At 42.3% G+C, this 57,443-nt stretch carries 61 protein-coding genes, 3 pseudogenes and 1 riboswitch (1 of these 65 running past the window's edge); of the genes and pseudogenes, 21 read left to right on the top strand and 43 right to left on the bottom strand.

Annotation, left to right across the window (positions count from 1 at the left end):
* The first annotated feature begins 984 nt into the window (after nt 1–984).
* The gene (locus J2Z37_RS21000; RefSeq protein ID WP_209812284.1) at nt 985–1,260 is read left to right on the top strand and encodes a hypothetical protein; all 276 of its coding nucleotides are present in this window, start codon (nt 985–987) and stop codon (nt 1,258–1,260) included.
* A gap of 48 nt (nt 1,261–1,308) precedes the next feature.
* On the opposite strand, the pseudogene J2Z37_RS21005 reads toward J2Z37_RS21000, so the two are convergent.
* The 3 genes and pseudogenes from J2Z37_RS21005 to J2Z37_RS21015 form a co-directional block, all read right to left on the bottom strand.
* Nucleotides 1,309–1,431, bottom strand: a pseudogene (locus tag J2Z37_RS21005) (MBL fold metallo-hydrolase); the annotation flags it as partial.
* A 119-nt stretch (nt 1,432–1,550) separates the two neighbouring features.
* The gene (locus J2Z37_RS21010) at nt 1,551–1,847 is read right to left on the bottom strand and encodes a protein kinase family protein (protein ID WP_209812286.1); all 297 of its coding nucleotides are present in this window, start codon (nt 1,845–1,847) and stop codon (nt 1,551–1,553) included.
* 129 nt (nt 1,848–1,976) lie between these two features.
* Nucleotides 1,977–2,477, bottom strand: coding sequence for a hypothetical protein (locus J2Z37_RS21015; protein WP_209812287.1), 501 nt, complete (start codon nt 2,475–2,477; stop codon nt 1,977–1,979).
* A gap of 15 nt (nt 2,478–2,492) precedes the next feature.
* Between J2Z37_RS21015 and J2Z37_RS21020 the strand changes: the two genes are divergently transcribed.
* On the top strand, nt 2,493–2,684 hold the full coding sequence (locus J2Z37_RS21020) for a hypothetical protein (RefSeq protein WP_209812288.1): 192 nt from the start codon (nt 2,493–2,495) through the stop codon (nt 2,682–2,684).
* 141 nt (nt 2,685–2,825) lie between these two features.
* On the top strand, nt 2,826–3,692 hold the full coding sequence (locus tag J2Z37_RS21025) for a DUF72 domain-containing protein (RefSeq protein ID WP_209812351.1): 867 nt from the start codon (nt 2,826–2,828) through the stop codon (nt 3,690–3,692).
* A gap of 38 nt (nt 3,693–3,730) precedes the next feature.
* Here J2Z37_RS21025 and J2Z37_RS21030 read toward each other — a convergent pair whose 3' ends face one another.
* Nucleotides 3,731–4,288, bottom strand: a complete 558-nt coding sequence (locus J2Z37_RS21030) for a DoxX family protein (protein WP_209812289.1) — start codon at nt 4,286–4,288, stop codon at nt 3,731–3,733.
* Between the two features lie 199 nt (nt 4,289–4,487).
* On the opposite strand from J2Z37_RS21030, the gene J2Z37_RS21035 reads away from it, so the two are divergent.
* Nucleotides 4,488–5,177, top strand: a complete 690-nt coding sequence (locus tag J2Z37_RS21035; protein WP_209812290.1) for a BsuPI-related putative proteinase inhibitor — start codon at nt 4,488–4,490, stop codon at nt 5,175–5,177.
* A gap of 36 nt (nt 5,178–5,213) precedes the next feature.
* Here the strand turns inward: J2Z37_RS21035 and J2Z37_RS21040 are convergent, their stop codons facing one another.
* Entirely contained in the window at nt 5,214–5,528 is a 315-nt protein-coding gene (locus J2Z37_RS21040) for a hypothetical protein (RefSeq protein ID WP_209812291.1), read from the bottom strand.
* A 191-nt stretch (nt 5,529–5,719) separates the two neighbouring features.
* On the opposite strand from J2Z37_RS21040, the gene J2Z37_RS21045 reads away from it, so the two are divergent.
* Nucleotides 5,720–5,908, top strand: coding sequence for a DUF6954 family protein (locus tag J2Z37_RS21045; RefSeq protein ID WP_209812292.1), 189 nt, complete (start codon nt 5,720–5,722; stop codon nt 5,906–5,908).
* A 184-nt stretch (nt 5,909–6,092) separates the two neighbouring features.
* Here the strand turns inward: J2Z37_RS21045 and J2Z37_RS21050 are convergent, their stop codons facing one another.
* The 3 genes from J2Z37_RS21050 to J2Z37_RS21060 all read right to left on the bottom strand — a co-directional run bounded on the left by J2Z37_RS21050 (nt 6,093) and on the right by J2Z37_RS21060 (nt 8,630).
* Nucleotides 6,093–6,386 carry a hypothetical protein gene (locus J2Z37_RS21050; RefSeq protein WP_209812293.1) on the bottom strand — a complete coding sequence of 98 codons (294 nt, stop codon included), beginning with the start codon at nt 6,384–6,386 and terminating at the stop codon, nt 6,093–6,095.
* Nucleotides 6,387–7,226: 840 nt separating this feature from the next.
* A complete protein-coding gene (locus J2Z37_RS21055) occupies nt 7,227–7,622 on the bottom strand; it encodes a VOC family protein (protein ID WP_209812294.1) in 396 nt (131 codons plus the stop codon).
* Nucleotides 7,623–7,766: 144 nt separating this feature from the next.
* Nucleotides 7,767–8,630: a PfkB family carbohydrate kinase gene (locus J2Z37_RS21060; protein WP_209812295.1), complete on the bottom strand. Its 864-nt coding sequence runs from the start codon at nt 8,628–8,630 to the stop codon at nt 7,767–7,769.
* A gap of 111 nt (nt 8,631–8,741) precedes the next feature.
* On the opposite strand from J2Z37_RS21060, the pseudogene J2Z37_RS21065 reads away from it, so the two are divergent.
* Nucleotides 8,742–9,254, top strand: a pseudogene (locus J2Z37_RS21065) (solute carrier family 23 protein); the annotation flags it as partial.
* 34 nt (nt 9,255–9,288) lie between these two features.
* Here the strand turns inward: J2Z37_RS21065 and J2Z37_RS21070 are convergent.
* Entirely contained in the window at nt 9,289–10,308 is a 1,020-nt protein-coding gene (locus J2Z37_RS21070) for a pirin family protein (protein ID WP_209812296.1), read from the bottom strand.
* A 63-nt stretch (nt 10,309–10,371) separates the two neighbouring features.
* Entirely contained in the window at nt 10,372–11,295 is a 924-nt protein-coding gene (locus tag J2Z37_RS21075) for a VOC family protein (RefSeq protein WP_209812297.1), read from the bottom strand.
* A gap of 557 nt (nt 11,296–11,852) precedes the next feature.
* Between J2Z37_RS21075 and J2Z37_RS21080 the strand changes: the two genes are divergently transcribed.
* Nucleotides 11,853–12,635 (top strand): alpha/beta fold hydrolase, encoded by a 783-nt coding sequence (locus tag J2Z37_RS21080; RefSeq protein ID WP_209812298.1) that lies wholly within the window; start codon nt 11,853–11,855, stop codon nt 12,633–12,635.
* A 220-nt stretch (nt 12,636–12,855) separates the two neighbouring features.
* Here the strand turns inward: J2Z37_RS21080 and J2Z37_RS21085 are convergent.
* The 3 genes and pseudogenes from J2Z37_RS21085 to hemG form a co-directional block, all read right to left on the bottom strand.
* A pseudogene (locus J2Z37_RS21085) lies at nt 12,856–14,217 on the bottom strand (IS1182 family transposase); the annotation flags it as partial.
* Nucleotides 14,218–14,460: 243 nt separating this feature from the next.
* Entirely contained in the window at nt 14,461–14,667 is a 207-nt protein-coding gene (locus J2Z37_RS21090) for a hypothetical protein (protein ID WP_209812299.1), read from the bottom strand.
* Nucleotides 14,668–14,678: 11 nt separating this feature from the next.
* A complete protein-coding gene (hemG, locus tag J2Z37_RS21095; protein WP_209812300.1) occupies nt 14,679–16,088 on the bottom strand; it encodes a protoporphyrinogen oxidase in 1,410 nt (469 codons plus the stop codon).
* Between the two features lie 160 nt (nt 16,089–16,248).
* Between hemG and J2Z37_RS21100 the strand changes: the two genes are divergently transcribed.
* Nucleotides 16,249–17,223, top strand: a complete 975-nt coding sequence (locus J2Z37_RS21100; protein WP_209812301.1) for a cation diffusion facilitator family transporter — start codon at nt 16,249–16,251, stop codon at nt 17,221–17,223.
* A 57-nt stretch (nt 17,224–17,280) separates the two neighbouring features.
* Here the strand turns inward: J2Z37_RS21100 and J2Z37_RS21105 are convergent, their stop codons facing one another.
* The 11 genes from J2Z37_RS21105 to J2Z37_RS21155 all read right to left on the bottom strand — a co-directional run bounded on the left by J2Z37_RS21105 (nt 17,281) and on the right by J2Z37_RS21155 (nt 29,686).
* Nucleotides 17,281–17,829, bottom strand: coding sequence for a DUF3231 family protein (locus J2Z37_RS21105; protein ID WP_209812302.1), 549 nt, complete (start codon nt 17,827–17,829; stop codon nt 17,281–17,283).
* Between the two features lie 183 nt (nt 17,830–18,012).
* Nucleotides 18,013–19,254, bottom strand: coding sequence for an enolase C-terminal domain-like protein (locus J2Z37_RS21110; RefSeq protein ID WP_209812303.1), 1,242 nt, complete (start codon nt 19,252–19,254; stop codon nt 18,013–18,015).
* A 105-nt stretch (nt 19,255–19,359) separates the two neighbouring features.
* Nucleotides 19,360–20,523: a galactonate dehydratase gene (gene dgoD, locus J2Z37_RS21115; protein ID WP_209812304.1), complete on the bottom strand. Its 1,164-nt coding sequence runs from the start codon at nt 20,521–20,523 to the stop codon at nt 19,360–19,362.
* A complete protein-coding gene (locus J2Z37_RS21120) occupies nt 20,520–21,473 on the bottom strand; it encodes an MBL fold metallo-hydrolase (RefSeq protein ID WP_209812305.1) in 954 nt (317 codons plus the stop codon). The genes dgoD and J2Z37_RS21120 overlap by 4 nt, the downstream gene beginning before the upstream one ends.
* Nucleotides 21,474–21,492: 19 nt before the next feature.
* Nucleotides 21,493–22,509 carry an ABC transporter permease gene (locus J2Z37_RS21125; RefSeq protein WP_209812306.1) on the bottom strand — a complete coding sequence of 339 codons (1,017 nt, stop codon included), beginning with the start codon at nt 22,507–22,509 and terminating at the stop codon, nt 21,493–21,495.
* A 14-nt stretch (nt 22,510–22,523) separates the two neighbouring features.
* A complete protein-coding gene (locus tag J2Z37_RS21130) occupies nt 22,524–24,032 on the bottom strand; it encodes a sugar ABC transporter ATP-binding protein (protein WP_209812307.1) in 1,509 nt (502 codons plus the stop codon).
* Nucleotides 24,033–24,090: 58 nt separating this feature from the next.
* Entirely contained in the window at nt 24,091–25,143 is a 1,053-nt protein-coding gene (locus J2Z37_RS21135; protein ID WP_209812308.1) for a substrate-binding domain-containing protein, read from the bottom strand.
* An 18-nt stretch (nt 25,144–25,161) separates the two neighbouring features.
* A complete protein-coding gene (locus J2Z37_RS21140; RefSeq protein ID WP_209812309.1) occupies nt 25,162–26,166 on the bottom strand; it encodes a substrate-binding domain-containing protein in 1,005 nt (334 codons plus the stop codon).
* A gap of 94 nt (nt 26,167–26,260) precedes the next feature.
* The gene (locus J2Z37_RS21145; protein WP_209812310.1) at nt 26,261–27,022 is read right to left on the bottom strand and encodes a response regulator transcription factor; all 762 of its coding nucleotides are present in this window, start codon (nt 27,020–27,022) and stop codon (nt 26,261–26,263) included.
* Entirely contained in the window at nt 26,997–28,718 is a 1,722-nt protein-coding gene (locus J2Z37_RS21150) for a cache domain-containing sensor histidine kinase (RefSeq protein ID WP_209812311.1), read from the bottom strand. The genes J2Z37_RS21145 and J2Z37_RS21150 overlap by 26 nt, the downstream gene beginning before the upstream one ends.
* Before the next feature lie 194 nt (nt 28,719–28,912).
* A complete protein-coding gene (locus J2Z37_RS21155; RefSeq protein WP_209812312.1) occupies nt 28,913–29,686 on the bottom strand; it encodes an SDR family NAD(P)-dependent oxidoreductase in 774 nt (257 codons plus the stop codon).
* 245 nt (nt 29,687–29,931) lie between these two features.
* Between J2Z37_RS21155 and J2Z37_RS21160 the strand changes: the two genes are divergently transcribed.
* The 4 genes from J2Z37_RS21160 (at nt 29,932) to J2Z37_RS21175 (ending at nt 34,592) form a co-directional block, all read left to right on the top strand.
* Nucleotides 29,932–31,308, top strand: a complete 1,377-nt coding sequence (locus J2Z37_RS21160; protein WP_209812313.1) for a spore germination protein — start codon at nt 29,932–29,934, stop codon at nt 31,306–31,308.
* Entirely contained in the window at nt 31,305–32,402 is a 1,098-nt protein-coding gene (locus tag J2Z37_RS21165; protein WP_209812314.1) for a GerAB/ArcD/ProY family transporter, read from the top strand. The genes J2Z37_RS21160 and J2Z37_RS21165 overlap by 4 nt, the downstream gene beginning before the upstream one ends.
* Nucleotides 32,389–33,474 carry a Ger(x)C family spore germination protein gene (locus tag J2Z37_RS21170; RefSeq protein ID WP_209812315.1) on the top strand — a complete coding sequence of 362 codons (1,086 nt, stop codon included), beginning with the start codon at nt 32,389–32,391 and terminating at the stop codon, nt 33,472–33,474. Before J2Z37_RS21165 ends, J2Z37_RS21170 begins: the two co-directional genes overlap by 14 nt.
* 368 nt (nt 33,475–33,842) lie before the next feature.
* Complete coding sequence (locus J2Z37_RS21175) at nt 33,843–34,592, top strand: metal-dependent hydrolase (RefSeq protein ID WP_209812316.1); 750 nt, start codon at nt 33,843–33,845, stop codon at nt 34,590–34,592.
* Nucleotides 34,593–34,699: 107 nt separating this feature from the next.
* On the opposite strand, the gene J2Z37_RS21180 is transcribed toward J2Z37_RS21175, so the two are convergent.
* The 11 genes from J2Z37_RS21180 to J2Z37_RS21230 form a co-directional block, all read right to left on the bottom strand.
* Nucleotides 34,700–34,942 carry a hypothetical protein gene (locus J2Z37_RS21180; protein ID WP_209812317.1) on the bottom strand — a complete coding sequence of 81 codons (243 nt, stop codon included), beginning with the start codon at nt 34,940–34,942 and terminating at the stop codon, nt 34,700–34,702.
* A gap of 181 nt (nt 34,943–35,123) precedes the next feature.
* Entirely contained in the window at nt 35,124–35,399 is a 276-nt protein-coding gene (locus J2Z37_RS21185) for a hypothetical protein (protein ID WP_209812318.1), read from the bottom strand.
* 39 nt (nt 35,400–35,438) lie between these two features.
* Nucleotides 35,439–35,816: a hypothetical protein gene (locus tag J2Z37_RS21190; RefSeq protein ID WP_209812319.1), complete on the bottom strand. Its 378-nt coding sequence runs from the start codon at nt 35,814–35,816 to the stop codon at nt 35,439–35,441.
* Nucleotides 35,817–36,086, bottom strand: a complete 270-nt coding sequence (locus J2Z37_RS21195) for a hypothetical protein (protein WP_209812320.1) — start codon at nt 36,084–36,086, stop codon at nt 35,817–35,819.
* A gap of 251 nt (nt 36,087–36,337) precedes the next feature.
* Nucleotides 36,338–39,571: a DEAD/DEAH box helicase gene (locus tag J2Z37_RS21200; protein WP_209812352.1), complete on the bottom strand. Its 3,234-nt coding sequence runs from the start codon at nt 39,569–39,571 to the stop codon at nt 36,338–36,340.
* A 276-nt stretch (nt 39,572–39,847) separates the two neighbouring features.
* Nucleotides 39,848–40,294, bottom strand: a complete 447-nt coding sequence (locus J2Z37_RS21205; RefSeq protein ID WP_209812321.1) for a pyridoxamine 5'-phosphate oxidase family protein — start codon at nt 40,292–40,294, stop codon at nt 39,848–39,850.
* A 91-nt stretch (nt 40,295–40,385) separates the two neighbouring features.
* Nucleotides 40,386–41,231 (bottom strand): alpha/beta fold hydrolase, encoded by an 846-nt coding sequence (locus J2Z37_RS21210; RefSeq protein ID WP_209812322.1) that lies wholly within the window; start codon nt 41,229–41,231, stop codon nt 40,386–40,388.
* 31 nt (nt 41,232–41,262) lie between these two features.
* Entirely contained in the window at nt 41,263–42,084 is an 822-nt protein-coding gene (locus tag J2Z37_RS21215) for an RMD1 family protein (RefSeq protein WP_209812323.1), read from the bottom strand.
* 424 nt (nt 42,085–42,508) lie between these two features.
* Complete coding sequence (locus J2Z37_RS21220) at nt 42,509–43,138, bottom strand: CAP domain-containing protein (protein ID WP_209812324.1); 630 nt, start codon at nt 43,136–43,138, stop codon at nt 42,509–42,511.
* A gap of 6 nt (nt 43,139–43,144) precedes the next feature.
* Nucleotides 43,145–43,301, bottom strand: a riboswitch (cyclic di-AMP (ydaO/yuaA leader).
* 403 nt (nt 43,302–43,704) lie between these two features.
* On the bottom strand, nt 43,705–43,908 hold the full coding sequence (locus J2Z37_RS26175; protein WP_209812325.1) for a divergent polysaccharide deacetylase family protein: 204 nt from the start codon (nt 43,906–43,908) through the stop codon (nt 43,705–43,707).
* Nucleotides 43,850–44,518, bottom strand: a complete 669-nt coding sequence (locus tag J2Z37_RS21230) for an N-acetylmuramoyl-L-alanine amidase (RefSeq protein ID WP_209812326.1) — start codon at nt 44,516–44,518, stop codon at nt 43,850–43,852. Before J2Z37_RS21230 ends, J2Z37_RS26175 begins: the two co-directional genes overlap by 59 nt.
* Before the next feature lie 161 nt (nt 44,519–44,679).
* Between J2Z37_RS21230 and J2Z37_RS21235 the strand changes: the two genes are divergently transcribed.
* Both J2Z37_RS21235 and J2Z37_RS21240 read left to right on the top strand, forming a co-directional pair.
* The gene (locus J2Z37_RS21235; protein ID WP_209812327.1) at nt 44,680–45,015 is read left to right on the top strand and encodes a DUF3889 domain-containing protein; all 336 of its coding nucleotides are present in this window, start codon (nt 44,680–44,682) and stop codon (nt 45,013–45,015) included.
* A 115-nt stretch (nt 45,016–45,130) separates the two neighbouring features.
* Complete coding sequence (locus J2Z37_RS21240) at nt 45,131–46,156, top strand: DUF3231 family protein (protein ID WP_342453864.1); 1,026 nt, start codon at nt 45,131–45,133, stop codon at nt 46,154–46,156.
* Between the two features lie 59 nt (nt 46,157–46,215).
* On the opposite strand, the gene J2Z37_RS21245 is transcribed toward J2Z37_RS21240, so the two are convergent.
* Nucleotides 46,216–46,557: a carboxymuconolactone decarboxylase family protein gene (locus tag J2Z37_RS21245; protein ID WP_209812328.1), complete on the bottom strand. Its 342-nt coding sequence runs from the start codon at nt 46,555–46,557 to the stop codon at nt 46,216–46,218.
* A gap of 99 nt (nt 46,558–46,656) precedes the next feature.
* A complete protein-coding gene (locus tag J2Z37_RS21250) occupies nt 46,657–46,932 on the bottom strand; it encodes a WGxxGxxG family protein (RefSeq protein ID WP_209812329.1) in 276 nt (91 codons plus the stop codon).
* Nucleotides 46,933–47,117: 185 nt separating this feature from the next.
* On the opposite strand from J2Z37_RS21250, the gene J2Z37_RS21255 reads away from it, so the two are divergent.
* Nucleotides 47,118–47,510, top strand: a complete 393-nt coding sequence (locus J2Z37_RS21255) for a DUF1540 domain-containing protein (protein ID WP_245204064.1) — start codon at nt 47,118–47,120, stop codon at nt 47,508–47,510.
* Complete coding sequence (locus J2Z37_RS21260) at nt 47,507–47,758, top strand: hypothetical protein (protein WP_209812330.1); 252 nt, start codon at nt 47,507–47,509, stop codon at nt 47,756–47,758. The genes J2Z37_RS21255 and J2Z37_RS21260 overlap by 4 nt, the downstream gene beginning before the upstream one ends.
* Before the next feature lie 154 nt (nt 47,759–47,912).
* On the opposite strand, the gene J2Z37_RS21265 is transcribed toward J2Z37_RS21260, so the two are convergent.
* Nucleotides 47,913–48,839 (bottom strand): S66 peptidase family protein, encoded by a 927-nt coding sequence (locus tag J2Z37_RS21265; RefSeq protein WP_209812331.1) that lies wholly within the window; start codon nt 48,837–48,839, stop codon nt 47,913–47,915.
* Nucleotides 48,840–49,008: 169 nt separating this feature from the next.
* Here J2Z37_RS21265 and J2Z37_RS21270 point away from each other — a divergent pair, with 169 nt between their 5' ends.
* Nucleotides 49,009–49,104, top strand: a complete 96-nt coding sequence (locus J2Z37_RS21270; protein WP_209812332.1) for a YjcZ family sporulation protein — start codon at nt 49,009–49,011, stop codon at nt 49,102–49,104.
* Between the two features lie 41 nt (nt 49,105–49,145).
* On the opposite strand, the gene J2Z37_RS21275 is transcribed toward J2Z37_RS21270, so the two are convergent.
* From J2Z37_RS21275 to tpx, 5 genes are all read right to left on the bottom strand, one after another.
* Complete coding sequence (locus J2Z37_RS21275; protein ID WP_209812333.1) at nt 49,146–50,000, bottom strand: VOC family protein; 855 nt, start codon at nt 49,998–50,000, stop codon at nt 49,146–49,148.
* A 133-nt stretch (nt 50,001–50,133) separates the two neighbouring features.
* Nucleotides 50,134–51,603, bottom strand: coding sequence for an aldehyde dehydrogenase family protein (locus tag J2Z37_RS21280; protein ID WP_209812334.1), 1,470 nt, complete (start codon nt 51,601–51,603; stop codon nt 50,134–50,136).
* 438 nt (nt 51,604–52,041) lie between these two features.
* Nucleotides 52,042–53,568: an alkyl hydroperoxide reductase subunit F gene (ahpF, locus tag J2Z37_RS21285; RefSeq protein WP_209812335.1), complete on the bottom strand. Its 1,527-nt coding sequence runs from the start codon at nt 53,566–53,568 to the stop codon at nt 52,042–52,044.
* Nucleotides 53,569–53,580: 12 nt separating this feature from the next.
* Nucleotides 53,581–54,144: an alkyl hydroperoxide reductase subunit C gene (gene ahpC, locus J2Z37_RS21290; RefSeq protein WP_209812336.1), complete on the bottom strand. Its 564-nt coding sequence runs from the start codon at nt 54,142–54,144 to the stop codon at nt 53,581–53,583.
* A gap of 122 nt (nt 54,145–54,266) precedes the next feature.
* Nucleotides 54,267–54,773 (bottom strand): thiol peroxidase, encoded by a 507-nt coding sequence (tpx, locus tag J2Z37_RS21295; RefSeq protein ID WP_209812337.1) that lies wholly within the window; start codon nt 54,771–54,773, stop codon nt 54,267–54,269.
* Between the two features lie 485 nt (nt 54,774–55,258).
* Between tpx and J2Z37_RS21300 the strand changes: the two genes are divergently transcribed.
* From J2Z37_RS21300 to proP, 4 genes are all read left to right on the top strand, one after another.
* Nucleotides 55,259–55,684: an SRPBCC family protein gene (locus J2Z37_RS21300; RefSeq protein WP_209812338.1), complete on the top strand. Its 426-nt coding sequence runs from the start codon at nt 55,259–55,261 to the stop codon at nt 55,682–55,684.
* A 109-nt stretch (nt 55,685–55,793) separates the two neighbouring features.
* Nucleotides 55,794–56,153 carry a YojF family protein gene (locus J2Z37_RS21305; protein WP_209812339.1) on the top strand — a complete coding sequence of 120 codons (360 nt, stop codon included), beginning with the start codon at nt 55,794–55,796 and terminating at the stop codon, nt 56,151–56,153.
* A 24-nt stretch (nt 56,154–56,177) separates the two neighbouring features.
* Nucleotides 56,178–56,843, top strand: coding sequence for a bacillithiol biosynthesis deacetylase BshB2 (gene bshB2 / locus J2Z37_RS21310; protein ID WP_209812340.1), 666 nt, complete (start codon nt 56,178–56,180; stop codon nt 56,841–56,843).
* Nucleotides 56,844–56,951: 108 nt separating this feature from the next.
* A protein-coding gene (gene proP / locus J2Z37_RS21315) for a glycine betaine/L-proline transporter ProP (RefSeq protein ID WP_209812341.1) crosses the window boundary here: on the top strand, nt 56,952–57,443 show its beginning. It continues 990 nt past the right edge of the window; only the first 492 of its 1,482 coding nucleotides appear in the window; its start codon is at nt 56,952–56,954; the stop codon falls past the right edge of the window.

Consider the following 57,443-nt stretch of genomic DNA (forward strand, 5'->3'; position numbering starts at 1 on the left):
GGTGGATTTCCCACCTCCCTTCTGGTCAAGATGCCCGTCAAATTAAGGTCATTTAAAACCGTCAATTTACGGGCATTATAGCGCGTCAGTAACAATACAGACAGCCATTGAACAAGCGAATTATCAATGGCTCATGTTCTATCCTTGTGTGTACCTATTCGGTATGTGGGACGCCTATCGTGATGCTGGAGGGGGCAAGGAACCATACTCTTTTCTTCCCTTTGTATTCTCAGCTTATTTTGGCACCATAGGGGTTATCTATTCCAATGCCCTGATGATTTTCGGGGTGCTTTTAGGACCCATTTGGCTCTCCATCTTGTTTTTAATTATCGGTGTAGGTGTTGGAGTAATTTTAAAAAGGTTATTATTAAATCGCATCCCTCAATAAAATGAAATTATTACCCTTTCTAGCCCAATCTTATCAACAAAAAGAGGAGCAGCCATGATGTGCCACTCCTCTACTATCAATCCCCCTAATCCTAAACATACGAATTCCGTCCCTCACAACCATAAACCAGGGGACCTCTATTTATTCGGTGGAGAATGGTCTCCGAAGAATTAAATCTTTCGCAGCCAGATTAAGTCGTTCTATTTTAGGGCTTGAAGAATTTTTTTCATATCGTACTTGCTTCACTTTGCTCCAGGACATGTAATCCTCCTTTGTTCCATATTTATAAATACCCATTGGATAATTACATCCACACAATCCGTGATCACCCATATTCTAGTTAGTAAATCATTCTAGAATTAATCAAGTCAGATGATCAACTCCTCTTACCATTTTACTATAAATTGTGCCTTGACTTCGCAAAGCTACATCAGCTTTAACTCATAGATGAGATCTGACCCCTAGTGCAACAGCGTTTCGCCGTTTGCGATCAGTACCCAAACTGTTTTAAACAGAGCCAGCGGTTTTCACTCCGTCTTTTATGCGTTAACTTACGATATAATGAATATCAGCTTATCACGAGGAGGTATCATATTTTGCACTATTTTGTGAACGAAACCATTATGTCTTTTGAGAATGCTCTGGCCTTAAAACCAAATGAAATCACAATTTTAGGGCATGTGAGGACGTATGAGTATATTGAGGGTGAACCAGCACCATATTTTGTTGAAATTAACTGCCTAGACAATAGAATTGTAGTGAGAAAAAATAGGATCATTGATTTTCCAGAGTACGAAATGGAGAAAGAAGAGACTTTTGAGAAGATTGATGCAGCAACGAACACGTTTCGTCAATGGATTTTGGAAATCTAGCTAGCAGGGACAGAGGGGAGCTTTTTAGTAGTATGGGAATTTTACTTCAAAATTCGGATAACCGCAGTCAATGAGAATCGTATCTCGTTCATCGCGAAGAATGACAGGAAAAATGATTTGTTTTTGTCCGTTATGTTCAAATTCGATCCTCAAGTACATGTATGATAGCATGGCTCCCCTCCGCTCTTCCATTTCTACATCTTATCATACTAAAAATCGGGTTTGTCCCTACCAGAACTTATTTAAACAGCCACATTTATTCTATTAGATGATCAAGCAGAATATGTAAGTTACCTATTTTCCATTTCCAAGCGGATTGACTTTATATCTTCGTTGATCAATGTCTGATCATTTCGTTCAATCCCTTCTAAAACTGTTGCAAGGTGGTCGGCAGTTACGAAAAAAGAAACTTTCTTCAGCTTGCGTTCAATATCGTCTACTCCTCTTAATTGCATAACATAGTATGCAATTTCTTCACCACAATCTTCAAAAATATAAGTATATTCGTAGCCCGGATCGGTGATTTGAAGGTCCCCAAAATCGATAATCCCTGTAAGGTTACGTTCCTTAGGATCAATTTCTATCACCTCTCTTGCTAATGTTTCGTTTAAGATTAATAATTCTATACCTTTACTTTTATAAGAAAAGAGAAGAGAAGACTGCCAAAGCAGCCTTGCGCAAATAGCAGTATATAATATGTTGACTTAACTTTCGTATTATTCATCAAGTTTTGTTGCTGTTAATGAAGGCTGTCTATATAGTGTCAGGCCTCCAGCACCAACTAAATCATATTTAACACTCAATCTATCATTCGGCTCCAACTCAAGTTGTATAGTTTTGCCTATGGTAGTCCTTACGTCTGATTGTATACCCTGCCCAGGCTGTATACCAGCGAAAACAATATTGTTAAATAATTCAAAATCACTTTCAAGTACTGGTGTATTCTCATTAATAAATAGCCTAAATATTACATTACTGGGTGGCGATGAAGCAAAAGCAGAACACTGGATAGTTACATTCATACTAATTTCATACACTCCACCAGTAAGTACAACAAGTTCATCATTTTCAAAATCTGCAGACGTTCTAAATAATGGACCATTGGTAGTAAAATCAACTCGTTGATTTTCTTGTCTTACATCTATTTCAATGAAATCTGGAGAAGGATTATAAAGTGATCCGTATGCCAAAGGCCTTGAATTTGGTCGAACTCCCATATTTACACCTCCCAATTGAAATCACAATCAGTTTATTATCGTTCTATTTACCATGTATCAGCATTTGCAGGAGGATCTTCGTGGAATTATGAAAAAGAGGAATTTATCGTAATCAAGGAAACTTATGTTCGACTTCGCAAAGCAACCACTTTTCGCTCAGAGGGGTCTGGCTCCTTTTCTGAAGTGAAGCGCGACAGCGGTTTGTAGGGTATACTATGTTAGTAAGCGACCATGCTAGAAAACATAGAATAAGCCCGTGGAATTGAATCCCGCAGGCTTTATATTTTGCCCATAGTTCCATCCTTTGATAAAATATGGATAAAAAAATGCCAAGGGTGGTGAGAGATGATGATCCATATCGGACTGACCGGGTGGGGTGACCATGATGATCTTTATCAGGAAGGAACTCCCAGTCGCAACAAACTGCGCATTTATAGCCGGCATTTTCCATTGGTTGAAGTTGACAGCTCTTTTTATGCCATCCAATCGCCAGGAAATTATCAAAAGTGGGCGGAGATGACCCCTGACGATTTTTCGTTTGTCATTAAGGCCTACCAGGGAATGACCGGACATCTGCGGGGAAAGCAGGCTTTTGCAAGCCGCGGTGAGATGTTCCAAACGTTCCTGGAATCCATTCAGCCGGTGATCCGGGCCGGGAAGCTTAAGGCTGTTCTGTTCCAATTTCCGCCCTGGTTTGAGTGCTCGAGGAAAAATGTCGATCTGCTCCGTGATGCGAAAGATCAAATGGGAGCGATTCCCGTCGCTTTGGAATTTCGCCATACGAGCTGGTTCTCCCCTGCCATGATGGATAGGACTTTAAAATTCATGGAAGAAGAAGGCTGGATCCACAGTATCTGCGATGAACCCCAAGCAGGTAACGGATCGGTTCCGACCGTCCTGCATTCAACACATCCGGACTATTGCCTTGTCCGCTTTCATGGGCGCAACGTTGGGGGCTGGTTGGACAAAGGAAATCCTCACTGGCGGGATGTCCGGTACTTGTACCGCTACAGTGAGGAAGAATTGCTGCAATGGAGCGAAAACATCCGGCATTTGCAGCAATCGAGCAAGGAAATTGGCCTCTTGTTCAACAACAATTCAGGTGGCGATGCCTGTGCCAATGCCAAGCAGATGATGCAGATCCTCGGCATTCGTTACGAATCCGGCGACAGAGAGCCTGAACAATTGGACCTTTTTGATCAGCTGGGAAATTGAAGCTTTTTCACCCTTGTAAACACCTTTCCCTCTCGCGTCTAAACGTCCATTTTCTTATTCACTTCAATCTTCCTTTGCCATGGCGTCCCTAAATACGGCAAAGCCCAGCGGTCAAGGCCATACCAACCAGCTACTTTCCATGCCAGCACAAGCCATGTAGCAAAGACGAAAAGGATCGGATTGGAGCTGACCGTCCCAGCAAGCAGGAACACCACGTTCATGAATCCCCCGAAGAAGGCAGCAATCCCCGTTAAACAGCCTAATATAAGCCCCAATCCCACAAGGACTTCTCCCCATGCCACCAAATAGGAGAATGAGCTAGCGTTTGGCAGCACGACATTTTCTAAGAAAAAGGCATACCATCCTTGGACATCCTTCCCTTCCGAAGCTTTTGCTAGTGCGCCTTGGACAAAACCTTCAATGGCTTTTCCAGCGCTCTCCCCTGTCCAAGCGTCTCCACTCACTTTTTTAACCCCAGCCGTTAACCAGGCATAGCCAACGTAAACTCGGATGACTAACCAGAATAATGCAGATCGCGTACTAGAAAATAATAAGGTTGATACCCGATTATCTGGAATGATAATTTCTTTGCTCACTTTTCATCCCTCATTTTTGGTAAATATCTAAGCCTTATGGTATTCAATACATAGTATTAAAGTCCCCTTAGGTTCAGTACGCCGTTTTTTCGGTAATTACCGAATCTCTGTCAGGACAGATGAGAGAGACATGACTATTTGAAACCTTTCCTTTTCCCTTCACGTCAGAATAAATAAGAACAATAAAGAGGTGGTTACTATGAAAAAAACAGCCATGAAATTAGTTGCTTTAGGGATGGTCATTGGTATTTTCGGAACAACAGGGGCGGTCCTCGCTACTTCTGCATTAACCTCAATTCAGGTTAGTTTGGACCCGATGCGTTTGCATGTAAACGGAGAACCCCTTCAAGGTCATGGGATCGACGATAAATCCGGGGAATTTTTCAATGGTAAGAAGCATGTTCCCACTACGATGATTTATGAAGGAACAACCTATGTTCCTGTTCGATTAGCCGCAGAATCTTTTGGCTACCAAGTGGACTGGGATAGGAATCATCGTGTGATTAACTTCCAAAACGAAAAGCAGCCTCCAAAGGGCATTGTAGCTGGCTCATTAGAATCGAGCATTTCGCATGAAACAAATGAAGATGGAAGTATCGATTTCACATTTGTTGTAAAGAATCAAACCGAACGCGAAATGACTTTGGCTTTTAATAGCGGGCAACGATTTGATTATGTCATTCGAAACTCAAAAGGTGAGGTGGTGAAAAGCTACGCGGCCGACAAACTTTTCATACAGGCATTAGGTGAAAAGGTCTTAAAACAAGGGGAAGAGTGGGTAATGACGGATAAGGTTGACACTTTGCCAAAGGGTGAATACACCATCGAATTTTGGATCACTTCAAACGAAGATCAAGCGAAACATAAGTACACCTTCACTGTGAAGTAATAAGGAAGAGCCGTCGCTTATCGCGATGGTTCTCCTCTACTCTCGATTGGGTGTCTTATACCGATAAAGGGAGTGATCCGCCCGGACCTTCCGAATGGCCAGTGAGACAGGCAGCCCACGTGCGACCCAGCGAAGTGCAGACAAGATGTTCGCTTCATCTTCAAATTGTTCCACAACAACAACTGTCTTTTCATTAATAAAACGTTGGAGTTGATCCCATCCCATAGAGGAATAGACGTCATTTCCATAGGTCTTAAGGTCAACGAAGTCAGGAAATTTGGGGTCTTTCATTTTCATTAGTCGATTGATGGCCTCGCGGCATTGTGGGTGAATATTTGGGTTAGAATTCATAAGATAGCTTATACTCCTTGATGGGAATAAAAAAAATTACGTTTAACTTTTCTTACTCCTAGTTTACCACATCGCTTTCGGGATTTTCGAACATGCCTTCAGATCTCGCTGAGGACCACCTAATGAAACACGAACAAGCTTTAGTGCGTCCTTAGTAGTGAAGAAGATTAATGAAGGAGTGATTGCATAACATGAGAAAATGGTTGTATATTCTAGTATTTGTCATATTGTATGGTCTGGTCACCTTCTTTGGTCTGGGCCCAGTTCTGTTAGCGGACGGCACATTTCCAGAACGATTGATGACGTTGGCACTGGTGATTGGAGTCTATGGAGTAATCACGTATATCTTTTGGCTCATATTAAAGCGACATAATAAATAAGGGGCATTTTTAGGAAAAGATAAAAAGGCCAGCAATCACAAAGTCCCGAAGAACTCTATGTTGCTGGTGTTACATCTTTGAAACTTGTTGAAGTTATGCACATCTAAATAGCAAAAATATGTAACCTATTTGAACTAAGGACGAAGTAAATTTGCTTGTTCTTGGCAATTTTACGTCACACCGTTTATTTCTTTCCATGTTGTCTATTCAATCCAATATCAGGGTCAACATAAACCCCATCAAATATGTCAATCCTGTTTCTTAGATGGTAATACCCATATTCTTCCCTAAAACTTCTTTCAATTCGACTTTCGAAGATTTCAACAACTTTATCAATTAAATCATCGGTTATATCATAATCCTTTACAATTTCCCTAACTTCCTTTGCGGGCACCAGCATATATCCAGCTTCTTTAATAGCCTCCATTTGTGAAGGGGTTAGTATTTCTAGTAAACGTGGATCGTCATAATTAGGCATAATCCCTCTCCTTTCGTGTTTTATCTTCATTATGCCTTATCAAAATTAAGAAAGATGTGACTATTATTACTCTTCCCGCTGCATGAGCACAATCAAGATCATCCACGTCGCCAAGTAGCCTTCATAATAACGTCACCAATGTTAATGCTCTGATTTACTGGCGTTTTTTGCGTGGTTACTGGCACTTTTCCAAACGTTACTGGCAATTTTTCGTCTTATCTGGATAATAGACAGTTGTTATGGGTCTCGGGAAGGAAAAATGAGGGGTATGTGTTTAGTGTATATATAAAAGGAATCAATATTCTTTTACTTTTTTATCTTTCCGCTTTTGTCATAGTCCCTCGAGGAAATTTAATAGCAAATTCAATAGATTAACTGGCGTTTTTATAGGGTTTACTGGCATTTTTCAGGTGTTTACTGGCATTTTTCAGGTGTTTACTGGCAAATATTTTAATGTGTCTGTAGGAATACGGTAGGAGGTACTGGGAATTCCCCCCTCGGACGGAAATTCTTAAGCAAATGAGAATAGATATTTATATTGGTTTGTCCCCCAGTCAATTCACAACTTCCAAACGGGGCTTATGAAGTTTAATCCTACCCCTGAAATGTTTGACAATGATCTTCATCGATCTTATGAAGTTCAATCCTACCCTTGAAATGTTTGACAATGATCTTCATCGGGCTTATGAAGTTCAATCCTACCCTTGAAATGTTTGACAATGATCTTCATCGAGCTTATGACGATGAACTTACAAGTGTTGTTTCCCCTTTTTACTCTTAGTAACCCCGTATACTTTCCATTCCGTATTAGAACATGCCATTCACTGGATTTTCAAAATTCTATTTTGCGTTCACATCAGGTTGATGTATGCCGAATATATTGCCTTCGGTGTCAATATAGTATCCTTGCCACGCCATTCCTGGCAGCGCATATTTTGGCATTGCAACCTTGCCGCCATTTTCAATAATTTTTGCTTCTGTTACATCGTAATTTTCCACTCCCATTGTACAAGCAAAGCCATTCAAAGCCTGGCCTGATTCTGGCGGAGCACTTTGCCGTTGCATCAGTGCACCATTGATCCCAGGTTCATTCTCATCGCCAGTCACTGCTCCAAAGTAAGGCATTCCTGCATACTCACTCCAATCTTGAAATGACCATCCGAATACCTCTCCATAAAACTTTTTTGCCCGTTCCATATCACTTACATGGATTTCGAAATGAACCAATCTTCCCATGACTACCTCCAAGTTATTTAGTGTAATTAACTATTACCATTTGTTACCTAGTATAATTGTTGCTTAATGATCATTTCAAGCAGGTAAGACAAGTATGTGTCTAAACAAAATGCAGTTCACCTTCAATTTAGCACGATCTCAAACTTATCCTCTTAACTCCACTATTTTATAAACCCCTTCACGAGGTCCAAAATACTTTACACTTTCAGACGCGACGAGGGTTGCTTTCTCCATTGCCGTACAGAACGGTAATCCTTCATGAAAACGATAGTAGCAAAAGGCACCATGTAAGACATCCCCAGCTGCCAAAGTATCAATAGCCTCTACTTTTGGGACATGGATCAAACCTTGATTGGCGTTTTCATACCAATAGGTATCGTTTTCACCGTCTGTAATGGCGATATTTTTTACATTGGTTTCTTGCAAAAAGGTTAATAGATCTCCTTCTGGTGGCCTGCAATTTACAGAAGCGATGACCTCATCAGCCAAAGCTAGGCATGTTGGAAAATGCGGTTTCCAGGATCCTGGGTCTAATACAATCTCTTTTCCGAGTTTTCTAGATTTCTTCAAAAAGTCAATGGTTACTTCTGGGAGATTGCAATCTGAAAAGCAAAAACTTGCTTCAGAGATGTACTTTTCATACCCTGTTTCTTCAGAAATGGAAAACTGCTGCTGTCCACTCCAAATCGTGCGAGTTGCCTTTTCTGTATTGACGAACACACTAGAAATACTAGGTAAAAGCTCAGATCCCTCTGCTAAATCGACGATATTAACCTGATACATCTCTAAAAACTCCGACTTCATGGCTTTGGCAATGGTGGTATCTCCAAGGCAAGTGACTATTGTTGCATCTCCACCTAAAATAGCATACGTGATCGCAGCATTTGCAGCAGGTCCACCAATAAAGGTTTGAAAATGATTTGTTTTACTTTTGAAGTTTTCTTGTGGAAAATCACTTTGGTAATAGGTAATGTCTAGATTTGTTAAACCCGCAAATATCCCCTTCACCCTATTCATTTTCTCCTCTACTCCATTCCTTGCCTATTTTTCTTACTCCTAGTTTACCACACCGGTTTTGGGAGATAATGGATGACAGTAAATAGAAATTTGGTGGACATCATGAAACACTTCTTTCAACTTACTGAACGAAATACGTCCTATAAACAGGAAACACTTGCGGGACTGACGACCTTTCTATCTATAGCCTATATATTAATTGTCAATCCACTCATTCTTAGCCAGTCGGGGATGGTAAAGGGAGCTGTATTTACCGCAACCGCATTAACAGCAATCATTGGTTCGCTCCTGATCGGCATACTCAGTAATTATCCCATTGCTATTGCTCCAAGTATGGGCCTTAATTCTTTTTTTACGTTTTCCGTATGTATTGGGATGGGAATCGCTTGGCCAGTTGCCTTAACAGGTGTTTTTGTCGCTAGTATCCTGTTTGTGTTATTAAGTTTATTGAAAATCCGAGAAAAAATTATTAATACCATTCCATCCGATTTAAAGCATGCCATTGCTTCCGGAATTGGATTTTTCATTGCCTTTATTGGCTTGAAAAACGCCGGAATCATCGTGTCCAACGAGGCTACCTATATTTCAATTGGAAACTTGCTATCCCCTTTAACGTGAAAAAGAACCCTGGATTGGGTTCTTTTATACTTTACCTTTTTTCCACTCTGCCATCCCAGTGGTGGGCGAATCTTCCGGCATTCCGTTCGTTTACCGGGTCATGGCGCCCCCACTGCCAGCCACCAAATTGGTTTCTTTGGAATTCTTCAAATGCGGCTTGAATTTCAACCTTTGAATTCATAACAAAGGGACCATATTGCGCGACTGGCTCGTTCATCGGTTCACCTTCGAGGAGTAAAAGAAAGCTTTCTTTTGCTCCGTTTGTGATTTCAACTTCTTGATCCCCCGCTAATTTTACCCGATGTGAGGTTAGAATCGTTTCATGATTGATTTGAATGGCATCTCCTTCATAAAAATAAAGATTACGATTCAACGTCTTCGATACGGCCGGCAAAGTGAAAACCGCCCCTGGCTCCATGCGAATATGCATAATCCCCACATGATTCTCTTTATCGTGGGCCCAAGAAGCGCTGTTTGGCTCCAGGCTCTCCACACCATTGACCTTCCCTGCGACTAACCGAACTGTCGTTGTTTTGCCGTTCGCAGCTTTTTGTTCGATGACAGGAATATCTTCCGCCCATAACATTTTATAATCGGGTACGGCTGATTTACTTTTGGCAGGTAGGTTCAGCCAAATTTGAAACAGTTCCAGCGGATTCGGCTTGTCTGAATTCACGAGTGGAAACATTTCCGTATGTTGACATCCACTGCCTGTCGTTAACCATTGGACATCTCCATTACCATAACGTCCATACGAACCTTTTGAATCAAAATGGTCAACGGCTCCTTCCAAAACAACGGTTACCGTTTCAAATCCTTTATGTGGATGGGCGGGAAAACCTGGTACGGATTCACCATGATACATCCGAAAACCGTCACGTCCTTCGAAATCTTGGCCTATGTTTCTACCCGCTAATAAGGCTGGATCCACTCCTTGTTCCTCATTTCCAGCAGGATAATGATCCTTATGATACATCGTCACTAAAAAGGGATCTTCCGCTTGCCATTGAAATCCTAATTTTTGAATGCCGAGAATTTTGCCATCAGCCATATGCTCACTCCGTTCTTTGCCTTTTTTCTTACTTATAGTTAGTTTACCACATTTATTTAGAAATTACGTTAACGATCCCTTGTAGGCTTTCTTTAATTCCATAAGATCGAATTTCTTCATTTTTAAAAATGCCTGCGTGACGCACGAAACTTGCTCCGGTGTGCCCTTGCTCAGCATCTCATCCAGCTCCCTCGGCACGATCTGCCAAGATACACCATACTTATCTTTCAACCAACCGCATTGCTCGGCTTCAGCAACCACAGACAGCTTTTCCCAGTAGTAATCGATCTCTTCTTGTGTGTCGCAGTTAACCATAAATGAGATCGCCTCGCTAAAACGGAACGAATGGTCCCTCGCGCTATCCATGGCTGCAAACCATTGATTTTCAAGCATGAACTCAGCGAACATGATGGTTCCTTCTTTGTCAGGTTCCATCCCTTCAGGATAGCGGGCAATCAGTCCCTGCTTTGCGTTCTTAAATACGGAGAGATAAAAATGAATCGCCTCTTGCGCTTTACCGCATTGTTCACCAACAAACAAAAACGACGGAATGATCGTGGGCCGCTCTTCTCCTTCTGGATTCGTAAGGATTAACTGCCACGACAACCCATATTTATCCTGAATCCAACCATACCTCTCACTGAACGGATACTGATCAAGCGGCATTAACACTGTACCACCTTCAGACAATTTGTTCCAAACCTCATTTAATTTTTCTTCTGCGTCTTTTTCCCGCGATGGGTCAAAATTAACCATGAAAGAGACCGACGGATTCAACTTAAAAAAAGGACCACCACTGATGGCCACAAACTGCTGCCCCCACAACTCAAAAGAAACGATATCGCTGTCGCCTGATGGTGTGTTGTGGAGTGTTGTGACATTCGTAATTTTTGCGTCTGGGAATATGGAAGCGTAAAACTCGGCTGCTTCCTTTGCCTCCTTGTCGTACCATAAATGGGAAACGATTTTTTGATTAGAATTTGGCATAGTCATCCTCCTGTTCCTTCTACTTCCATTTGCTACCAAGTATATCTGTTGCTTAATGAGCAATTCAAGCCGATAGTTAGAATATTATGCTTTTTTAATAGAAAACCGGCAGATTTGAGAATTCCCGCGTTTATTTTGCAGCGCAGGTCCTTTATATAGGCGGAATATACCCCTGCCAGTACCGGATGGATGGTCTCGCGAAAAATGACCGTAAATACTTTAAAAATGACCGTAAACCCTACAAAAACGATCGTATATACAGAGGATTGACTGGCTTTTAATAAAGTTCTTGTAAAAATCTCATTAGATTAAAGTGTGGTTGAAATCTTTTTAACAATAACCAACAGATACCCCTCACTCCCCTTTCAAATCCCACCTGAAACATGATTTTTGACAGTAATGATCCAAAAAATGACAGTAAAGGTGATAAAACCGACCATAAATGCATGGAAAACGACCGTAAACTTGAAAGGTCTATTCAGAAGGAAAATCAAACACCTATATTTGCCTATGCGAGTATCTTATTGTTGAAATGCTTAATGATACGGGGGGTCTTTGTGGGGTATTTTGTTAATGTAGAGCCTGGGGTCAATTTGTATGTCGAAGATATCAATCCCGGAGGCAGGAAGACGATTGTGTTTCTACATGGTTGGCCGTTAAGCCATAAACAGTTTGAGTATCAGTTTAATGTTCTTCCCTCCATGGGGTATCGTTGTATTGGTATTGACTGGAGAGGGTTCGGGATGTCGGATAAACCGATGAACGGCTACAATTTTGATCGATTGGCCGATGATATCCGAACAATAGTCGGTGTCCTTCAATTACACGACTTCACACTCGTTGGTCACTCCACAGGTGGGTCGATCGCGATTCGCTATCTGTCCCGCTATAATGGGTACGGAGTATCTAAGCTTGTTCTGATCGATGCGGCGGCTCCTATAGGTTTTACAGCAGAAACCGCTGACCGATTGCTTAATGAATCGTTAAATGACCGTCCTAAAATGATGCGGGATGTAACAGAAACCTTTTTCTTTCAGTATATATCAGGCCCGTTCTCAGACTGGTTTTTTCAATTGGGAATGCAGGCAGCAGGATGGTCGACTGCAGCAATCATTGTTACTCTAAGAGATGAGCAGTTATATGCAGATTTGCCAAAACTCTCTGTCCCTACTTTAATCGTTCACGGCATTCATGACAAAGTCATTCCATTTGTCCAAGCACAGGAACTCAATCAAAAAATAAGAAATTCACAGCTTGTCCCCTTTCAATACAGCGGACATGGTCTGTTCTGGGAAGAACATGAAAAGTTTAACCAGCTATTGCAGCAATTTATTGGTTGATCGTCTCATTGGATATCAAAGAGCTCAACGAAGCTCCCCAAAAATAAGCGGAGGAAATCCGCTTATTTTTAAAAAATGCTTGAAAAAGGCCAGAATAGACGGAGAAAATCAGGCTGTTGAGAAAGTGGTTTTAAGCAATCCAATTCTGCTTGTTCCAGGAGGAGCAATTTCGAATTAGATAAGTGAAATGAGTAAAACAGAGAGAATTTTCCTGTTGAGATTGCTTGGCTAGGTGCCGAGCAATCTTCTTTAGGTTTTGTGCCACTGCCGTCATAAGTGCTTGTTCCTGCGTCTTTTCTTTTCCCCGGAACCGGCAACGGCGAAGCCCGTGGAGTGTTTTAGCATCCGCAAAGCTTCGCTCTATAGTTTGGCAACGTAATTGGTATATGGCATTTCCGACCTCACTTTTGCGGTTTTGGACCACTTTTTCCTTGTACGTTTCCCATACATGGCGTTGAATAGTCCTTTGTTTATTCGCACTTGAGGTACATTGTTTTAAGAAAGGGCATTCCTTGCATACGTCCGAGTCCGACCGATACTCTTTATACCCCTGGCGGTTCGTTGTAGCGTAGGGTAGTGTTTGGCCGGCGGGGCAAGCATAGGCATCGTGTTCCTCGTCGTAAGTAAATTGGGATTTGGAAAACTTGCCTTCCGTGTCAGCGGCGTTGCGCTCTGCAATGACAGGGAAAAGGTTCATATCAAGGGTCCCTTTACAAATGTGAGGCGTCATGTAACCCGAGTCCAAAGCTACTGATTCCAAGGTCCCTGCGAAACCGAATCTTTCAATCTGACTCTTCAACCGTTCCAAATAAACAGTTGCATCGTTGACGTTACCGGGCGTCACGAATACATCCGTAATAATATTGAATTTGTGATCGACAGTACGATGATCCAAATAGAAAAAACCTTCAGGTTTTCCCTTCCGCTTCATAAATCCGCATTCAGGATCTGTCGTACTTTTTTTCAATTTCTTTTCTGTCGGTTCCTCCCCGGCTGGAGGTAAGGGCTTTTTTTCGTGTGCTTCACGATCCTCGTTCACTGCTTTTTCGAGTTCTTGCAAATACTCGTGCGGTTGATCTTTCACCACCTGCATAGTATAAGCATTTTTGTTGGCATTGGCCTGGATATGCGTGGAGTCTGAAATGAGGAGACGACCAGCCACCATATGATGGTGAATTGCTAAATGAACCACCTCATCAAAGATTTCCTCAAAGACGGTTGTACCTTTAAACCGGTTATTTCGATTCCAACTGATCGTTGAATGATCAGGTACAGGATCTGCAAAACTCAATCCTAAAAACCATCTGTACGCAGCATTCGGGATGATTTCTTGCTCCAACTGTCTTTCAGAGCGGATGCCATAGAGATATCCAATGAGCATCATTTTGAACAGTACAACCGGATCAAGTGAAGGTCTTCCTTTGGTTTCACTGTAGAAGGGACGCACTTTTTCTTTGATGAAGGAAAAGTCTACGTGTTCATTAATTAACCTAAGGAGGTGCTTCTCAGGAACTAATAACTCTATATCTACCAGTTCAAGTTGGCTCGTTTTAGATTGAGTAGAATTCGTGCGATTTAGCAAGATAGTCACGCCTTCCAGGTATTTTCTATACCTAAATTATACCACATTAACGCGTTAATCTTGTATAAAAAGTGACTTTCTCAACAGCCTGAGAAAATACCCCTATTTTTTAAAAACATAAGGGTGATAGCGTTTTCAAACAAGCTTAAACGGAAATTCTCCGCTTATTTTACCCCTTTTATCTACTTTTTTAAAAATAAGCGGAAAAACGCCGTCTATCAAATGCTAAGATAACTCTCTTACTCATTTCTCTACAAGCCTCGCTACGTCTTCCCCACACTTTTTGCATTTTCCCTTGAGTAGAACTCCGAGTTTATCGTCATGAATCGTATACTTAACGATTGTAGTCACTCCACAAGTAGAGCAATAAACATTGTTTACAACAATTTCTTGTATGTCTTTAGGTAGCTTCGCCCATTTCTGTGCGGCTTTGAAATCTATCACTGTCACGAGAAATCCCCCTAGTGTAAGGTAATTTGTGTTATTGAATTATACATTTGAATAATCTTCCGCGCAGAATTTATCCCGTTTTCCATACAGTCTGGGATCCCCACTCCGTAATAAGAACAGCCGGCAAGGAAGATGCCTGGGTAGTTGAGTTCCATTTTCCTTTCCAGTGCTTTGACACTTTGCGGATGGGTAATGAGGTAGTTGGGCATTTGGTCGGTCCACTTCGTGACTTCACTGACGACAGGCTCTGCGTGAATCCCCATTGCACTCGAAAGATCGCCAAGCGCAACCTGAAGAAGCTCTTCCTCATTCATTTCTTTTAACAAAGCGAAGGATGGATGGCTGCTTTTATAAAAGAGTCGAACAAGCAGATTTCCGGATTTTGAGGTATGCTCCCATTTCCGACTTGTCCAGGTACAGGCGTTGCAGGATAATTCATCTGTAGTTGCGGTGATGAAGCCTGTTCCATCCGCAGGAAGCACGTTGTCAGGCACATCAAACCCTATATACACACTAATCAATGAGCTGTTTTTCAATCCTGCAAATTCTTCTTTAAGGTACGAATCTTCCAAAATGACTTCCGCAGCTGTGTGCGGAATACTAAGGACTACATAATCTGCTTCAATGATTTTTTGACTGTTGAGATGCACTTGATACCGGTCGTCAACCTTTCCGATTCGATCTACTTTCGTATTCTTTAAAATCTCAACATCACAAAGCTTTTCCTCAAAGGCATCCACCATGGAGCTTAACCCCTTTGCAAAAGAAAGGAACTTCTTCTCCCCGCCTTTAAATTTCTGTTTATTGGCTTCGAGCCCTTTGATGATGCTTCCGTATTGCTCTTTATAATCGATCAAATATGGAAGGGTGGATGCGAGGGTTAACTCACTTAGCTTCCCGGAATAGACGCCGGATAGAACAGGGGCAATCTGTTTTTCAACCAACTCTGTCCCGAGAAAATGCTCCAAGAAAGCACCCACCGAATCTTCTTTGGTGAATGTTTCATTTTTTGTGTAAAAATCCTTCAGTGCCTCGACCTTTCCTTCAGCAGAGACAAGCGTGCTCTTCGCCAATGATTCAATGCTAGCGGGAATACCGAAGACGGCATCCTCTGGAATGGGCTTTAATTGACCTTCCGCGTATATAAAGGATTGGCCTGTTGCATTGTAGACGATTTCCTCTTTTAAACCCAGTTCTTCGATCAAGCTCATGGTTTCTATTTTACGGGCGACAATGGAATCGGCTCCTGCTTCCATCAAGAATCCACTTTGTTTTACTGTGCGAATTTTGCCACCAAGCTGACCGGCCGCTTCTGTCAAAACGAGTCTGACCTCTGCCCCGGTTTCAGTCTTCCATTTTTGTAATTCATACATCGCAGCTAGCCCTGTAATACCGCCACCGACCACTACAATTGTTTTCACGATATGCCACCTCTTTATGCCGAATCTCGTTTCATTAAGAATAACATTCTTGCCAGTCATTTGCTAATACTGAAGGCTACGTCAGTTGCAATAAACTTTTCTTGTACGAAGAACTAAGTCATAATATGGAAATACTTAAATATAGAGAAGGAGGTTTTTTATGATCGAACTTTTAAAACAAGGGAATAAATCATCCCTGATGGCCTGTGCCGTCAATTTTTTAATCGGTTTGCTGCGCGGCGGAGCGTGGCTGATGACAGGGAGTCCTGCCATGTTTGCGGAAACCATGCATGCCTTTGCTGATGCTGCCAATCAAGGGTTTGTCTACGTTGGAACCGCCCTTTCTAAAAGAAAGCCGACCGATCGTTTTCCAAACGGATTCGGTCGTGTGGTAAATCTTGTTTGCCTTGCAGCGGTTCTGATCGTGGCGATCATGAGCTATGAAACCGTCAAGGAAGGGTTTCATCATATTTTGCATCCGTCAGAAGGCGGAGCGCTTGGGATTTTGTTACCTGTTTTCGGAATCGGTGTCGTGCTTGAGTTTTTCGTCTTTTACAAAGCGATGAAATATGTCGTTGCCGAAGCGGGCGTGGAGGCGAAAGGGTTTTCTGTTGTTGGCGCAAGTTTTACAAACCTGAAAAAAGCTTCTCCAGCAACACGTCTTGTTTTTATGGAAGATATGGTGGCTTCGAGCGGTGGTGTGCTAGCGATCATCGCCGTTTTAATTGGGCACTTTATCCCTTTTGTCCAAGCGGAAGGTGTGGTTTCCATGATCATCGGTATTTCCATGTTTTATGTTGTGAGCCGTGTTTTCTTAGATAATGTGTCTGGCGCGATTGGTGAAGCTGATCATACGATGGAAGCGCGCATCGGGGAATTAGTGATGAATGATTCCGACGTCAAAGACATTCAAAAGGTAGTCGTTCTCCGCGAGGGGGAAGAGCTTCATGTCGAGCTTGAGATCGAAGTGGACTCCTCTCTTACCATTAAACAGGCGGATGCTATCAAGGATCGATTAGAAGAACAAATCCTCTCCCAGGAAGGGGTGGCAGATGTGACCATCGAATTTGATCAAAAAGATCAAATTGATCACTGGGAAGAAAAAAAGCAGAAGCTCGATGAAATCATTAAATAAAAGCTGCCCTACAAACAAAAGACCGACTCTCGCGCGTTGAGTCGGTCTCATGCATGGTTATGGATGGCTTATACCCGGTGGTGTAAACGATGGTGGTTGTTTTAGCCAACCACGTTTTCTCATCTTTGTTTTTAGAGTCATTCCATATGTTAACTGTTCGCCTAAAAACTCCGTCCACAAGATGCCAAGGTCGACACGAACTGTTGAAGCAGCAGATGTTGCACAATGGATGATACTTGTTGTTGATTTTAAAGCGAGACCGTTTGCAATTTCATTATCCGTTAATTTCACACCTGGAGGAACTGCATTGGGATCAGACTTTGGTTTCTCTTCGGAAACAGGTGGTAAAGTAATTCCCTCACGAACCATAAACTCTTTAAGTTGTTTTTCTTGGTTGTAGCACATTTTCACTGCATCATTTACCATACCTAGCAATTCATCGTCTGTCGTCATATTTAGAGCCACTTCTTCATATGCAATGGCTTCCATCAGCATGGCGTAATACGTCCAGCACGCCATCGCTTCCCCTATATGAAGTGGTGGCTTTGGCTCATCATCAAAAATAGATTTAGCTATACTTGTTACTGCATCAAAAATATTTGGCATAAATGTCACCTCCTTGGAATTATTTTGCACCAAGGAGATTTCTAATATTAAAACTCTCTATATACCAATCAATTAAATTTTCTAGGCTGATAACAAGACAACAAAAGAACCTTTTAAAGTAGAGTGAATTACTCTCCATAGCAACATGGGGGCATCCCTTAGAATTTGCCCAGTCTAGATGTTCTACGGTCTTACAGCCGTTCCGTCCGGAATCCTGGCCAATGTCCATTCTGGCAATGTATTCTCACAAGGATATTTGGCTGCTTTCTCTTCATCGATTTCAATGCCCAAACCAGGCTGATTGTTCGGATATACATATCCGTTTTTCACTTCCGGACTCCCCGGGAATACTTCATGCAGCTTTTCCGATATCGGTGTCCATTCCTGAATCCCGAAGTTTGGCAAGGCGACACTCAAGTGCACATTGGCAGCATGGCCGACAGGTGATACATCACCTGGTCCATGCCAAGCAGTCCGTATACCGAAGGCTTCACAGGTCGCAGCAAGCTTTCGTGCAGGGGTAATCCCACCAATGGCACTGACATGACACCGAATAAAATCAATGAGTTGATTTTTAATCAGCGGCATCCATTCTGCGGGATGAACAAATAACTCCCCAATAGCCAGAGGAACCCCTGCTTGCTGGCGGATTTTTTCTACCCAGCTAAGATCTTCTGGTGCAACAGGATCCTCAAGAAAAAAAAGATTGTATTCTTCCAACTGTTTGGCTAATCGAAGCGCATCAATTGGTGCCACGCGTTCGTGAATATCATGTATCAATTCCAAGTCAAATCCGACCGTTTTTCTTAAGTGGTCGAACATTCTTGGAACACTTCGGAGGTATTGCTCGCGGTCAAAGTAAGCACCAGGAGGAGCGCTTTCCGGTGATTCCTTCAGCCTAAACAACGAACCAGGAGAGAGGTTCGTCGCCTCTGTAATCTTCACCCCGCCACCATACCCCCCCATTTGGCAGCGGAGGTATTTGTATCCAGCAGCTTGCATTCTACGGACGTTATCTTCTAGCTCTTGCTCATCTCGTCCGTCCACATGACGATAGACAGCAGCACCAGTTCGTGATAAGCCACCAAGCAGATCATATACTGGCATACCAGCAAGCTTTCCTTTTATATCCCATAGTGCCATATCGATTCCTGATAGCGCACTGTTCATTACCGGACCATTTCTCCAATACCCGCTTACAGATGCTGACTGCCATATATCTTCAATCCGCCGCGGATCCTTCCCCAAGATGAACGGACGCATATATTCCACTATGGCTGTTTTCACTGCTAAATATCGCTGCGTAAACGTTGCACAGCCAAGACCGTACAAATCAGGTTCATTCGTTTCGACCTTGACGACAACTAAATTAATTCCTTCTGGCGCAGTTAGAATGACTTTCACATCGCGGATTTGCAGGTTCATTTTCACTTATTCCTTTCTTTACTCCTCTAAAAAAACAATAGCACTATTTATAAAATTTATGCAAACAGGAAATTCTACAAGTCTAATCATGGCAATCTTGCTTTTCTACCAATCAGCTACACTGCCATCTTCATGCCAGTAGCGTGCAAGCACTTCTTGCTGGAATGGATGTTTTGCTGCCTGCTCTTCGTCTACTTCCACTCCTAAACCGGGTCTTTCAGATGGGATAACGAAGCCGTTTTCCACTTGAATCGGGTTCATCACGACTTCATCCCGCCATTTCACATCACTGCGGAAAGACTCCTGAATTAACCAGTTTGGAGTACATGTTGCAAACTGGATTGCTGCTGCTGTTGCAATCGGTCCGAGTGGATTATGCGGGGCTACACTAACGTAATAAGCCTCTGCCATGGCCGCTATTTTCCTAGCTTCCCATAACCCTCCACAATGGCAGATATCAGGTTGAATAATGGCGCAAGCATTTTTCTCCAACAGTTCCCGGAATTGAAAACGGCTAACCAACCGCTCCCCGGTGGCAACAGGAATATCGATACTTTGGCTGACCTTTACCATTCCTTCCACATTCTCTGGTAAACAAGGCTCCTCGAAGAAGAAGGGGCGAAACGGGCTTAATTCCTTCGCATATTGGATCGCCATTTCTGGAGTCGTCCGTCCGTGTAAGTCAATCATGATGTCCACTTCATCTCCAACAGCTTCGCGAATGGCCGACATGAGTGTCACAGCATGGTTCAATACTTTCTTGCCATCCAGCCAATTTGTCTTCGGGACAACCAGGACCTTTATCGCCGAGTATCCTTCAGCCACAGACTGGAGTGCTTTTTCAACCATTGCATCGCAGTCACCGATAGAGTTATAAAGACTATCCATCTGTCCCCCGCCAAGATGATCATACATCCGAATCTTATCCCGCACTTTACCGCCCAACAGCTTATACACTGGCAGATTAACTGCTTTGCCATAAATATCCCAACATGCCATCTCAATTCCACTGATCGCCGAATACCCCACCGCTCCCGCACGGAAGAAGGGATGTCGCACCATAACCTGGTATAAATGTTCGATGTTCGTTGGATCTAATCCAAGAATAAATGGTTTTAAATCTTCGATACAGCCAACAACACCCCTTGTTTTCCACTCGAGTGATGCTTCTCCCCAGCCAGTGATTCCTTCATCCGTTTCTACCTTAACAAAAATCCAGTTCCTCATTTGAGCATTCACAACGTGGGTCTTGATATCTGTTATTTTCACACTGGATTCCCCCAATAGTAACGAAGAATTTCTCCATCTTTTTTCTTGTAAATGCAATTTCTTTCTTCCAGTTGCTTTAGATGCGCGGCAAAAGAGTACATTAAATCCATTTGCAAGACAAATTGGCCGAGATTCTCCTGCAAATCAATCATCTCCTGTAAAGAGATCCCCTGATGGGCACCGATCAACCGTTTCACTTCTGCCTCTGCCGCTTGCACCCACTCTCTACTTTCCTTTAGAAAGCGTCCGACGTTCTCATTTTCAATCGGATCACAATGGCAGCGGAAAATCACATCTGGTTGAAGACGTTCCAGCTGTTCAATTGAATAAAGATAACCATCGACCGTCACATAGGTCGGTGGGACAAACAATCGCCCTTCCAGATCATATTCGCCATGCCCCAATACGCCGTCTCCGATAAATGCTGCAGCGTGTCGTGAGTCCCAAACCATCAGATGGCCAGCTGTGTGTCCAGGAAGCTCTTTAAATTCAATGGACCAATCCTCCTCAAGGGACCACTTTTGTGTAAAGTCAATAGATTCTATAGGTAGTGGAAAACCTGCAGTCTCCTTCAGCCATTTCTTCGTTTCTTGATCATACACCAACCCATGGTCTTTCTCATATGCCTCATAACGATTTCGCATTAATTCAGCTGGATTTTCAATTAGAATACGATCGCTTGGCGAGCCATATATGCTAGAATGGGGACAAATTTCGTTGAAAGCATGATTCCCGCCACAGTGATCACAGTCGGCATGCGTGATCACGACATCAATCGGATCTTCTGTATTGATTCCTATTTTTTCAAAGTAGGGCAAAATCACTTCCTTCGGAGTTGAAGCCATCCCCGTATCCAATAAAACGGTACGTTCCTTCCCGGTCAGTAAATAAAGATGCAACGGCTTAGCATTTTGGGTCGTAATGCGGTGAATTCCCTGGAATAATTGCATAATACCTGTTCCCTCCTTTTTATGATGGGGTACTGGATGTGGTTGTTCCTGATGTGGATGTCGCTGGTCCTGGTTTTGTTTTAAGTGACGCTCTTTCTTTACGTTTCATGGTATATTGATCAATGATCACGGCTACTAACAGCGTCGCTCCGACAACAAAGTTCTGCCAATACACATCGATTCCAACGAGATTCATTCCATTGGTGATCAAGGCCATCAACAAACACCCCAGAAATGCCCCGAAAACACTTCCTTCGCCCCCTTGCAAACTGGCGCCTCCAATGATGACAGCCGTAATCACCCGAAACTCCATCCCAGTTCCCGCAGTAACTGAAGCGCTTCCTAAACGGGCAGTCATGAGGATCCCGGCCAAAGCTGCCAATACCCCACTTAAAACATAGATCCAAATCTTCACCTTATTAACGTTAATTCCAGACAAAATGGCTGCTTTTTCACTAGAACCAATATAATAGGTTTGTCGAAGTGCTCTGGATTTTCGAAGGAAAATGTCTCCGATAATAATGACCAGTAACATGACAATGATTAGGGATTGCACCCCGAACAATTTACCTTGACCGAGTATAGTGAAGCTTTCCGGCAATCCGGAAATATTCCTTCCACCGGTAACAATAAGCACGAGTCCACGGACCGCTTGCATGGTTCCAAGTGTGGTGATAAACGGATTGATCTTCAGCTTGGCGATAATAAATCCATTTAACAAACCTACGGCAGCGCCAACCACAATTCCGAGAAGAATGGCGAGCGGTACAGAAGCCCCTGCGCGGAGTGCCATGGCCGTAACAGCACCAACAAATGCAACCACTGACCCAATAGATAAGTCAAAGCCTCCGGCAACCATTAATACTGTCATTCCTGCTGCAATAATGGCTTCCACGGAAAGCCCAAGCAAAACAGATAATAAATTCTGCGTCGTGAGGAAGACGGGTGAAGAAATCGAAAGAATAACCCCTAGAACTAAAATAATCATAACAATCATGAATTCACGGACTTCGACTAGCTTTTTTAAAAACGTCACTTTTTTCCCTCCTCTTAGCTGATCAGAACACCAGAAGCTGCAGCAATAATTCTTTCCTGTGTAAACTGCTCTTTCTGAAATTCAGCAACCATTTTCCCTTCTCTCATTACTAGAATCCGATCACTTATACCCATGACCTCCGGCAAATCAGACGAAATCACAATCAACCCCACGCCCTGTTTAGCTAGTTGCCGCAAATGCTGGTAAATTTCACTTTTTGCCCCGACGTCCACCCCACGGGTAGGCTCATCAACGATTAACACCTTGGGCTCAATCCCTACCCACATAGACAGAAGCACTTTTTGTTGATTCCCTCCAGATAAACGCCCCACCTTTTGTTTAATACTTGGTGTAATCACACGGAAATGCTCTCGATATCTTTCTGTTGTTTGATCAACCATTTTCTCATTGATAAAATCAAGCCCTCTGCTCGTGAATCTTTTCAAGTTCGGTGCTATGGCATTGTCCTTCATCGTTCTTTCGAGAAACAAGCCCTGTTCCTTGCGATTCTCTGTCAAATAGCCAATCCCCTGCTGTATCGCTTGTTTCGGGGAACGAATAGAAATCTTCTGACCCTTAAGATAAATTGCACCTGAATCAGCGGGCTCCGCTCCAAATATCGTCCGTCCAAGCTCCGTTCGTCCGGCGCCTACCAATCCTGCAATCCCGAGAATTTCTCCTCTCTTTAAAGAAAAAGAAATATCATAACAGGCTCCTTTTCTCGTTAAACCTTGTACTGTAAAAATTTCCTCGCCAATCTCTGCATCGGATGGACGATCGCCATACATGTTGGTTAGTTCACGGCCGACCATCATTTGAATAATTTTATCTTCCGTCAGCGACTCAATCGGTTCCGTACCGACGTACTTCCCATCACGAAGAACGGTTACCCGATTCGCAATTTCAAAGATTTCATTTAGATGATGTGAAATATAAATGACAGCAATCCCTTGTTGCTGAAGTTTTCTAATATTGGCAAAAAGCTTTTCCACTTCGACAGTGGTTAACGAGGATGTCGGTTCATCTAAGATCAGCACCTTCGGGTTATAAGAGATAGCCTTTAAAATCTCTATAACTTGTTGCGTAGCTGGTGATAAAAATTTAACCAAAGTGCCGGGATGAATATCCTCATCAAATAACTGAAGTAATTTTCGAGCTTCTTCATACATTTTTTCTTTCTTGATTAAGTTGAATCGGTTGGTTGGCTGTCGATTAGCAAAGATATTCTCCGCAATGCTCAAATTCGGGACCAGACTCAACTCTTGAAAGACGACACTAATCCCGCGTGTTGTCGCATCATATGCATGCTTAAATCGAACCGATTTGCCCTGCAAAATTAATTCTCCTGCATCAGGCTGATAAATACCTCCGAGTACCTGCATTAACGTTGATTTCCCTGCCCCATTTTCGCCGAGCAGCGCGTGTACTTCACCCGTTTTGAGATCGAAACTTACCTGGTCTAATGCCTTCACTCCAGGAAATGTTTTGGTGATCCCCTTTACTTGCAGGATGGTTTCCCCCATATCAACACCTCCTTCTTTTGGATAAAGGAACCTCGTAATAGAGGTTCCTTCATTTGGTTTATTGATTCGTGCGTAAGAATTGGTCTGCATTGGATTGGTTCACGATGACTGCTCCTGTATCAATCATCGTCGGAGCACCTGTAACTCCTGCCTTGGCGTTATCATTTGTAATCGCAATGTCGTTGTTGTACATGTTAAAGAGGATATCCGTTGCGTAGAATGGCATTAAGGCAGTCTGCTGAGCCACTGTTGCAGAAATGACTCCATCCTTAATGGCTTGAACAACATCATTCCCACGGTCCATCGCCACGATCTTCACTTTTCCTTCCTTGCCGGCTTCTTTTACCGCTGTCGCAGCACCGGAACCCCCTGCGGCTTCTACACATGCAATACCAGCTAGGTCAGGATACTTCTGCAGCAAGGATGCGGCTCCTTGAGCAGCGACGTTCGTATCCGATTGTGTATCTACGATCTGCACAATTTCAATATCCGGATATTTGGCGATGGCTAGCTTGTAACCTTGAATCCGTTCTTCCAAATTCGCCTGGCCGGGTTTTGTCATAATGGCCACTTTTCCTTTTTCTCCAATTAGCCTTGCTAATTCTTCTCCACCTTTGATCCCTGCCTGAACGTTACCTGTACCAACAAAGGCAACTCTCTTAGTGTTGGGCAAATCTCCATCGACGGTAACAACGGGAATGCCCGCGTCCACTGCTTTATCTACTACAGGGTTTAGTGAATCTTCAAATCCAACTACTACAATTCCCTGTGGTTTCTTGGCAATTGCTTGTTCAAAGGCCGTGATCATCGCATTCATGTCATATTCAGCAGGGCCAACGTACTCTGTTTGCACGCCGAGTGCCTTGCCAGCTGCCTCCATCCCAAGCTTGTGATCGTAGAAATAGTCAAGATTACCCAGCGCAGAAACCTCGATATATAGCTGATCTTTGACAGGTACTTTATTCGAATCAGCTGGTTTGGCCTCCGATTGAGCGTTGTTGGAATTACTAGCAGCTTGGTTTCCAGAAGCCGGTTGGCTGCTCGAACAACCTGTAAGCGCTATCATAGTGCCGATTGTTAAAACAGATAGGACTTTCGTAAGCTTTTTCAAGAAAAATCACCTCATTATTTAATTTAGAATTTCCTTGTAATTATGTTTGTCTAGGATAATGACCCCCGTGTCAATCATCATCGGTGTTTGCGTGTTATTGATTTCTTGGTTTCCATGATTAAGAGCATATAAAATTTGAACCGCATAGAAGGGCATTAAAGCTGTCTGTTGAACAACAGTACCTGAAATCACGCCGCTTTCGATAAAAGAAAGGACCTTTTGATCCTTATCCATGGCCATAATCTTGATTTCTCCAGACCGGTTCAACCTGACGACTTCCTGCGCAACCCCAGCTCCTGCCACGGCTTCCACACAACCGATCCCTGCTAAATCAGGATACTTTCTAATTAATTCGGCAACTTGCTTTTCGACTAAGGATGCATTCGCCTGATTGTCAATCACCTCTACAACCTGGATTAAGGGATTTTTTCTTAACGCTTCAAGATATCCATATACCCGTTCATCTAGGTTGGGTTGACCCTTTTTAGTGACAAGCGCTACCTTTCCTTGCCCGCCAATTAACTTGGCCAGCCTAACTCCGCCTTCATATCCTGCCTGGAAATTGCCCGTCCCTACAAAAGCAATGCGTTTGGATCCTGGAAGATCCGAATCGACCGTCACAACCGGGATGTGTCTTTGGTAAGCTTCTTCGACTAAAGAATTAAGACCCTTATCAAAACCTATAACGATAATACCCGCTGGTTCTCTCGCAATGGCTTCCTGAAAGGATGTTCTCATGGCATTCAGATCCAAATCATCGGGACCCACGTAATCCGTTTCAACCCCTAAAGCCTCTCCAGCTTTCTTCATCCCTAACTGATGGTCTTTAAAATACTCTACTTCTCCCAATGCTGAAACCATGATATAGAGATCGTCACGTGGAACATTGGAAACATTCATCTGGTTTCCCCATTCTGTTGCTTGCAGAGGAATATTTCCATTGGCTTGTGGAGAACAACCAGCCAAAAGGATTGAAAAGACAGCGATTACATGAAATAAATGCCAAAAGTCTTGATTCTTCATAAAAGCCTGCTCCTTATTCCCCCCTTTACATTTAAGTATAGGGGTGTTTGATTAAACAAAAAATTCCCTCTTTTTATGATTTAGGTATCATTTTTTAGGCTTGAAGCTTCCTTTCCCTCTCCCTATACTCTCTTGGAGTCATTCCTTCCCACTTTTTAAATAGGCGGTAGAAGTGCTTTTCCTCAATATATCCGACCTTCTGGACGATTTCTTTAATCGAAAAATGGGTATGCACCAATAGCTCCTTGGCCTTTGCTATTCGGACATGTGTGACAAAGTTAATAAAGGTATACCCCATGCTTTGGTGAAATAACGTACTGAAATACGTCGGATGCAGTTCAACAACATCTGCCACCTTCTGCAAGGAAAGCTCCTGACTAAAATGAGTTAAAATATAATTTTTTGCGTCATCGATCACTTTGGAATGGGACGACTGTACCTCCAGAGGCAGTGTTTCTTCAAATCCATAGTGTCCGTTTTCTTTCAACTGTTCCACAATGGATTGAACGGATGCGTATAATTCATCCGATTCAACCGGTTTTAATATATAGTCCGATGCCCCTAATTTTAAGGACTGTTTTGCATAGGAGAAATCATCATAGCCACTGATGACAATCACATAAGGAAGCTTGTTCTTTTTTAAAGAGAGTTTTTTCATCAGCTCTAATCCATCTATTTTTGGCATGCGAATGTCGACAAGAAGCAAGTGAATGTTTTTTTGTTCCATAATCTGCAGTGCTTCTTCCCCGTTTTCCGCTTGACCAGCGATCATAAACCCAAGCTGTTCCCAATCTAATGTGGCTATAATGCCTTCTCTCATCCAGTGTTCATCATCCGCAATGAGTAATTGGTACATGTTCCTCACCTCTCGATACAATAGGCAAAATAAGACGCACGGTTGTCCCCTTTCCCACTTCACTCTGCACTTCTAGCCCATAAGGCGGACCAAATGTCAGCAGGACACGTTGGTGTACGTTGAAAAAACCAATTCCACTCTTAATCTGTTCTGATGTGCGAGTCACCGTTTGATGCAAGGAGTCTCTTAACAGTTGAAGCTGAACTTCCGTCATTCCTACCCCATCATCCCGAATTTCCCAAATTAATTGCTCTTGATCCACATTCCCAATAATATCAATAGTCCCTCCTCCTTTTGGCTCAAGCCCATGCATAAAGGCATTTTCGACTAAGGGCTGGAGAACTAATTTAATCGTTTTTTGTTCAATTATCCCCTCGTCTATCTCCCAATTTACAGTCACTTTATCTCCAAAGCGGATCTTTTGGGCATCGACATAGTAACGTAAATGTTCCAGCTCCTTTTCAAAACTTACCCACTTGTCCTCGTGCTTGTTTATGCTATAGCGTAAGAGTTTCGATAAAGCAATGGAAAGGGTGTAAATTTCGGATACCTTACGGATTTTGGCTATACTTGCAATCGTTCCTAGCGTGTTGTACAAGAAGTGCGGATGAATTTGGGAGCGCAGCAGCTCTAGCATGTAGGATTTGTATAAGGTTTTATCCAGTTCATTAAGCATGTGATTGAAGCTATTCCCCAGATAGCCAATTTCATCATTTCGGTTTTGTTGATATCGTACCTGTAAATTACCAGACTCCACTCTACCCATTAACTTTTGCAGCTCCAGAATCGGTTGGGTCAATCTCCGAGAAAACAATACAGAAAGAAGGATGGAAAATAAAATACAGAAAAGTAGCACCCCCGCAATAGTCTTATAGACAACTTGGGCTTCCTGCAGCATTTCTGCTTTCGATGTGGTAGAGATTAACACCCATGGAGAGCCCTCCAAATTTTTATACGTCACAAAATAATCGCTTCCATTGATTGTTTTGTCTACGGTTTGCGTAACGTTGGAACCTGTTTTCACCATTTCCTCGATATCTTTGGTCATAAATTTCGGATTGGATTCGTATAGAAACTCCGATTGCTGCGGGTGATAGACAAAAAAGTGCGGGTATAACCCCTGTTTTTCACTCTGATGGACCACTTGTTCAAAAAGATCCTGTTTAAAATCTAAAACGAGGATTCCGTTAAATACATGACCTGGATATGAATAGAGCTTTTGCATATAGGAGAAAGCCCAATTATTAAAATAGGAATCCGGATTCTCATGTAAATCAGCCCATCTTGACTCCGTTATATACATGGAGGTTTTGGTTTGATCATGAATAAATGTCTGGAACCACTGTTCTTGGTTAAGAGGCCGTTTCAAATGGGAGTTAATCGGCGAAAAATATTGCGATAATAATAAGGTTCCGTTTTTATGAAAAATCGTCGCACCTGAACAAAATGGCAGCATCCGAAACTGCGTAACGGCATTCATCGTTGCATATAGGTTATCTGTTGGCTTGGTATTTTCCGTAATCATGATTTTTGGATGATTTAACCCTTCCTGAATACTGCTGTCAAAATCGGGAAGGAGGGAAATTCTCCTAATCTCATCCAAATGGCTAGTTAAGTTTTTATTTACTTGATTTAAAAACAACTTGGTTTCTGTTTCCGATTGCTTTTCAGCTAGATTCGCAAAAAATGTATACATCAAAAAACTAAAGAGAATGACTGGAATCGAGGTACTGATAAGAAAGATAAGTAAAAATTTTAGCCTCAAGCTCAAACTCCGTTCACCCCCTTTTTTCTTTCTATTTTAGCAGAATTTTATTTTATATAAAAATTAAAAAAAATCCATCCTTCTACGATTGATCTGTTAACCGTTGGATGGATTTTCTTCGTTATTTATGGCAAGAAGCCCTGCACTCGATAGCCGCCATCTACGACAAGCGTTTCACCTGTTGTAAAGCTTGATTCATCGGAAGCTAAATATACCGCTGCAAGCGCAATTTCTCTTGGCTCAGCAATCCGTCCAACAGGATGGATATCGTTGAAAGCCTGCATGGCTTTCGTCGGATCTGGTGATTGGTTCTCCAAGTGTCGGCGCAAAATGGGTGTATTCACTGTTCCTGGTGCAATGACATTACAACGGATTCCCTCTTTTGCGTATTCAATGGCCGTTACCCGCGTCATGGCATGTAGCCCCCCTTTGGCCGTGCCATAAGCAAACAATGTAGGATGCCCTGCTAGGGCATTCACTGAACCCATATTCACAATGGAGCCCTTCTGTTGCTTACGCATATGTGGAAGAACGTATTTCATGCACAGGAATGGACCTTTTAAGTTGACACTAATGACTCGCTCGAAGTTCTCCTCTGTCGTTTCTTCGGTCATCCCATAGATTTGAATGGCTGCATTATTCACCAATATATCGATTCTTCCATACTGCTCTATCGTTTTTTGCACCATCGATTGCACAGAGGCTGAATTCGAAACATCGGTATGAATCGCCGTCACCTCTCCTAGACTAGAAAGATTCTCTACAGCGGCTTTGTTTTCTTCTTCAACGATCCCAGCAATAACAACCTTCGCACCTTGTTTCAAAAACTCTTCGACAATCGCATAACCGATCCCCGTTGCACCACCAGTAACAATCGCTATTTTATCCTCCAAACGCATTAGATCCTCTCCTTCATATATAGCATTCATTCTCCTGGAACCATCCGCTCAAATTTTTGAACGGGATATTTCGAAATTGGGAATAGCTTTCCTGGTGTCATTCCTAGTTCTAGACTACCTTGTTACTACCAAACAATTCAATACGCAATTTTTAATATTCAAACTAAAATAAATCACCTCCTAACATACATTTTCTATTTAAAGGGCACACTATGGAAGAATTTGTCTGATGAAAGGGATCTCCTATGTATAAATCCAATCCAGCTAAATCGCTATTACCTTGGTTGCAATCCCAGCTAGCTGAATCCGATGATATCTGCCTGCAAAAGCTTGAATCGAAAGAGAAAAAAGCCCAGTTATTCTATATTAAGAGTATCTGCGACCAAGCATTCATTCAAGATCATCTGCTTATTCCCTTTTTCGAAACGGATTCTCTCCACGATTATCTGTCTTATATAGATAACCTTTTTCAAACCTCATCCTATATAAGTCCGGAAAAGACATTAAACCAATTACTTCACGGATCGGTTGTCTTCATCTCAGGAATGAATATTCGTTTGATTGATATAAGGAAGGTGGCCAACACCGGAATTTCTGAAGCCAAAATTGAATCTACGGTTCAAGGGCCTCAGAATTCGTTTAGTGAAGACATTGCAACGAATTTAAACATGATTCGTGATCGATATTATCAGCCAAGTTTAAAGATTGAAAACCAAGAGATTGGAAATCAAGCCCCAACCCCAATTGCAATTATATATGATGAAAAATTAGTCGATCCAGCTGTCCTAGAGAGTGTAAACAAAAGACTCGCAGAAATTCAGGGTGAAATGGCGATCATTCTATCGATTGGACAGCTAGAACGACACTTAAGCCGAAGAAAAAGGACCATGTTTCCAACGATTATGCTAACAGAGCGACCCGATCGAGTGGCTTATAATTTAGCCCAAGGGAAAATTGCCATCGTCATGCAAGGCAATCCCTTTGTGTTACTTGTTCCAAGTGTTTTTTTTGATTTTATGGCCTCGATGGATGATTTATATCACACCTATTGGACTAGTCGTTTTGTCGTCGTTTTGCGTTATTTAGGGCTGTTCATCACGATTACCCTGCCCTCTTTATATGTAGTTTCTACTGCATACAATCCCGAACTGTTTCGCGTTCAACTTGCCGTAACGATTGCTGGCAGCCGAATTTCAGTGCCCTATCCCGCTTTTGTCGAGGTATTTTTGATGCTTTTGATGATGGAGTTTTTAACAGAGGCAAGTCTTCGCTTACCGAAGATGATTGGCTCGACAGCGACAACCGTTGGGGGGTTGATCTTAGGACAGGCGGCTACGGAAGCGGCTCTTGTGAGCAATATTATGGTCATTCTGATTGCTGCGGTAGCCATTTCAAACTTTGTCATTCCGATCAATGCCATGGGTTTTGCGATGCGAGGTGTAAAGTATTTATTATTATTCATTTCAACCGTATTCGGGATGATTGGATTTATTGTTGGACTGGTGGGAATCGTTGCCTATCTTGTGCATTTGGATAGCTTTGGTCAGCCCTATTTAAAACTATTTATGAAAAGTTCAACAGATCAGGAAGAAATTACGCGGGTGAAGGAAGAACAAGGATGAGTCGTTTTTACTATTATCTGATTTTCCTCAATATGACGGTGAATGTGGTCGCTTTTGTTCCGAATGTTCTTCTTCAGCAACGTTTCATTGGAGCGGTACCCTCCATGGTGATTGCACTAATCGTGGGAACCATCAATGCAGCGATTTTTGGTTTTTGTATCAACCGCTTTCCCGGTGAGGGTTTACCAGAAATCCTGAACCGCTATGTGAAACCGTGGATTCGCACGCTGTTCTTGCTACTTATGGGGGTTACCTGGTTTATTGCGGGGATCATCACGATTTTGATTTTTGTCGATGTAAGTAAACAGTATATTAACCCCGAAATGCCTGAATGGACTTTTTTATTCATCTTCCTTGCCTTTGTTGTTTTATGTGCAAAAATGCCATCGATCAAAGTTTTGTACTTATTGGAACTGCTTTTAATTCTTAATTTGCCGCTCGTTGCGATCATCTTTCTCAAGGTTTATACCCACCCCTATTTCTCCTGGGATGCAGTGAAAGAAGTAGGTACACATGCCCTCACTATTCCGGCATGGGATAGTTTCACTGTCGCTTTATACACGTTTGCCGGATATCTCAATATGGTTATTTTTGCTCGGGTGATGAAAGATCAATTTCAGTTTAAGCGAGGATGGATCATTGGCAGCGTTGCTTTTGTAAATTTATTTACAACCTTTTTTATTCCCATTGGGTTATTAGGAACAGAAGCCGTTGGCCATGCGAGGTACCCTTGGGTAATGACCGCTGATACCATTCGGTTTGATTTAAGCCCGATCGAGAGAGGGATTGGTTTATTTCTCTTACTTTATGTTTCTATTTCTCTAACAAGTGCGCTTATCCATTGGCATGTCGGTCTTGAATTAATGAAAGGGGCAGTAAATGTTAAAAAGTATAAAGCAAAAGCTCAGCGGATTATTCCTTGGATGGTGACCCTTTTATTTTGCGGTGTTACCTTTGCCATCAATGAGCTCTTATTTCAATCCCAAATTCGTTCTTTTAGTATTGTTTGGTACACGATCCGCTTATTTGGCGAATTCCTATTGATCTTCTTATTGGGCTATTGTGCTTGGAGGCGAGGACATGAGGGGGTTTAAATTGTTGATGGTTTGTCTATTTTTCTTATTGGCAGGATGTGGATATAAGGATATTGATAAACGATTTTTTGTCGTAGCTATCGGTGTTGACAAGTCAAACTCAGATCATGGGAAGTACAAAATAACTTTCAAAGTTGCCATTCCTCCAGACAAACCATCTGCCAAGTCCAATGAAGCGGAAATCATAACAACAGATTCCGATTCAATGACCGAAGCGGTTCGGATCACTCGCGCCCAGTTAGATAAAGAAATTGATTTTAGTCATACCAAAGCCATTATTTTTGGACAATCGCTTGTTCAGAAGGAGAACGTCTCAGAAATCATTGATTGGTTTGTCCGGAGAAGGGATATCCAACGGATTGCCTATACGGGGGTTGGATCCCCTACTGCCCTGGAAGTACTGAAAGTCAGACCGGCGTTCGAGCGTCTTCCAGGCAATTCTCTTTTTTTATATTTTGGCCGTTCAGGTACGGAAGCGCCTTATGTGATTACAGAACCCCTCTTTGACTTTTACCGACGGATTAAAGAAAAGGGAATTGACCCAGTCCTCCCGATTATTCAAGCGGAAGGTGATAAGTACTCCATTTTATCATCTGCGATTTTTAAAAACTATCGAATGAACTTGACCCTCAATGATTTAGAGAGCGAAATTTTGAATTCATTCTTAGGCAGGCTAAAAAAGACAGACTTTAAAATTCAAGCAAATGGAGAGAGTTTTTTTGTTTTTGCAGACTCCGTTAAGCTCAATTACGATCTGCTGGCCGGGGAAAAGCCAACTATTCATATCCATTGTAAAATGTCTGTCACCATTGAAGAGTCCAAACAAACATTAGCACTGGAAAAGATGCATCAATTGCAAATTCTAACCGAACAAGAAATCAGAAAAAACGTTCTCAAGTTGGTAAAAAAGTTTCAACAGGCTAACGTAGATCCGATCGGGTTTGGACTAAGATATCGAGGAAGTCATCTCAACAATCAAACCGAATGGCAAAAGTGGGAAGACATCTATCCAGAAATCGAATTTACAATGAAAGCAGAAGTGAAGGTACGAGGGACAGGGTCTATTTATTAGTTACACAAACTGAAAGAAGCGGAGGAATTCCGCTTCTTTTCCCTTTTTAACCGCTTTTATTTTTGCCCTAATCCGCTGCTGCTAAAACAATCACAAGAAGAACGTAAAGGACTAGAATGATTACAAAGTCTTCATCGTTAAATAAACCTTGAAATAAGCTCATCATTCAGTTCCCCTTTCCTTTAGAATACACCCATAATATATGAGCAACTTCCCATAAAGGAATGGACACATGTCCATAAACATCGAAATTAGGTGGATGATTGAACACCGAACCAAAAGCGATTGTGTTTTCGTATGGAGGTTTAATATACTGTAAAAATACAGAATGACTTAAATTGGTACGCGTCATAAATGGGAGAGGTAGAATGACAGGAAAAACGCATTTATATCTAGGAATTGTAACTGGTGTTGGTGTAGAAGCTGTATTAAACGGAATAGATATATGGTCTGTCAATGGACTCACGGAAATATTGGTAGGAGGCGTGTTAATTGGCGGACTATCGGCATTGGCTCCTGATCTAGATTCAAGTGGAATGTTAGGGAAAATGGTAACTGAGAGTTCCCAAAAGGCCCGTTGGTTCGGATTTATATTGATTGCGATTTTAGGTGCCGTAGCTCTTTTTACAGGGTTCGGACATACGACGGCGTTAAGTGTGGTGGCGGTATTATTACTATGTAGTCTATTGGTACGTGATGATATTCAACGAAAAGTGACTTTAGGGATCTGGGGGACGGCTTTCGCCTACTTTGGGTTCATGAACAAAGAAACATGGTTGATTGCAATAGCCGCATTCTCCCTGCTATGTATGATTGCCAAGCATCGAGGATTAACACATACCGTATGGGCTTTGGGGTTATGGGCGTACGTCTGCTACTTAATCGGGATCCACTTCGGATTACAAAACCTGATGTGGGTTGGATTCAGCGGGTACTTATCACACCTATTTGCTGACTCGCTCACAAAAGAGAGGGTTCGTTATTTCTATCCTATCATTAAAATTCCGTTCGGTATTCCTTGGATTAAAACGGGTTCTGCTTCGGGAACCTTATACGAGTTTATTGTAAAAGCTGTTTATACCATCGTGATGATTGGATTCATCTTTGTCAGTCACTAAAAAAATAACCCGCCAGGCGTTCGGCGGGTTTATATTCAATTAGGGGGTCATTAATTGTAGTATACAGGCTCTTTGTTACGGAATAATTACAGAATGGTTAATTTTTATTAATTTCGTAACCCGATGATTTCACCACTTGCTGTACGCTCACGTAAGTTTGTTTGAACATGCTGAATGGATTTCTTCTTGTGTAACGTCCTTGCAAATAAATTATTAGACAAAAGTGCAACAACGATTAAGACAATCCCAAGAAGGTCGAACCTCGTTACAGGGTTCCCTTGAAACACCGAAACAAGAGAGTTGTCACAGACAAGTTGGATGGAGCATTCGTGACCCAATTGAACTTTCACCCAGATCTTATATCACATGAAGTTTTTCAAGAGGAACTTGTTTTAATCTCAGACATGCGTGCGACCACATTGGAAGAATTGAAAAAAGAACCATTGAAGCAAATAATCAAGTGTGAACGTAGAGAACCTGTCCGAATTCAGCGGGAATCGAGACAGGTTGACTCTTTCTTTTAAAGATGACTCATACTCTCCGCTTTTTCTTCATTGGTTTTTCTGCAAAGATCAGCTCCAACTTTCCATCGATCTTGCTTGGAATGACTCTGAATAACGATGAATCATCAAAATGCTGTTGCGTGAAATGAAGAATGGTTTCATTGTTCATACAGAGTCGTGTGAAGAAGGTTTGTAAAGTCGTGGGTGTGATTCCGCATGCCGTTGATAAGCGTTTGAGTCTCATGTATTCTTCCTCTTCATACCTCGAACTCACTCGTTTATACCCTTTATCTTCCATTTCCACCTGAACTCCCCCCTTTCTTCTGTCACCCAAGAGTAATTACTACTCGTCCAATCTCAACTTAAGTTCATTTTCTTCCGTCGAACCCATCACTTTAAAAGTAGCACCAGGATATTTCAGGTGGCGAAGGATCCGAACCAAAAGCGTTTGGTTTGTTAAAACAGATTGACAAATGTCTGATAAAATCACAGACTTTTTCTTCCCATAAGCAGCCGTTAGGATCATTAAATTATCGTTTGCCAACCGATTGATTCGGACTCTGGCTTTCAATTTTTTATCGCTTCGAACCTCGCGGACTCGTCGTATCAATTTTCCCTTAACCACCCGAAATGGTTTTGCAGGCTTCATATATTCAAGAGTCGCTGAAACCTCTTGCAATGATTCAAAATTTATATCTAGCTTATGCTTGTTCACGTCCACCTACTTTTTCCCCTTCACCTTGATTTTATCGACAATGGAAAATTGCAGGGTATCATTATGATAACTCGTAAAGATATGAAATCTCGCTTTCGCGCGGTATTTTGAGATGATTTGATCCATCACGATCGGATTGTTAATACCCTGTCTAACCAATTCCGTCTGCAAGGTTGTCGGAGCGATTCCCAAAGCTGCTGAAATTCGATTCATCTTCTCAATCTCTTCTTCTTGATAAGAACTTGATAGACGTTTACGATTATCCTCTCTCCCCATCATTGAACCTCCTTGTTGTGGTAACACGGGTACCATTTGACCTTGTTACCTAATGATTATGGGGATGTCCTCTATTTTAGAACTGATTAGTAAAAGTTCCCTCGCATTTCTCTTTCGAAATGATGTGGTGTTTTCGCAGAAAAAGTGGTATAGTTATTTTCTGAGCCGATATTTGCGATACGTCTATTGCTATCGGGTTGTGGAGCCTGAATAGACGTAAGGAGAAAAGAACCCTGTTTAGGGTTCTTTTTTTATGTTCCAATCATTAGAATTTGTCGAATCTCCTGCTCGGTGAGGGCTGACAATTCCTGCTGACCCTCCCCGATCACTTCTTTGATGAGATCTTTCTTTTTCTGCTGAAGCTCATACATCTTTTCCTCCACAGTCCCTTGGCTAGCGAGGCGGATGACCTGCACCACGTTCTTTTGCCCGATTCGATGGGCCCTGTCGGCTGCTTGCTGTTCCACAGCAGGATTCCACCACAGATCATAAAGAATCACCGTATCCGCTCCGGTCAGGTTCAGTCCGGTCCCCCCTGCTTTTAACGAGATCAGGAACAGGCCCCTCTCCCCTTCGTTAAATCGGTTGCACAACTCTACTCGCTCAGCATTCGCTGTTTTTCCATCCAAGTAAAAATGGGCCACCCCTTGATCCCCCAGCTCCCGTCGGATCAGGCCAAGCATCTCGGTAAATTGGGAAAACACGAGGACCCGCCTTCCCGCTTTCCGACATTCCGCCAACAGCTCCATCAGCTGCTCAAACTTCGCTGAGCTTCCCTTATATCCTTCGACAAAAAGGGATGGGTGGCAACACAGCTGTCTAAGGCGGGTAAGGCCGGCGAGGATTTTGATTCGATTTTTCTGAAAGCCTTGGTGCAGATGTTTTACGGTTTCCTGCTGCAATTCTGCCAAATAAGCCACATACAGCTTCTTCTGTTCCGGCAGCAATTCGGAGGTTTGAAGCGACTCGATCTTATCCGGGAGTTCCTTTAGTACGTCTGACTTTAAGCGACGCAGCAAAAAGGGTCGAACCCGCTTGGCAACAAGTGCACGGGATAACTCATGGAAAGCTTTTCTACTTTCAAACAGCGTAGGGAAAACAACATCGAAGATCGACCACAGCTCCTCCAGGTTGTTCTCTACGGGTGTTCCAGACAGGGCAAATCGGTGATGGGCACGAAGTTGTTTCACGGCCTTTGCAGTTTGCGTTGTGTAATTTTTGAATTGCTGTGCCTCGTCCAGGATGAGCGTATGGAATGTTTGCTCATCATACCATTCGATATCCCTGCGCAAAAGCGGATAGGATGTAATGATCACGTCCACTTCTGCAGTCTTCTTGAGGACACGACTGCGCTCCGCTTTGCTGCCATCAGCAATGACCGTCCGAATCTCGGGGGCGAATTTTTTCAACTCATTACGCCAGTTGTACACAAGCGAAGCGGGACAGACGATCAGGACAGGATGTTCGTGAACCCGCATCTCAGGCAACACGGAAACGATGAAAGCAATGCTTTGCAGGGTTTTGCCAAGTCCCATATCATCGGCCAGAATGCCGCCGAAACCATAGTGTGCTAACGTCTTCAGCCATTGATATCCATACTTCTGATAATCTCTCAGAATCGGTCGTAGACTTTCGGGCACGGGAAAATCCAAATTATCTGGATTCCGCATGTTTTCTAACAGCCGGCGCAACGATCTGCCAAATGTAACAGCATTCCCTTTTTTCTCAGAATCGATCAGTTGCAGTCCTTGAACCACCGGAAGCTGGATTTGTGCTCCCGCCTCACGGATGCCCATTTCGTTCATGAGACGGGCAATTTCCTGAAATTCTGCGGTTTCAAGGGGTAATAGAGACCCATTTGGCAATCGGTAGTATTTCCGTTTTTCCTCCAGGGACTCTAGCACATTCCGAATTTCCGAATCGGGAATCCCCTCCATCTCGAAGCGGAATTCCAGCCAATCGATTCGCTCCGTCACATCCACCGTGACCTTCGGGGAGGTGTGCTCGGAGTGAAGTCTTAACTTCACGGCAGTGGTCGCATAGATCGACACTAGCTTTTCCAGTTGCGGAACCATGTGGTATAGAAAATCGTATTGCGCTTCTTCATCGTGCATGAAATATCCGCCTTCTGTTTTCATGAAGAGGCTTCTCTCCATTAGCTCAAGAATCTGGCGTTCCTTCTCCCCATCTCGCATCAGGATGCGGTCGGAGCTCCGCTTCTCCCCGTTTTCCAAAGGATTCACCACGATACTCCCATAATGAAATTCCAGTCCAGCAAGCAACCGGTCCTTCACACGGTCCAAGTAGAGCTTAGCCTTTAATGGGGTCTGCATGATTCGATCGGAAACAGCCTGAGCGATATGGATCTTGCCAAGCTTCATCAAACCAGGTAACACCTTTTCCATAAAAGGAGCCATTTGCTCCTGTGGAATCGGAATTTGCTGCCTGCGCGAAGGCTCGAGCATCTGCTTGAGATCTGCAACACGCTTGCATTGGTCTGCCTGCAGTTTAATCAGCTTTCCTTCGGATAGGATAACCCCATATGGCTCCATCACAATGAGCTTTTCCAACCCTTGTACCTCTAACTGATAGCCTTTCTCCTCTGCCTGGTCGAACGAAAAGTGGAGCGGAATGTTATCGTCGGATAATTGGAGCCCATCATATGTAAGCTCTCCTGCTTTTAGCTTGACCGATGGAACCTGTGTGAGCAAGGGATGGAGGGCTTCCCAGAAAAAAGGCGGGATGAATAGGATCCGTTCGTTGTTCTTGCCTGTGGTGGATTCTATGTCGGATACTTCATGGTACATCTTTTCATTGTGATAAATTTCGATCAGCTGGCGAATGACCGCCTCATTTTCCTTTTGAAAATAATGCAGCTTCGGATCATAGGTGAAATGTGTCGTGAATAAAAAAGCTTCCCTACGGTTGATTCGATCGAGAAAATCTCTGATCTTCTTTACGTTATACAACCGTTTAGGCCCAACCTTCATCTCCAATCCGAACATGTTTTTCCGATCAACGTACGGGAGGGGTATACAGGTGAATTCCACTTCGAGAGGGATCCTTGAATCGAAGAAATAGGAGTTACTTCGTGTACCAGGTGGTTTCTCGCTGAATAGCTCCAACATGCTGTTGGCCAACTGATTATCGTCTTCTTCTATGTGTCTAGCCGGGACTCCCTCTGAAATTCCGTCTTGTTGCCTGTCACGGATCGTTAACAAAGCGGCAGCAATATGCTGACAGTATTTATCATAAGAACTAAGCGCTGGACAGGAGCATTTTGCACCTAGTTCCCCGTTTTTTCCAAATTCCACAGTCACCTGAAAGCCTCCGCCGCTTCCTTTTACTGTAGCTAAGTAACTTGAATTTTCTGGATCGTAATGGTAGATACTCACTTTCTCAGCTCGGTAGTAGGTCTCTCCCCTTATGTAAGAAATCTGCCCACATAACGATTTGATCTTCTGTTGTGTCAACGAAAAGCCCATTCCTTTAATCATTCCTTCGTTTTTTCGGTCCTGTTTCAGGACGACATCTTGTTTCTCATTATAATACTTGTGATCGTGTTGGTACAGATCGCGTACGATTTGAAGTAAGAAGGGGTTTGAAATAGGGTATAGGTTAAGCGGAGAATGGGGGGATAATTAATAGTGAGTTTGTAGGCGGAGCCTAGTCCTGATTAGCTCGGAATCGAGACAACCTTGCACGAAACCCCGATCCCTTGTCCCGAATACGCCAATTGAAAAAAGAGGGGGAATCCCCCTCTATTGCTTTAATACATCATAGATTTCTTGATCAAGTTTCTTTGCTAATTCTGCATCATATGTTTTTTCATATTGTGGTTCTGCCGTAACCTTCCCCCCATAAAACATAACATCTTCCACAGATTGGACGGAAACGGTGATCACGCGGAATTTCATGGTTCCATTATGGATGTCAGAAACCTCAGCGTTTCCTTTAATCTCGAAATAGCTCCCTGCACCGATCACACCCAAAGTAACTTGCGGATTGGCCTGTACATTACTTGCACAATGTGCATTATGGCCAACGGCAATCTTGATTGTTTTCCCATCGGGTTGGGCAAGTACCCAGGATACAGCACTAATTTGAGGTTCTTTTGTTTCTTTGTCCAAAGTTATAAAGGTGACAATCTTTTCCCCTTGTAAAGATTCAACTAATTCATTTGGTAAAGCATCTAAAATTTTTGCCATCTCTACTCACTCCTTAAATTTATGTACTAATCCTTTACCTTCTCCACAAGGATTCCAATATCCTCCTCTTCATGTGAAAAACCCGTTAGAACTACACTTGGAGATTTTCCGGACTTGCCTCGGCTTCCTGCAGTAAAAAATCAGGTATCATTTGATATGTATCCGATTCCTCATGAGAATATACAAATTGCTTTATTAAATCATTTAATTGAGATGCGGCTTTCGTTGGAATTTGATGTTTCACATTTGGAATCCAATTCAATTGGTTGTCCGGCAGCTTGTCATGTAAAAATTCAGCATATCGTTTAAACATGTGATCTTTTTGGCCATAGATCAATAAAACCGGATGGTCGATTTCTCCCAATCGATCTGTACAATGATAGGATAAACTATATCGATAATATTCTTCTATATTTTTGGCCTTTCCTTTTCTAGCTTCTCGAACCATGTTCCAATACAATGGTTTGGTTATTGAGTTCGTCCATGCTATAGATAAGGCTAGGGTATTAATGGCTTTGGAAGCGGCAAGTGCAATCCCCAGTGAAATTTTATTTTTTAAAAGCCAATCACTAACTTCAGACATTCCACTGATGATGATTCCACCTGCTGCACGATCTGTCTGGGAAAGTAAAAACTCAAGAGCGATCGACCCGCCTGTTGAATAACCGCAAACAAATGCTTTTTCAATATCCAGATCATCTAAGATGTGCTTCATATCCTCCACAATGAGAGGATAGGTCAAACGTTCTTTGGAAAATGTGCTCCTCCCATGCCCTCGAATATCAAAAGCAATAACTTGGAAGTACTTGGACAGTTCCTCCATTTGGTACTGAAAATTGATATGGGTAAGGACCGGGGGATGGATAAAGAGAATGGGTGTCCCATGACCTTGAACAGTGTAAAAGATTTTGCAATCATTCACTATGATGTAAGGCAATTAAGTCATCTCCACATATTTACTTGACACACTATATATTTAATAACGTCAGGACGATCTCAAAAAGGATAAGAATCACGATGATCCATTCCACAAATAATCCCCTTATCGAATGGCTGATCGTAGAGAAACCCTCCATAATATTCGATAAAATTTCAGTCTTACTTTTTAGAATTTCATACCTGTCATTTAACTCAAAGAACTCCATCATCAGATCATAAAATTCGCCTGCAACACTACTTGTCCAAGTAATATCCGGTTTATCCAGTATCATAATGTACGCAAGGGTGTTATATTCGTGACGTACGATCTTAGCTGTAGTTTTTGCAATTTGCTTATTTCCGATCCTCAGATTGCCTCTTTCCAACCTATCAATCACCGTCTCGAGATTATCGAGGATCTTTCCAAGTTGTTCCTCGGTTTTCTCAAGTGCCACCGATTTTGCTAATACTGTAGAAATGAGTTCGGGGTAAAAGCTTTCATATGTAGGGGCCACGACATATTCATCAGTCAAATCAAGGCTTTCAGATTCACTAATATGAAGACTGTAATCGTCCGTATATTTTTCCGCATTTCTAAGGTCAATATCCTTTTCAAAAGTCTGGATGTATTGAAAAAACGTCTTTATTTCATGGAACTGTGTAAAATTTATAAACACGATACTGCCAAAGGAGAAAACTAACACCGCTTGTGATTCATTTACTTGTTGATTAATGATCGATTTTAGCGTATCGCTTTTTAAGATTAAAGGTTCTTCCCAAGTGAATTTCTTTGGAATACCACAGTGAATGGCAATGTTGTTTAAATTAATTTCGTTTGTAATTGAATAAGCTTTAAAAGTCATTTCTCTCATCATGAACACTCTTTTCTTTTCCAGTTATAACCATTATTTCCAAAAGGATGGCTTCAACACCTTACTGGTTCATTAATAGTAATTATTATTTATGCTTGACTAGAACATTTCATGTATTCGACTTCCCTATACAGCAAAAAGGTCTCTCACTAAGTGACAGACCTCCGGTAAAAAACATATGATTCCTGGAACGTTAAAAAATAAAAATATAAGCTAAAATGTACGCAAGAACTACAACACCAACAAAGATCGCCATTCCCCAAGCGGTCATGTTGTTCATTTTGAATTTATTCAAGACCTTCTCCTCCATCTATAAAATGATACAAATATTTTCTCCATTTTGCCTAAGCATTATTTCTATGTACATAATTTGATACATAAAAAAGGGAGGCATGCTCACTTCGAGCTACCTCCCAATCGCGCTTTAGCGAATAAATTGTTGTGTCCAATAGAACCCGTATTGGCCGCCTTTAGCCAACCCTACACCAATTTCAGTATAGTTTGGATTTAAGATGTTGGCACGGTGTCCCGGGCTATTCATCCATCCATTAACAACCTCTTCCGGAGTCTTTTGTCCAGCCGCAATGTTTTCTCCTGCATAGGAAAAAGGAATGCCAAAGGATGTCATCATATCAAATGGAGATCCGTATGTCGGTGATTGATGATCAAAATAATTATGATCGATCATATCTTGTGATTTGAATTGAGCTACGCGGGATAATTCCCCATTTCCTTTTAACGCAGGCAGACCTGCTTTTGTTCTTTCGATATTCGTTAATTCAATTACCTTATTTTCAAATTGTTGAATTGAATCTAGACTAGGAATAGTAACAGCTTGTCCTGGATAAATCGCGGAAGGATCCGAAATTTGTGGATTAGCTTGTATGAGATCACCCAATGTGACCTGGTAATAAGCCGCGATTTTCCCCATGGTATCCCCATGTTGTACGTTATAAGTGGAACTGGATGCTGCTGAGGTAACACCTGCAAAACTTGCTGATCCTATAACTGCACCCATAATCATCGCAATGAGTGATTTTCTCCATCTTTTCATTTTTCATTCCTCCTTTTCATTCGCCTACGAGGTTAGTTGTCGGGTTCGGACAGGAAGGAATGTCCTACACATGGGTGATTCACCCCAATACAGACCTGTGCATAAAGTCTGCAAGAATAAAGATCCCCCGCACTTCTCTTGTAAGTTTCGGCCCCATCTATATTAAAGCACTATGGGAAAAGAAGAAATGCAAAATTACTGGGTGAAGTGGAACTACAAGGAAACATCACCCTGATGATGACCGTTTTCAGCTCTTCCAAAGAGCATTTTGGTCATCATTTACCCAATGATGACCGTTTTCACTGCTTCAAAAAAGTATTTTGGTCATCATCCACCCAATGATGACCGTTTTCAATGCTTCCAAAGAGTATTTTGGTCATCATCCACCCAATGATGACCATTTTCACTTCTTTCAAAGAGTATTTTGGTCATCATAACCCCGACCCACCGACGACCATCTTGACTTCTTCCAAGAAGTATTTAAGTTCATTTCAAAAAAACAGGATCGATTAACTGGGAAATTTTAACAATCTGCATTTCCTTCTGTAATCGTGGGATTTGTTCGCTTAAAACAGCTGCTGTTTTTTTCCTTGTGTTCCTACATGACCAATGGCGATGCAAAAGGGTTGTTTCATCAGAAATTCCTTAATTAAATGACATTGTTTTGTAATATGCTTGACGGTATGTACATCATCAAGAAAGAGATGGTTTTCAACATACGGTACTCCTACTTCCTCTGCAAGCTCTGATTTTTTCCTGAGTTTCTTCATCCATCAACATTTGCAGATCTTTCGGATTACTAATATACCCCATTTCCACAATAATGGAAGGCATATCCAAATGCTTCATTAAATAATAGGTATTCCCTTTGATTGGCGCTTTCCTCGTCCCATAAAATTGATTTAAATGTTGCTGTATCACTTGGGACAAGGTGTAACTCTTTTCACTGGCTTGATAAATAACAACCGGTCCGCGCCTCTTTTGATTTTTCGCCCAATTGACATGAAGGCTTACAAAGATTTTTGGATTAAGGGTATCTGCAATCAATTTCCTTTGGGTTAGATCCTTTTGGTGACGACTGCGCATATGAAGAAAAGGGCTATCATCACTTAGGGCATAATCTTGGAGTCTCGTAATCCCAACGTTAAAGGATTGTTCTTGTAACTTCTCATAAAATTTCTTCCCGATGGCTAAGTTAATATCTTTTTCAAGTATCGTTTTGACTGAGGTTCCCCCATCGACCCCACCATGTCCTACATCTATAATGACATCATACGTCTCTGGAAAACCTTCTGCGGCAAACGTCATCGCAGGTTCTGCCACCATCCCACACAATATAAGCAGTCCTATGAACAGTAAATTACTCCTTACTTGGTACACTATTTCCACCCCATCTTTCAAGCCTAAATCCAACATCCCTATTATTTTTATTTCCAGAATTCCTTATCCTCAAGATTTGTTTCCCTTTCCTTTAAATATCAATTTAAATTCATGTAAATAATAACAATAGAATGCAAGGACTTAAAAAGAGGAGGTCAAGTATGAAGAATTCACCGAGATTTTTTCCACGTACGTTTCTGACATGCCTGTTGTTGATTTTCGTTTTCACACAAAGTATTTATGCACAAGAACAAGAACCTGATTATGCCAAATGGGGTGAAGCGGCGATTGCGGAGGTGAAGAAACAGTATCCAGAAAGCCAGGAAACGGATTATGAATATCTAGGCAGGAAAAGGGTCTCCCAAACAGAATCACAAGACACATTTGAATTTAGAGTCACAACAGGCGGACAAAAGAAATTAGTTAGAGCATATGTCTCATTCCACCCCCAAACAAACAAGTTAGTACGGGTTCGCCTAACTGAGGTACAGCCTTGATATCGATAAGGGAGGATTCGTCTATCCTCTCTTTTCATTTTTCATTTACCTGTGTTTCAACCTTCCACTCCTTTTCGCATGTTTTGATAAATCATTAGCCAAAATAAGGATACTTGTGGTCATTACTTCATGGGAGGGACACCGTTGGAACAAAAAAAAAGTACCACTTACAGCCTCTGAAATTTCTAATCTTTGGACTTCTTACCAAGCAAATAGCATGAGCATTTGTGTTTTAAAATATTTTTCAGCAACAGCACAAGATTTAGACATTAAATCAGTGATTGAATTTGCCTTAGGTGTAGCCGAAAAGCAATATCATGATGTGAAAGAGATTTTTCGTTCCGAGGGAGTGGCGATCCCTTTAGGCTTTACAGAGGATGACGTAGACGTGAACGCTCCGCGCCTATTATCCGATGCGTTCGCCCTTGAATATGTAAAGCACATGGCGAGCATCGGAATGATGACGTATAGCGCCGCTTTATATATATCCACCCGGGCAGATGTCCGAGAATGTTTCCATACTGCGATGATTTCGACTATTGAATTGGATAAAAAATCGACCGAAGTTTTACTTGACAAAGGGATTTACATGCGCCCACCCTATATTAATCTGCCAGAGAAGGTTGATTTTGTGAAAGACCAAAGCTTTCTCTCTGGTTGGTTCGGGGAACGTAGACCGATTACTGGCTTGGAGATCACAAATCTCTTTATCAATATGATCACAAACTCGTTGGGTAAAGCGTTAATCATGGGATTCAGTCAAGTCGTTCAGTCTAAAGACATTCGGAAGTATTTAATCCGTGGCAAACAAATCTCAACGAAACAATTATCAGTATTTGGTTCGATTCTCAAAGATGAAGATGTAGATACTCCTCGTTCATGGGAAAGCCATGTAACAGACTCTACAATCCCCCCTTTCTCTGATAAATTGATGTTGTTCCATGTGGTTTCCCTCATTGCATCAGGAATTGGGAATTATGGTGTAGCGTTATCCACAAGCCCCAGGAAAGATATTGCTGCACATTATGCAAGGCTTCTATCAGAAATCGCTTTATATGCTGAGGATGGAGCCAATCTGATGATAAAACACGGATGGATGGAAGAGCCTCCAAGGGCGGCCGATCGCAAAGCGCTCGTGTAGAAAAAGCAATAAAAAATAGCCGCCCATCCTGGCAGCTTTTATCTTTTTTATCAAAGCGGTCACTGTTTCACTTGATGCCCATTTATCGTATCCTTGACCCAGTGAGCGCTTTGAGAAACAATCATTCCCCCGCTCATCGCAATCGCAACATTGACCGTTTCCCATATTTCCTGTTCACTCGCTCCTTTGTGCAGCGCCTCCGTCACATGATAACGCACACAATTTTCATCCCGATGACTTAAACTAATTCCTAGTGCCATTAACTCTTTATGCTTCTTGCTTATTTGCCCCTCTTCAAAACATAGACCTGTTAATTCATGATAAGCATCCACAACATCTGGTATATTTTTCTGAAGATATTGTATGCCTAATTTATAGTCATCTTCAATATTGTATTCCATTCATGATTCCTCCTTTAAACTTACAGACCGTAACGAAAAAACAGCTGCCATAGCAGCCGTTATTAGACGATCAATCATGGTAACAAAAATAAGCTTTCCTTATCTCATACGATCTGGTTCAGGATCACGATTTCGACCACGTAAACCAGCAAGACCCACTAAACCTAAAAGCCCTAACCAGCCCCAATCCATATCATTGTCGACAGCGGTCGTACGGGCTCTGTAATTGTTGTTGTTATAGGTTCCTTGGTTGTTGTAGTTATTCGTATTCACTCCATCCATACCATTGTTACCGTATTGATTTGCACTTACTGGATTTCCGGAAAGAAGGATAATGGAGAGAGCTAATAAACCAACAGCAGAAAATTTTTTCATTGTTGTTTAACTCCTTTTATGTAAATTGTAAGCACTTTTATATTTCCCCAAACAAAAAAATATATTCGCGTTCCTCTCGGACCGAATTAGATGAGAGTCCTTAATTAAAAAAATAAAGGGAATTCATTGGTCTTATAAAAATTGGGGTACATTAAAACAAAACAACATGGAAAGGTAGGATCGAGTTGCGCCCTTATGTAAAATGTGTTGTCGATACCTGTACGCATTATCTGCTAGATAACCGGTGTGGTGCTGGAAATATTGATATTATGCACGAAGCAGAAACCAAAATGTCTGAAATAGTCGATCAAACGATGTGCAAGACCTATACACATGCCCGAAATCTAAACAGTTATCTCGGTTCAGCTGATAATGTCAATTGGACCGGGGCTCTCATTGGTCTTCTAAACCCTGATTATGAAGTAACCCCTACTGTTGCTTGTACCGTTTCTTCCTGTAAATATTGGGGTGAAGGTGCGATATGTGTAGCCGAAGCGATTGAAGTCAATGGCTCTGCTCCCTTCAATGAATGCCAGGATACAAACTGCATTACGTTCGAAAGGAGGGGGTCGGAATGAAGTATAAAATAAAATATACTGAAGTCGATCAAGCCACGAACTATCCACTTGATGTCTTATCTGGCTTAACTGGTCTCGGACAAGAAACCATTCAACGATTGATATCTGAAAAGGCTTTTTCCACCTCACATACTGATGAAGGAAAAGAGACAGTAAACGGCAAAGACTTTCTCCAATGGTGCCATTCCGTTGATAATACGATCGAAGTGGAACAAGACACCTATCCCACAATGAAAGTGAATGAGTAGACGTTTAAAAAGAGCGGTATATATACTACCGCTCCTTCACAGAGGAGGAAAATGAATATAGGCACCTGGAGCATCTGGTGATGATGTAATATATGATTTTTTCCGTAGTTTGAACCCCTGGCAAATGACTATCCTTTATAAAAAACAGCTAGCCTTAGGAAACAACAGAAGGTCTTAGAACAGTTAGTGTATTATTCATTGTATTAAGATTTACATCAGCTCCAATAGGCAGCGTAATTTTGTAGTAATCATGGGCTGTTGCAAGATTGGTCATAAGCGGTTTTCCTAGTGGCACGAGTAAACTGTTTATCAGATCATTATAGGAAGTATTGTAGGATACTGGACAATCTGTGCATTGCCCCATAATAATCCCGATACAATCTCGAAACTTGCCTGCCAACATGAGTTGTTTTAAATAACGGTATACCGTATTCGTTGGTGCATGAACATCTTCTAGCAGAAAGATTTTGCCGCGTGTATCTATTTCATAGGGAGTCCCTAAAGCCCCTACAATGGATGTCAAATTTCCGCCTACAAGTTGACCGGTTACATTTCCGCTTACCAAACTCATTAAAGGGATTCCTGGAGGATTATTGATTACTCTTGGAGCTGTTAAACTGGAAGTGGCTGTGAAAAATTCATTATAGTTATAGGCAGGTGTTTCCGGTTTAAAGTCGATAAGTAAAAAACCATGAAAAGTCTCTACTCCCGTAAACTGATTGATTGCATTTAATAAAATAGTCACGTCACTGTAACCCGTTACGATCTTAGGATTTCGTCTAATGACCCCGGAATCTAGATAAGGGAGTATATCTATGACCCCAGTTCCGCCTCTTGAAGGCAAAATCATTTTCACCTGTTGGTTTTCAAACATCATCATGAGGTCCTCAGCCCTTTGTCTGGCAGACGCTGCAACAATGCCGCTTCGTGAATATACATATTGACCAAATACCACGTTAAACCCCATATTCCTTAAAGTTGTTGCACGGGAATCTATGATAGCTGCGTCCAGTGGACTGCCCAAGGTAACAATCCCAACCGTATCGCCCCTCTGAAGCATGGGTGGTTTTATAATTGCCATCGATCATCCCCCCTTCATGGTTAAATTACCTACTTCTTATCCATCATATGGTGTTATCTGGTGATTTGCCTATTTTAAATTCATATGGGTTATTCGTCCAAACAAAAAACCCCCACTCACATAAGCTAAGGATGTAAGCTAAACAACGTGAAGAGGAGTGGATAACTTTATGAGTAGCTTTGCTGGATTGTTCAATGATGATATGTTTTTGATTATCTTGGTACTTTTCATTCTGTTAGTGATCGTTGGTGCCGGTGATAATTAATTTGGATTGATTTGAAAAAGGGCACTTTTATCGGTGCCCTTTTATATTGCTAATTTGATTCGATTTCCCGACGGATCATGCGTAACAAAAAGATTGTTTTCTTCCTTTACAAAGGCACCTATCTGTTTAAGATTCGTTACGACTTGTAGACGAGCTTCTTCATTCGGTAAAATGAGTGTAAAGGATTCTAGACCCACACTATTTTCTGGAGGTGTTGGAGCCCCTATACCATTCCATATATTCACAGCCACATGATGATGGTATTTCTCAGTGGAAAGGAATAGCGCCTCCTCTTTATAACGATTTACCACATCAAACCCAAGTCCTTTGCCATAAAACTCTTCCGTTTGAACTAATTCGGTCACGTGTAAATGAATATGACCCATTACTGCCCCTTCTGGCATTCCCTTCCAGGACTCACCAGGAACCAAACTAGATAAGAGATTCCTCATATTCAAAGGGATCGTTGTCATATCCACTTCAGTATCTTTCCAAATCCAACTGGAAGGATCACGGTCTACATAAATTTCAATCCCGTTTCCCTCCGGGTCGTTTAAATAGAGTGCCTCACTTACTTGATGATCTTCTGCTGCCATTAATCGAATTCCATTTTCCCTAAAATGGATAACAATATTAGCTAAATCTGACCTTTTTGGTAGCAGGATGGCAAAGTGAAATAGACCTGTTGTTCTTCCCTGTTTCGGTATGACATTCTCAGGTTGTTCAAGCGATAAAAAACTTGTTTTCCCATCTGTTGTAAGCATCGCTGTTGTTGTTGTTTGCTCTAAAACTCCGAAACCAAGAATTTCTTGATAAAATTTTAAAGAACGTTCTAATTTTTCTACTTTGATTTTTACATGGCCAACAAATGTGGCTGGTTTGGTATGAAATCCCATAATAGCCCTCCCAAAGTTATTTCTATTATGATTTCAATAAACTTTGTTAATGATTACGAATGAAGGAAGGTTTGTCAAGAAACTCAGCTGTAAACAAAAAAGTTTGGGGCTATACCCAAACTTTTTGTCGCCTCTACTCCAAATTCACCAGCACACTTTTCACTTGTGTGAAGCTATCTAACATCCCTTCAAGGGATAGTTCGCGTCCAATGCCACTTTGTTTGTACCCGCCATAGGAATGCCCTGTAAGCTGGCCGCCCCCTCGGTTGACCTGAATCCACCCGGATTCCATCAAGTTGGCAGCTTTCAAACCTCGACTAATATCTTGCGTCCAGATGAACCCAGCTAAACCGTAATGGCTGTCATTGACCATTTCAATGAGCTTTTCTTCATCCTCCCAAGGAACGACTACTAAAACCGGTCCAAAGATTTCCGCTTCTGCAAGTTTACCTGCAAGCTTGTCATCGTCACCATTAGCGATGAATATCGTAGGTTCAAGATGGTACCCTTGAGCAAGTGGGCCTTCTTTCGGTGGAAGTCCTCCTAATACAAGGCGAATATTGTTATTTTTCAACCCCTGTTCAATAAACGAACACACTTTGTTGAATTGTTTTTTATTAATAATGGCTCCCATGTCTGTATCCTCTTCAAGCGGATCCCCAACTTTTAGCTGGCTTAGCTTGTTCGAAATCCGTTCCAGGAAGGAATCGAGTATGGAAGTATGTACATAAAGGCGGGAACCTGCGGAACAGGACTGACCCTGCCTCGTAAAACGCATCGCCGAAATGACACCGTCCGCAACTTTATCATTATCTGCATCGGGATATACAATCTGTGGGCTTTTTCCTCCCAATTCAAGTGAAACAGGAACAATTCGATCTGCTCCGGCATGCATAATCCGTTTTCCTACTTCTGTGGAGCCAGTAAATGTCAGTTTTCTTACCAATGGATGTTCGGCTAATGGGGCGCCACATTCTTCTCCAAGTCCAGTAAGGACATTCAAAACCCCAGCTGGGAAAAACGCAGAGCAAATCTCGGTAATTTTCAGCACAGCCAAAGGGGCATCTTCTGCTGCTTTTAACACCAGCGTGTTCCCGGCGGCTAACGCTGGAGCAATTTTTGCACACGCAAGGAGCACGGGCGCATTCCAAGGAATGATCCCTCCGACCACACCCAGTGGTTCGCGTTGGGTATAAGCAAACAGCTTGTTATCTACTGGCAGCGTTCCCCCTTTTATTTCCCCTGCTACACCTCCAAAGTAACGAAACAAATCAGCCGCATTTTTCACTTCAGGCCTTGCCTGCGTCCGAATCGCGTTGCCTGTTTCCATAGAAATGATGCGCGCAATCTCTTCCGATCTCTCATCTATCAAGTCTGCAATCTTCGTCAGCAGCTTTCCCCGATCCCGCGCGGGCACAAATCTCCAATTTTTGAACGCCCTAGCTGCAGCCCTCACGGCTAGATCCACATCCTCCGCGGACGCCCTAGGCACCTCAGCAATAACGGATCCTATTTTTGCAGGGTTTTCAACTGGAATAAACTCATGGTTCACACTTGCAGTCCATTCCCCATTAATCAACATCAGTTCACGCTTTGTGCCCATTTTACACGCTCCCTATTATCATTTTTTAGCAGAGATGCTGCTGGAATTATTAAAACTACTATTCTAGTTTATTCTCGAATAATAAGAATTTTCCCTTTTATTTATTGTGGATTTCTATTCATTCGGGAAGATTAGGTTCACAGCACCGGAACGACGGTCCACATATAGGGTCAGACGGACACAGAGTTATGCGTCGTTTTTAGAATATATGCGTCAAAGTGGTAGTGGCTGCAGTTCTCCCTCATGGTCTAATTTATTTATAAGTTTTTATTATACTATTGATAATAAAATGTTATTATGATAATATATACTTAATCTACGGTAATACCCAGGCGCAGGAGCGATGATGGATGACATCGTTCCTGCGCTTTTGGTTTTTCACAATACAAAAAAGCCGCTTGACTATCAAAACGATAGCGAAGCGACTTCATATAAAAACTAGTTTCGAATAAGATAATCGAATGCACCTAATGCGGCAGTCGCACCCGATCCCATGGAGATAATGATCTGCTTGTATGGACTATTTGTACAATCACCTGCAGCAAACACGCCAGGGATATTGGTCGCACCTTTGCTATCGACCACAATCTCCCCAATGCGGGTACGCTCAATCGTGTCGCCTAACCAATCGGTATTTGGGACAAGACCGATCTGTACAAATACTCCCTGTAGTTCAATATGCTTTTCTTCTTCTGTATCACGGTCAACATAGGTAATTCCGTTCACTCTGTCGGTACCCGTGATTTCTTTGGTTTGAACGTTCTTGAGTACAGTAACATTTGGCAGACTGTAGAGACGCTTTTGCAATACGGCATCGGCTTTAAGCTCCGGCATAAATTCAAGAACGGTGACATGTTTTACAATGCCCGCCAGATCGATCGCTGCCTCAATCCCCGAATTTCCGCCGCCAATCACAGCGACGTCTTTTCCAATGAACAAAGGACCATCACAATGTGGACAGTAGGCAACCCCTTTGTTTTTGAATTCTTCCTCACCAGGCACGCCTACGTTGCGCCAACGCGCACCTGTTGAGAGAATAACAGCCTTGGTCTTAAGAACTGCACCGCTTTCCAGTTCAAGCTCAATGTAATCCTTCTTTTCCAAACGCTTGGCACGTTGTAACTTCATGACGTCAATGCCGTACTCTTTTACGTGTTCTTCAAGACTCGCTACAAGCTTAGGGCCCTCGGTATGTTTTACACTGATAAAGTTCTCAATACCCAAGGTATCCAAAACCTGCCCGCCAAAACGCTCTGCCACGATTCCTGTACGAATGCCTTTGCGAGCGGCATAGATGGCTGCACTCGCACCGGCTGGACCGCCCCCTACGACAAGCACATCGTACGGATCCTTGTTAGCCAGTTCTGAGGCATCCGGAGCTTGCCCCAATTTAGCCAGTATTTCTTCGATGGTCATCCGGCCACCGGAAAAGAATTCGCCATTTAGGAAAACGGAAGGAACGGCCTGCACGTTTTTACTTTCTGCCTCTTCTTTGTACACCGCCCCGTCAATCATGGTATGTGTAATACCAGGATTCAGGATGCTCAACAAGTTCAGTGACTGCACGACTTCGGGACAGTTGTGGCAGCTCAAACTAATGTAAGATTCAAAATGGTAGTCGCCGTTGATGCTTTTAATTTGGTCGATCACCTTTTGATCGACCTTAGGTGCTCTACCACTCACCTGCAGCAATGCCAAAATGAACGAACTGAATTCATGCCCCATTGGAATCCCAGCAAAAATCACGCCCGTCTCTTCGCCTAGACGATTCACACTAAAGCTCGGCGTTCTAGACAAGCTTGTTTTCTCTAGGGTTATTTTGGGTGACATACTGGATACTTCATCCAATAGATCCAGCATCTCTTTCGATAGATCATCTGAACCGGCACTGACTTTGAGCACCACATCGCCTTCCATCAGCGCAAGGTATTGGTTTAATTGTGACTTAATCTCTGCATCTAGCATCGATCGTGCTCCTTAAATCTTTCCTACAAGATCAATGCTTGGCTTAAGCGTTGCAGAACCTTCCTGCCATTTAGCCGGGCAAACCTCACCTGGATTGTTACGAACATATTGGGCTGCCTTGATCTTGTTCACAAGGATACTTGCATCGCGGCCAATGCCACCCGCATTAATTTCAAGCGCCTGAATGACACCATCTGGATCAATGATAAACGTACCACGATCCGCCACACCATCTTCTTCAATCAGCACATCAAAGTTACGGGAAATGGTATGGGAAGGATCCCCAATCATCGTATAAGTAATTTTGCCAATGGTTTCGGAACTATCATGCCACGCCTTATGGGTGAAATGGGTATCTGTTGAAACAGAATACACTTCAACGCCAAGTCCCTTCAGGGTCTCGTAATTGTTTTGCAAATCCTCAAGCTCGGTTGGACATACGAAAGTAAAGTCTGCTGGATAAAAGCAAACAACACTCCACTTTCCTTTCAAATCAGCTTCCGTAACTTGAACAAATTCTCCATTACGATAAGCTTGTGCTTTAAACGGTTTTACTTCAGTTCCAATAAGAGACATATTCCACTTCCTCCTTCATGATTAAAATAACTTATAGCTATCAATACCTTATATATAATTATTACAACTTAATTATAATTATCACTTAGTAATCAATATTTTGTCAAACTAATAGAGAACCCTTATCCTACTAGAGCACTTTTAGCCGCATCGATCGCCGCTTCATAGTTTGGATGATTGGTTGCTTCCGGTACATATTCAACATATGTCACTTGATCATTCTTATCGACAACAAAGACGGCACGCGTTAATAAACGAAGTTCCTTAATCGCTACCCCATAAGCTTCTCCGAACGAAAGCTCACGATGATCGGATAAGGTTTGAACCCTTTCAATTCCAGCAGCCCCACACCAACGTTTTTGCGCAAAAGGCAGATCCACACTTACAGTTAGAATCGTTACGCCTTCCAGGTTTGCCGCTTCTTCATTAAATCTGCGGGTTTGCTGGTCGCACACTCCGGTATCTAGAGATGGGACAACACTAATAACACGAACTGTTCCTTTAGAATCTTCAAGCGTAACTGGGGATAAATCATTTGCTAAAACCGTAAAATTAGGGGCTTTATCCCCCACTTTCACTTCATTTCCTAAAAGCGTAATCGAATTTCCTTTAAAAGTAACCTTTGCCATTGAGAATCCTCCTCAGATAATCATTTAACATCACATTCACCCATATTATTACATTATAATAAAAACTTATCAATATAATTATAAAAAGTTATTACAGTAATAATGGTGAATAGTATATGGCGTAGGAGGTGTGGGATGGAAAAGGTTTATTGCTATACTTGCAGGCAATCCCAGAACGTTGAGAGAGACGATCCTCGCTCCGATTGGGATGATTATGGATGGGTGGAGATCACTGATTTAATTTGCTGCAAATGTAAATCGCGGTCTAGACTAGTTAAACGGTTTCTGGACAAAGACATAAAGATTTGGGAAGACCGTTCAAAAAAATCCTAACATATCCTAAACGGAATTTATCAGGCTCATTCCCAATATCTGTCTCTCCTCAATGCAGATACTCTTCTCCCCAATCAATAACTACAATACCTATTCATTTAATGTTATAATTTAAACAATTCAAAAATTTATAAAGTGAGGCTGATATTCATATGGAAACAGAAGATAAAGTAACGATCACTGTAGAAACCACGATTCAAGCACCCGTTGAAAAAGTCTGGGCATGTTGGACAGAACCACAGCATATTACGAAATGGACATTTGCTTCTGATGACTGGCATGCCCCACATGCCGAGAATGATTTAAAAGTTGGCGGAAGTTTTGTTACTAGAATGGAAGCAAAGGATGGAAGTTTTGGATTTGATTTTGGTGGGGTTTATGATGAAGTTCTCATCCACGAATTGCTTTCCTATAGGATGGATGATGGACGAAAAGTGACGATCACGTTTATGAATCAAGAAAATGGAACGAAAGTTATTGAAGCGTTTGAGGCAGAAACCACACATTCCATTGAGATGCAAAAAGCAGGCTGGCAGGCGATTCTAGACAATTTTAAAAAATATGTTGAAACTCTCTAAAATGATATGAAAAAGGGGCAGAAAAAAACTGCTCCTTCTTTGCGTTGTTATAAAATCCCCTCTTTCCACTCATTTAGGTTATAATAATGACAAAAAAAGGAGAATCGACGTGCAGTCTATTCGTAAAGAAGACGTTCAGCAGGCATTGGATCGCCTTAGCAATCAGCAAGTCTATGTGCATCTGGAGTCCAATCAAGGAGCATATACCCAAGGTGCTTATCCTTCGGCAAACAAAGGCCCCTTTCACCATACGGGTGTATTCATCCGCAACGCAGGTATTCGGTATTCACATGGAAAAATCACGGGTGATGGCCCTTTTCGGATTGGTCTAAAAATGGAATTCGGGTGGGTGTACGCGGAAGGTCTCACGGATTGGGAACAAGATGACCAAGGAAGGATACTCTTCGTCGGGTATGATCTCGAGGGACGGTTGGCAGTCGCCTTGGATTTAAGCCAACAGCCTTTATAACTTACACTGAAAGGATGGTTACCTATGGAAAAACATGTACTTCTTGTATTTCCACACCCGGATGACGAAGTCTTCGCTTCCGGGTCGGCGATTCAGTGGTCGCAACAAGGAACTCCAGTCACCTATGTATGTGCCACATTGGGCGAAATGGGAAGAAATATGGGGGTCCCCGCTTACGCAAATCGGGAAACCCTGCCGCAGGTCCGCCAACAGGAGTTAATGGAGGCATGTCGCCAGATTGGCATTGATGATCTTCGCCTGTTGGGGCTGCGGGACAAAACCTTGGAATTTGAAGACCTGGATGCGCTTGCTGACCGGCTGCTGGCCATCATACAAGAAATCAACCCATCGTTGATTATCACCTTCTATCCAGGATACAGTGTACATCCTGACCATAATACCTGTGGAGAAATAGTGGTTCGGGCCGTTCAGAAAATCCCGGTAGAAGGGCGCCCGCCTGTCTATTGCAGAGCTCTTGTCAAAAATGCAGAACAAGTACTAGGAAAGCCGGACATCACTTGGGACGTGAGTGAGGTTCTGGAGCAAAAAATTGAAGCTTTGAAAGCACATCGCACACAAGTGATCGGAACGAAAAATGGACTGGGGGAAAGACTTAGCAAACAAGACACCGAGTCGATGAACTGGTTCCGTTTTGAACATTTTTGGATCTATAAAGAGGCTATCGAGTAATCTTCGATAGCCTCTTATTTTTCTTTTACAGTATAAAAAAGGAACCCCTGTTAAAAATTAATAAAGCATTCATTGGCAAGGAGATCAATACAAGGAGGGGAACGATGATTGGCTGAAAAAATCAAAAAGCGCTTCGGCAATAGAAATAAATCGGAAACTCAATTACATAAAGACGATATTACCATTGTGGACACAAATGTTGCGAGAAAAGCAGTTATCGCTACTGCCCTTGGAAATGCCATGGAATGGTTTGATTTTGGGATCTACTCCTATTTGGCCGTGACCATTGGGATGGTTTTTTTTCCTGCTTTGAGTGGTCCTACTCAATTAGTTTATACGTTTGCCACTTTTTCCGTGGCTTTTCTAGTCCGCCCTCTGGGTGGTTTGTTTTTTGGCATGCTAGGTGATCGTCTAGGGCGAAAAAAGATACTGTCGATTACGTTGGTCATCATGGCTCTCTCTACCCTAAGCATTGGCTTAATTCCTAGTTATGCTTCCATTGGTATAACGGCTCCTATTTTATTGCTCGTTGCGCGGATGGTTCAAGGTTTTTCCACGGGTGGGGAATACTCTGGAGCAATGACGTTCATCGCGGAATCA

Source organism: Ammoniphilus resinae, from assembly GCF_017873965.1.
Classification (GTDB): domain Bacteria; phylum Bacillota; class Bacilli; order Aneurinibacillales; family RAOX-1; genus Ammoniphilus_A; species Ammoniphilus_A resinae.

What these genes read in the sequence shown, in the direction of transcription:
- J2Z37_RS21015 (WP_209812287.1), bottom strand. Translation starts at nt 2,477, where the DNA reads ATGGGAGTTCGACCAAATTCAAGGCCTTTGGCATACGGATCACTTTAT.
- J2Z37_RS21025 (WP_209812351.1), top strand. Translation starts at nt 2,826, where the DNA reads ATGATCCATATCGGACTGACCGGGTGGGGTGACCATGATGATCTTTAT.
- J2Z37_RS21035 (WP_209812290.1), top strand. Translation starts at nt 4,488, where the DNA reads ATGAAAAAAACAGCCATGAAATTAGTTGCTTTAGGGATGGTCATTGGT.
- J2Z37_RS21040 (WP_209812291.1), bottom strand. Translation starts at nt 5,528, where the DNA reads ATGAATTCTAACCCAAATATTCACCCACAATGCCGCGAGGCCATCAAT.
- J2Z37_RS21045 (WP_209812292.1), top strand. Translation starts at nt 5,720, where the DNA reads ATGAGAAAATGGTTGTATATTCTAGTATTTGTCATATTGTATGGTCTG.
- J2Z37_RS21050 (WP_209812293.1), bottom strand. Translation starts at nt 6,386, where the DNA reads ATGCCTAATTATGACGATCCACGTTTACTAGAAATACTAACCCCTTCA.
- J2Z37_RS21055 (WP_209812294.1), bottom strand. Translation starts at nt 7,622, where the DNA reads ATGGGAAGATTGGTTCATTTCGAAATCCATGTAAGTGATATGGAACGG.
- J2Z37_RS21070 (WP_209812296.1), bottom strand. Translation starts at nt 10,308, where the DNA reads ATGGCTGATGGCAAAATTCTCGGCATTCAAAAATTAGGATTTCAATGG.
- J2Z37_RS21075 (WP_209812297.1), bottom strand. Translation starts at nt 11,295, where the DNA reads ATGCCAAATTCTAATCAAAAAATCGTTTCCCATTTATGGTACGACAAG.
- J2Z37_RS21100 (WP_209812301.1), top strand. Translation starts at nt 16,249, where the DNA reads ATGATCGAACTTTTAAAACAAGGGAATAAATCATCCCTGATGGCCTGT.
- J2Z37_RS21105 (WP_209812302.1), bottom strand. Translation starts at nt 17,829, where the DNA reads ATGCCAAATATTTTTGATGCAGTAACAAGTATAGCTAAATCTATTTTT.
- J2Z37_RS21110 (WP_209812303.1), bottom strand. Translation starts at nt 19,254, where the DNA reads ATGAACCTGCAAATCCGCGATGTGAAAGTCATTCTAACTGCGCCAGAA.
- J2Z37_RS21120 (WP_209812305.1), bottom strand. Translation starts at nt 21,473, where the DNA reads ATGCAATTATTCCAGGGAATTCACCGCATTACGACCCAAAATGCTAAG.
- J2Z37_RS21130 (WP_209812307.1), bottom strand. Translation starts at nt 24,032, where the DNA reads ATGGGGGAAACCATCCTGCAAGTAAAGGGGATCACCAAAACATTTCCT.
- J2Z37_RS21140 (WP_209812309.1), bottom strand. Translation starts at nt 26,166, where the DNA reads ATGAAGAATCAAGACTTTTGGCATTTATTTCATGTAATCGCTGTCTTT.
- J2Z37_RS21145 (WP_209812310.1), bottom strand. Translation starts at nt 27,022, where the DNA reads ATGTACCAATTACTCATTGCGGATGATGAACACTGGATGAGAGAAGGC.
- J2Z37_RS21150 (WP_209812311.1), bottom strand. Translation starts at nt 28,718, where the DNA reads ATGTATACATTTTTTGCGAATCTAGCTGAAAAGCAATCGGAAACAGAA.
- J2Z37_RS21155 (WP_209812312.1), bottom strand. Translation starts at nt 29,686, where the DNA reads ATGCGTTTGGAGGATAAAATAGCGATTGTTACTGGTGGTGCAACGGGG.
- J2Z37_RS21160 (WP_209812313.1), top strand. Translation starts at nt 29,932, where the DNA reads ATGTATAAATCCAATCCAGCTAAATCGCTATTACCTTGGTTGCAATCC.
- J2Z37_RS21165 (WP_209812314.1), top strand. Translation starts at nt 31,305, where the DNA reads ATGAGTCGTTTTTACTATTATCTGATTTTCCTCAATATGACGGTGAAT.
- J2Z37_RS21170 (WP_209812315.1), top strand. Translation starts at nt 32,389, where the DNA reads ATGAGGGGGTTTAAATTGTTGATGGTTTGTCTATTTTTCTTATTGGCA.
- J2Z37_RS21175 (WP_209812316.1), top strand. Translation starts at nt 33,843, where the DNA reads ATGACAGGAAAAACGCATTTATATCTAGGAATTGTAACTGGTGTTGGT.
- J2Z37_RS21195 (WP_209812320.1), bottom strand. Translation starts at nt 36,086, where the DNA reads ATGGGGAGAGAGGATAATCGTAAACGTCTATCAAGTTCTTATCAAGAA.
- J2Z37_RS21200 (WP_209812352.1), bottom strand. Translation starts at nt 39,571, where the DNA reads ATGGGCTTTTCGTTGACACAACAGAAGATCAAATCGTTATGTGGGCAG.
- J2Z37_RS21205 (WP_209812321.1), bottom strand. Translation starts at nt 40,294, where the DNA reads ATGGCAAAAATTTTAGATGCTTTACCAAATGAATTAGTTGAATCTTTA.
- J2Z37_RS21215 (WP_209812323.1), bottom strand. Translation starts at nt 42,084, where the DNA reads ATGAGAGAAATGACTTTTAAAGCTTATTCAATTACAAACGAAATTAAT.
- J2Z37_RS21220 (WP_209812324.1), bottom strand. Translation starts at nt 43,138, where the DNA reads ATGAAAAGATGGAGAAAATCACTCATTGCGATGATTATGGGTGCAGTT.
- J2Z37_RS26175 (WP_209812325.1), bottom strand. Translation starts at nt 43,908, where the DNA reads ATGAAGAAACTCAGGAAAAAATCAGAGCTTGCAGAGGAAGTAGGAGTA.
- J2Z37_RS21235 (WP_209812327.1), top strand. Translation starts at nt 44,680, where the DNA reads ATGAAGAATTCACCGAGATTTTTTCCACGTACGTTTCTGACATGCCTG.
- J2Z37_RS21245 (WP_209812328.1), bottom strand. Translation starts at nt 46,557, where the DNA reads ATGGAATACAATATTGAAGATGACTATAAATTAGGCATACAATATCTT.
- J2Z37_RS21250 (WP_209812329.1), bottom strand. Translation starts at nt 46,932, where the DNA reads ATGAAAAAATTTTCTGCTGTTGGTTTATTAGCTCTCTCCATTATCCTT.
- J2Z37_RS21260 (WP_209812330.1), top strand. Translation starts at nt 47,507, where the DNA reads ATGAAGTATAAAATAAAATATACTGAAGTCGATCAAGCCACGAACTAT.
- J2Z37_RS21265 (WP_209812331.1), bottom strand. Translation starts at nt 48,839, where the DNA reads ATGGCAATTATAAAACCACCCATGCTTCAGAGGGGCGATACGGTTGGG.
- J2Z37_RS21270 (WP_209812332.1), top strand. Translation starts at nt 49,009, where the DNA reads ATGAGTAGCTTTGCTGGATTGTTCAATGATGATATGTTTTTGATTATC.
- J2Z37_RS21275 (WP_209812333.1), bottom strand. Translation starts at nt 50,000, where the DNA reads ATGGGATTTCATACCAAACCAGCCACATTTGTTGGCCATGTAAAAATC.
- J2Z37_RS21280 (WP_209812334.1), bottom strand. Translation starts at nt 51,603, where the DNA reads ATGGGCACAAAGCGTGAACTGATGTTGATTAATGGGGAATGGACTGCA.
- ahpF (WP_209812335.1), bottom strand. Translation starts at nt 53,568, where the DNA reads ATGCTAGATGCAGAGATTAAGTCACAATTAAACCAATACCTTGCGCTG.
- ahpC (WP_209812336.1), bottom strand. Translation starts at nt 54,144, where the DNA reads ATGTCTCTTATTGGAACTGAAGTAAAACCGTTTAAAGCACAAGCTTAT.
- tpx (WP_209812337.1), bottom strand. Translation starts at nt 54,773, where the DNA reads ATGGCAAAGGTTACTTTTAAAGGAAATTCGATTACGCTTTTAGGAAAT.
- J2Z37_RS21300 (WP_209812338.1), top strand. Translation starts at nt 55,259, where the DNA reads ATGGAAACAGAAGATAAAGTAACGATCACTGTAGAAACCACGATTCAA.
- bshB2 (WP_209812340.1), top strand. Translation starts at nt 56,178, where the DNA reads ATGGAAAAACATGTACTTCTTGTATTTCCACACCCGGATGACGAAGTC.